42 protein-coding genes are annotated in these 45497 nt (G+C 44.9%); 17 read left to right on the forward strand and 25 right to left on the reverse strand.

Annotated features, from left to right (window positions below):
* Window positions 1-177: 177 nt before the first annotated feature.
* The 3 genes from OU793_RS19645 to aroG all read right to left on the reverse strand — a co-directional run bounded on the left by OU793_RS19645 (window position 178) and on the right by aroG (window position 4344).
* The gene (locus OU793_RS19645; protein ID WP_159404370.1) at window positions 178-1746 is read right to left on the reverse strand and encodes a PAS domain-containing methyl-accepting chemotaxis protein; all 1569 of its coding nucleotides are present in this window, start codon (window positions 1744-1746) and stop codon (window positions 178-180) included.
* A gap of 218 nt (window positions 1747-1964) precedes the next feature.
* Entirely contained in the window at window positions 1965-3137 is a 1173-nt protein-coding gene (locus tag OU793_RS19650) for an MFS transporter (RefSeq protein WP_180793835.1), read from the reverse strand.
* Window positions 3138-3291: 154 nt separating this feature from the next.
* A complete protein-coding gene (gene aroG, locus OU793_RS19655) occupies window positions 3292-4344 on the reverse strand; it encodes a 3-deoxy-7-phosphoheptulonate synthase AroG (protein ID WP_140103000.1) in 1053 nt (350 codons plus the stop codon).
* A gap of 461 nt (window positions 4345-4805) precedes the next feature.
* Between aroG and OU793_RS19660 the strand changes: the two genes are divergently transcribed.
* The gene (locus OU793_RS19660) at window positions 4806-5795 is read left to right on the forward strand and encodes an OmpA family protein (protein WP_005463527.1); all 990 of its coding nucleotides are present in this window, start codon (window positions 4806-4808) and stop codon (window positions 5793-5795) included.
* 132 nt (window positions 5796-5927) lie between these two features.
* Here the strand turns inward: OU793_RS19660 and OU793_RS19665 are convergent, their stop codons facing one another.
* Entirely contained in the window at window positions 5928-6530 is a 603-nt protein-coding gene (locus OU793_RS19665) for a beta-phosphoglucomutase family hydrolase (RefSeq protein ID WP_021449456.1), read from the reverse strand.
* Between the two features lie 76 nt (window positions 6531-6606).
* On the opposite strand from OU793_RS19665, the gene arfB reads away from it, so the two are divergent.
* The gene (arfB, locus tag OU793_RS19670; RefSeq protein WP_005485059.1) at window positions 6607-7020 is read left to right on the forward strand and encodes an alternative ribosome rescue aminoacyl-tRNA hydrolase ArfB; all 414 of its coding nucleotides are present in this window, start codon (window positions 6607-6609) and stop codon (window positions 7018-7020) included.
* Window positions 7021-7122: 102 nt separating this feature from the next.
* Entirely contained in the window at window positions 7123-8892 is a 1770-nt protein-coding gene (locus tag OU793_RS19675; RefSeq protein ID WP_023585641.1) for a methyl-accepting chemotaxis protein, read from the forward strand.
* A 111-nt stretch (window positions 8893-9003) separates the two neighbouring features.
* On the opposite strand, the gene vmeZ is transcribed toward OU793_RS19675, so the two are convergent.
* A complete protein-coding gene (vmeZ, locus tag OU793_RS19680) occupies window positions 9004-12156 on the reverse strand; it encodes a multidrug efflux RND transporter permease subunit VmeZ (RefSeq protein ID WP_005463515.1) in 3153 nt (1050 codons plus the stop codon).
* A gap of 8 nt (window positions 12157-12164) precedes the next feature.
* Window positions 12165-13292: a multidrug efflux RND transporter periplasmic adaptor subunit VmeY gene (gene vmeY, locus OU793_RS19685; RefSeq protein ID WP_005485167.1), complete on the reverse strand. Its 1128-nt coding sequence runs from the start codon at window positions 13290-13292 to the stop codon at window positions 12165-12167.
* 404 nt (window positions 13293-13696) lie between these two features.
* On the opposite strand from vmeY, the gene OU793_RS19690 reads away from it, so the two are divergent.
* Window positions 13697-14161 carry a dCMP deaminase family protein gene (locus tag OU793_RS19690; RefSeq protein ID WP_005485131.1) on the forward strand — a complete coding sequence of 155 codons (465 nt, stop codon included), beginning with the start codon at window positions 13697-13699 and terminating at the stop codon, window positions 14159-14161.
* A gap of 96 nt (window positions 14162-14257) precedes the next feature.
* On the opposite strand, the gene pepT is transcribed toward OU793_RS19690, so the two are convergent.
* Both pepT and OU793_RS19700 read right to left on the reverse strand, forming a co-directional pair.
* A complete protein-coding gene (gene pepT, locus OU793_RS19695) occupies window positions 14258-15487 on the reverse strand; it encodes a peptidase T (protein WP_159404371.1) in 1230 nt (409 codons plus the stop codon).
* 291 nt (window positions 15488-15778) lie between these two features.
* Window positions 15779-16642 (reverse strand): DUF6279 family lipoprotein, encoded by an 864-nt coding sequence (locus tag OU793_RS19700; RefSeq protein ID WP_021484266.1) that lies wholly within the window; start codon window positions 16640-16642, stop codon window positions 15779-15781.
* Between the two features lie 260 nt (window positions 16643-16902).
* Between OU793_RS19700 and OU793_RS19705 the strand changes: the two genes are divergently transcribed.
* A complete protein-coding gene (locus OU793_RS19705) occupies window positions 16903-17076 on the forward strand; it encodes a hypothetical protein (protein ID WP_005463506.1) in 174 nt (57 codons plus the stop codon).
* Window positions 17077-17172: 96 nt separating this feature from the next.
* Here the strand turns inward: OU793_RS19705 and OU793_RS19710 are convergent, their stop codons facing one another.
* Together OU793_RS19710 and narQ are read right to left on the reverse strand one after the other, a co-directional pair.
* A complete protein-coding gene (locus tag OU793_RS19710) occupies window positions 17173-17805 on the reverse strand; it encodes a response regulator (protein ID WP_005485085.1) in 633 nt (210 codons plus the stop codon).
* On the reverse strand, window positions 17792-19528 hold the full coding sequence (gene narQ / locus OU793_RS19715) for a nitrate/nitrite two-component system sensor histidine kinase NarQ (RefSeq protein WP_020838050.1): 1737 nt from the start codon (window positions 19526-19528) through the stop codon (window positions 17792-17794). The genes OU793_RS19710 and narQ overlap by 14 nt, the downstream gene beginning before the upstream one ends.
* Before the next feature lie 247 nt (window positions 19529-19775).
* On the opposite strand from narQ, the gene napF reads away from it, so the two are divergent.
* The 6 genes from napF (at window position 19776) to OU793_RS19745 (ending at window position 24382) form a co-directional block, all read left to right on the forward strand.
* A complete protein-coding gene (gene napF / locus OU793_RS19720) occupies window positions 19776-20261 on the forward strand; it encodes a ferredoxin-type protein NapF (protein ID WP_023585637.1) in 486 nt (161 codons plus the stop codon).
* A 39-nt stretch (window positions 20262-20300) separates the two neighbouring features.
* Window positions 20301-20609, forward strand: coding sequence for a chaperone NapD (locus OU793_RS19725; protein ID WP_020838052.1), 309 nt, complete (start codon window positions 20301-20303; stop codon window positions 20607-20609).
* Window positions 20606-23095 carry a periplasmic nitrate reductase subunit alpha gene (gene napA, locus OU793_RS19730; protein ID WP_078230492.1) on the forward strand — a complete coding sequence of 830 codons (2490 nt, stop codon included), beginning with the start codon at window positions 20606-20608 and terminating at the stop codon, window positions 23093-23095. Before OU793_RS19725 ends, napA begins: the two co-directional genes overlap by 4 nt.
* 78 nt (window positions 23096-23173) lie before the next feature.
* Window positions 23174-23629: a nitrate reductase cytochrome c-type subunit gene (locus OU793_RS19735; protein ID WP_011106440.1), complete on the forward strand. Its 456-nt coding sequence runs from the start codon at window positions 23174-23176 to the stop codon at window positions 23627-23629.
* A gap of 28 nt (window positions 23630-23657) precedes the next feature.
* On the forward strand, window positions 23658-24236 hold the full coding sequence (locus tag OU793_RS19740) for a NapC/NirT family cytochrome c (RefSeq protein WP_005463498.1): 579 nt from the start codon (window positions 23658-23660) through the stop codon (window positions 24234-24236).
* Window positions 24237-24247: 11 nt separating this feature from the next.
* Window positions 24248-24382: a TIGR02808 family protein gene (locus OU793_RS19745; RefSeq protein ID WP_005463497.1), complete on the forward strand. Its 135-nt coding sequence runs from the start codon at window positions 24248-24250 to the stop codon at window positions 24380-24382.
* 226 nt (window positions 24383-24608) lie between these two features.
* On the opposite strand, the gene phaC is transcribed toward OU793_RS19745, so the two are convergent.
* From phaC to OU793_RS19765, 4 genes are all read right to left on the reverse strand, one after another.
* Entirely contained in the window at window positions 24609-26384 is a 1776-nt protein-coding gene (gene phaC / locus OU793_RS19750; RefSeq protein ID WP_140100448.1) for a class I poly(R)-hydroxyalkanoic acid synthase, read from the reverse strand.
* Between the two features lie 66 nt (window positions 26385-26450).
* Complete coding sequence (locus OU793_RS19755; protein WP_005398278.1) at window positions 26451-26798, reverse strand: phasin family protein; 348 nt, start codon at window positions 26796-26798, stop codon at window positions 26451-26453.
* Window positions 26799-26842: 44 nt separating this feature from the next.
* Window positions 26843-28051 carry an acetyl-CoA C-acetyltransferase gene (locus OU793_RS19760; protein WP_011106441.1) on the reverse strand — a complete coding sequence of 403 codons (1209 nt, stop codon included), beginning with the start codon at window positions 28049-28051 and terminating at the stop codon, window positions 26843-26845.
* A 12-nt stretch (window positions 28052-28063) separates the two neighbouring features.
* Window positions 28064-28804, reverse strand: a complete 741-nt coding sequence (locus OU793_RS19765; protein ID WP_005477336.1) for an SDR family oxidoreductase — start codon at window positions 28802-28804, stop codon at window positions 28064-28066.
* A gap of 739 nt (window positions 28805-29543) precedes the next feature.
* On the opposite strand from OU793_RS19765, the gene OU793_RS19770 reads away from it, so the two are divergent.
* Window positions 29544-30164, forward strand: coding sequence for a LysE family translocator (locus tag OU793_RS19770; RefSeq protein WP_025525188.1), 621 nt, complete (start codon window positions 29544-29546; stop codon window positions 30162-30164).
* A gap of 16 nt (window positions 30165-30180) precedes the next feature.
* Entirely contained in the window at window positions 30181-30447 is a 267-nt protein-coding gene (locus OU793_RS19775) for a hypothetical protein (protein ID WP_005485023.1), read from the forward strand.
* 42 nt (window positions 30448-30489) lie between these two features.
* Here the strand turns inward: OU793_RS19775 and secF are convergent, their stop codons facing one another.
* The 4 genes from secF to OU793_RS19795 form a co-directional block, all read right to left on the reverse strand.
* Entirely contained in the window at window positions 30490-31392 is a 903-nt protein-coding gene (gene secF / locus OU793_RS19780) for a protein translocase subunit SecF (RefSeq protein WP_005463489.1), read from the reverse strand.
* 2 nt (window positions 31393-31394) lie between these two features.
* The gene (gene secD / locus OU793_RS19785) at window positions 31395-33233 is read right to left on the reverse strand and encodes a protein translocase subunit SecD (RefSeq protein WP_005373570.1); all 1839 of its coding nucleotides are present in this window, start codon (window positions 33231-33233) and stop codon (window positions 31395-31397) included.
* 164 nt (window positions 33234-33397) lie between these two features.
* Window positions 33398-33877, reverse strand: coding sequence for a hypothetical protein (locus tag OU793_RS19790; RefSeq protein ID WP_005477272.1), 480 nt, complete (start codon window positions 33875-33877; stop codon window positions 33398-33400).
* 168 nt (window positions 33878-34045) lie between these two features.
* Window positions 34046-34717 (reverse strand): SH3 domain-containing protein, encoded by a 672-nt coding sequence (locus tag OU793_RS19795; RefSeq protein WP_140103887.1) that lies wholly within the window; start codon window positions 34715-34717, stop codon window positions 34046-34048.
* 76 nt (window positions 34718-34793) lie between these two features.
* On the opposite strand from OU793_RS19795, the gene OU793_RS19800 reads away from it, so the two are divergent.
* Both OU793_RS19800 and OU793_RS24935 read left to right on the forward strand, forming a co-directional pair.
* Entirely contained in the window at window positions 34794-35342 is a 549-nt protein-coding gene (locus tag OU793_RS19800; RefSeq protein ID WP_020841884.1) for a hypothetical protein, read from the forward strand.
* Between the two features lie 176 nt (window positions 35343-35518).
* Window positions 35519-35749, forward strand: coding sequence for a hypothetical protein (locus OU793_RS24935; RefSeq protein WP_025621960.1), 231 nt, complete (start codon window positions 35519-35521; stop codon window positions 35747-35749).
* Window positions 35750-35773: 24 nt separating this feature from the next.
* Here OU793_RS24935 and OU793_RS19805 read toward each other — a convergent pair whose 3' ends face one another.
* Window positions 35774-36397 (reverse strand): bifunctional 2-polyprenyl-6-hydroxyphenol methylase/3-demethylubiquinol 3-O-methyltransferase UbiG, encoded by a 624-nt coding sequence (locus OU793_RS19805; RefSeq protein ID WP_140103888.1) that lies wholly within the window; start codon window positions 36395-36397, stop codon window positions 35774-35776.
* A 38-nt stretch (window positions 36398-36435) separates the two neighbouring features.
* On the reverse strand, window positions 36436-36885 hold the full coding sequence (locus OU793_RS19810; protein ID WP_005485150.1) for an Lrp/AsnC family transcriptional regulator: 450 nt from the start codon (window positions 36883-36885) through the stop codon (window positions 36436-36438).
* A 149-nt stretch (window positions 36886-37034) separates the two neighbouring features.
* Between OU793_RS19810 and OU793_RS19815 the strand changes: the two genes are divergently transcribed.
* Together OU793_RS19815 and OU793_RS19820 are read left to right on the forward strand one after the other, a co-directional pair.
* Window positions 37035-37961, forward strand: coding sequence for a DMT family transporter (locus tag OU793_RS19815; protein ID WP_179115289.1), 927 nt, complete (start codon window positions 37035-37037; stop codon window positions 37959-37961).
* 95 nt (window positions 37962-38056) lie between these two features.
* The gene (locus OU793_RS19820) at window positions 38057-38719 is read left to right on the forward strand and encodes a flagellar brake protein (protein ID WP_005499292.1); all 663 of its coding nucleotides are present in this window, start codon (window positions 38057-38059) and stop codon (window positions 38717-38719) included.
* Between the two features lie 25 nt (window positions 38720-38744).
* Here OU793_RS19820 and OU793_RS19825 read toward each other — a convergent pair whose 3' ends face one another.
* From OU793_RS19825 to OU793_RS19845, 5 genes are all read right to left on the reverse strand, one after another.
* Complete coding sequence (locus OU793_RS19825; RefSeq protein WP_020838056.1) at window positions 38745-39782, reverse strand: DUF2955 domain-containing protein; 1038 nt, start codon at window positions 39780-39782, stop codon at window positions 38745-38747.
* A gap of 12 nt (window positions 39783-39794) precedes the next feature.
* Window positions 39795-40850 carry an HlyD family secretion protein gene (locus OU793_RS19830; protein WP_029824929.1) on the reverse strand — a complete coding sequence of 352 codons (1056 nt, stop codon included), beginning with the start codon at window positions 40848-40850 and terminating at the stop codon, window positions 39795-39797.
* Between the two features lie 37 nt (window positions 40851-40887).
* A complete protein-coding gene (locus OU793_RS19835) occupies window positions 40888-41343 on the reverse strand; it encodes a MarR family transcriptional regulator (protein WP_193237436.1) in 456 nt (151 codons plus the stop codon).
* A 211-nt stretch (window positions 41344-41554) separates the two neighbouring features.
* Window positions 41555-44131 (reverse strand): quorum-sensing autoinducer 2 sensor kinase/phosphatase LuxQ, encoded by a 2577-nt coding sequence (gene luxQ / locus OU793_RS19840; RefSeq protein ID WP_274647822.1) that lies wholly within the window; start codon window positions 44129-44131, stop codon window positions 41555-41557.
* Window positions 44131-45228 carry an autoinducer 2-binding periplasmic protein LuxP gene (locus tag OU793_RS19845; RefSeq protein WP_005463467.1) on the reverse strand — a complete coding sequence of 366 codons (1098 nt, stop codon included), beginning with the start codon at window positions 45226-45228 and terminating at the stop codon, window positions 44131-44133. Before OU793_RS19845 ends, luxQ begins: the two co-directional genes overlap by 1 nt.
* Window positions 45229-45497: the final 269 nt, after the last annotated feature.

The raw sequence follows: 45497 nt of genomic DNA on the forward strand, positions 1-45497 counted from the left end.
TGGTTTCACTGTAGAAAACGTAGTGAACACAGCAAAAGAACTACTAGCGTAATCGCGTTAAAAGATAATCAGTTTTCTCTATTGCGAATTTGAAAACTGAAAAGCCCCGCCAGAAATGGCGGGGCTTTATTTTATCTCGAATTTGTTTGAGATATTTGGCGTCGCTAAAAGGCAGCTTTACGACTGCTTATCTTCAAATCGAATCGCAAGCTGATAGAAATCTTGTACTTGTTCTTTCAACTGACGGCTGTTTTGCTCAACAGAATGCGTTGCTGCTAAGTTTTGCTCTGCGGTCGACGCAATAGAATGAATGTGCTGGTTTACATCACTAGATAGCTTTAACTGGTTGTTCGCCGCTTCTGCCACATCAACCATCAAGCCACTCATGCTTTGCATCATCTGTTCAACTTCAGACAAACGCAGCGCGCTTTGCTCAGCAACTTGAGAACAGGCATCGGTTTGCTCTTTGTTTGCCAAAATATCTTTCTGCCAACCTTCTATCGTCGAAAGCATGGCAGAGATAGACGCTTGAATTTGCTCCGTCGCATTCGACGTACGTCCAGACAGTGCGCGAACTTCATCAGCAACAACAGCAAAACCACGACCTTGCTCACCAGCCCTCGCGGCTTCGATCGCCGCATTCAGCGCCAGCAAGTTGGTCTGCTCTGCAATACCACCGATTTCAACCATCAAATGATTCACTTTCTGTGCCTGATCGCTCAGTTGATACGTCGTTTCCGTTGCTTTTTCAGCTTGAAGACTCAATTGAGCTAGGTTGGTATGCGTTTGATCGATCGTCTCTTTGGCCATCATGCATGACTTCAAGGTGTCATCAATCAGCATATGCGCATCGTTGGTGCTTGAAGATACCGAATTCGCTGAAGATTCCACTTCTTGCGTCGCATCTCGCACGCGTCGAATATCACTGTTTTGTTGGTTCAACGCGGCTGAAACCTCAGCAGTTGTTTGACTTAGTTCTTCAGCGCAATTTTGCAGTGGCAGCGCCGAATCGGTCATTCTTCCCAATACGGTTCGAATCCTTGCAGACAACATTTTGATATGGAAATCAGCAATCGAAAATGCGCTATTGCCTGAATAGATCAAACGGCTCACGCTGTCATACTGCTTTTGCAGCTTTTTGAGCTGTTGAGGCGTATCAATCAACTCTTGGCGGAACAATAACGCTAAGACGCTCGCTGGTAATGCACTTGCAAGCCAAGCAAGCGGACCTTCAACAGATAGTGCGTACGCTGCGGCAGGTGCAGTTAATGCACCCAGTAGAATCGCATAGCGAACCGTTTCGTTAATTTTTAACGACCAGGTTCTACCCGCTTTCTCGGCGGCTAGCATCCCCTTGTAAGCTTTTGCAGCAATATCCACCCATTCACGCTTAGGCTTAACGCGCACAGATTGATAACCGACAACTTGTTTTTTTTCATAGATAGGCGTTACGTAGGCATCTACCCAGTAATAACCGCCAGATTTGGTGCTGTTTTTAACCATACCTCGCCACGCTTTGCCTTCTTTAAGGCGTGCCCACATATCACCAAAAGCGGCTTTAGGCATGTCACTATGACGGACGATATTATGATTCTGACCGGCTAACTCCTCGTGCGTGTATTCTGCAACGCGACAAAACGCGTCATTACAATAAGTAATAACACCTTTTAAGTTAGTGGTCGAAACGAGTTCTTCAAGTTCTCCGACAAGGGTTTCTTGAGCTTTCTGAGAAAAATTGGCTGACATAGACGATACTTCTATAATTTTTATTAGTTTTCGGCGAGATGTATACAGGATTATTGTTTTTATTACAAAATGTTAGATAAAAAGTATTATCAATACGACATTTTTAGTGTGGGAATTATCATCACTGGCAGAAATTTGTGCGTTACCAGTCAAAATTTGAGCTAATAAACAAAAAACTCAGCGTTCATATGCTGAGTTTTTCTGTGACAGGTTGAAAGTCAGGCTATTTGGGATTCTGTTTTGTTATCCGTTTTCATCGCAAAGATCACAATCACGAGCAATACGACCGGAAGAACGTACAAGTTCAGGTTTTGCCAACCAACTGTCGATTCAAGCCAGCCGGAAAGTAAGGCAGTAATGGTGACACAGCTGAACACGAAGAACTCATTAAACGCCTGCGCTTTGCTGCGGTTTTTCGCTTCGTAACTTTGGCTAAACAGCCCCGTTGCAGCGATAAACATGAAGTTCCAACCTACGCCCAACAAAACTAAGGCAAGGCTAAAGTGCCAAATGGACACACCATGAATGTTAATCCCTATACAAGCAATGAACAGCACGCCACCCGCTAGGATCATTTTCTTTGCGCCGAACTGCTCAATTAATCGACCAGTAATAAAGGCTGGAGCGAACATGCCGAGCACGTGCCACTCAATCACACCTGCGGCTTTGTCGAAATCGAAACCACAACCAATCATCGCCAAAGGCGTCGCTGTCATTAGAATATTCATCACCGCATAAGCCACCATTGCCGCTAACACAGCAATCATAAAGTTCGGGCGTCTTATGATGTCACTAATAGTATCGGCTTTAACATGCGATAGCTGAGTATGCGCTGGCGGGAACCGAATCGTTTGAAGCAATACAAGCGCGGTGATGTAGAGAACAATCAGGACAGAAAAAGCACTCGTATATAAACCATCGTCTGACCATTGTTGCGAATACACCGCTAAATTCGGACCGAGAATAGCCGCTAATACCCCTCCCGCCATAGATATTGAAATTGCTCTGTGTCTTGCCGATTCTTCACACACTTCTATTGCAGCAAAACGATAGAGCGTGCCAAAGCCGATTCCGACACCGAGCAAAAACGTAGAAAAACAGAATAGATAAAAGGTTTGTTGGCTTAACGCGTACGCCGCCAAACTTGCGCCCACGATGCCGATGAGGTTACCTAGGCTAAAGCCCAAACGACGACCGAGTTTCCCCATAATCAATGATGCAGGTATCGTTGCCGCCATTAAACCGAGAAACTGCAGTGCGACAGGCAAAGTAATAAAGCTCGGTGACGGGGCAAGTGTTTTGCCAATGAGCGCGATCACCGAGATCAAGAGAATGTTTCCTGTCATCAAGAGTGCTTGGCACAACGATAACAACCATACGTTACGATTCAAATCCATTTCCTTTGGTTAAAATTCCTTCAAACAACATATAGGAAAGACCGCGTAATAGGAAGAGATGCGACTAATTCTCAATAAAAAGAGCCAGAGACATAGTGCCTCTGGCTCTTTAAGTACTCGCTTGTTAAAAATGTTCTTGCTGCTGAGCTTATTTACTACGGCGCGCTTTTACTGCTTCAGAGAGCTGACGAAGTACCGTTTCCGTATCGTCCCAGCCGATACATGCATCAGTAATCGACTGACCGTAAGTTGCCGCTTTACCATCCACTAAATCTTGGCGGCCTTCAACCAAATGAGACTCGATCATCACGCCAAAGATTGCATCTTCACCACCAGAGATTTGCTCTGATACATCATCAGACACAAGCATTTGACGTTTGAACTGCTTAGAGCTGTTCGCATGGCTAAAATCGATCATCACTTTCTTCGGTAGACCTGCCGCGTCCAACTCGTCTTTGATTTGAGCAACGTGCGCTGCACTGTAGTTTGGTTCTTTACCACCACGTAAAATGATGTGGCAATCTGGGTTACCTGCGGTTTCAACAATCGCTGAATGACCGTACTTCGTTACCGATAGGAAATGGTGAGAAGCGCTTGCAGAACGAATAGCATCACTCGCGATTTTAATGTTACCGTCAGTACCGTTTTTGAAACCAACCGGGCAAGAAAGACCAGAAGCAAGTTCGCGGTGAACTTGTGATTCCGTCGTGCGTGCACCAATCGCGCCCCAGCTGATCAAATCCGCCACGTATTGAGGCGTGATCATGTCTAGGAATTCACTCGCTGTCGGTAGGCCCATGTCAGTGAGATCCAAAAGCAGCTTACGTCCAATACGCAGACCGTCATTTAGCTTAAATGTGTCGTTCAGGTATGGGTCGTTGATCAAACCTTTCCAGCCTACTGTCGTGCGTGGTTTTTCAAAGTAAACTCGCATCACAACTTCCAGTTGCTCACCAAGTTCATCACGCAACACTTTCAGCTTTTTGCCGTATTCAACTGCAGCTGCAGGGTCATGGATAGAGCAAGGACCAACGATCACAAGTAAACGATCATCTTTTCCTTCAAGAATATTGTGAATGGCATTACGGCAATCAAAAGTGGTCGAAGAAGCGGTTTCGGTCGCTGGGAACTTCTCTAGAACTGCAACAGGGGGCAATAACTCTTTTACTCTATTAATTCTTACATCATCAGTTTGAAACATTACTTCTACTTCCTGGTTGTTATTTCCGACCCAATTTTTGCCAACTGTACTCATTGCAACATTGTTCACAAAGCGAGCAGCAACAAGGGCTCCGGTGATTATCTGTCTATCGTTCCAATTAACTTATCGGCTTCCCCATAGACTTGCAATCACTTTTTGCAAATAAATGCAAACAAATTACAACCGTTAACTATCTCGCACATCGTAAAATAATGTTTACACGAAAAAGTTCAAAATAATCATCAATTTTCTTATGACACTAAAAATCTTTACTACAATGTAAGAAATATCAGAAGTTTGTGAGGTGTTATTGGGTAATAAATGTTGATCAAGTTCAAAGATATTGTTGCTTGATGTGAAATCATTAGAATATTGAACTAATTTCTTATAAACGCTGGTTTTTTCTAAATTTTTGATAAAACAAAGTAGAAGTTAATATGCAATCAATACAAGGAAACATTATGAACAAAGTAGCAATTGCAGTAGCAGCAGTGGTAGCTGGTAGTAGCGCGCTTTTAAACTCTGCTCAAGCTGAAATGTATATCGGGGGCAAAGTGGGCATGACTACACTTGACGATGCTTGCTATCTAAATAGCCCTTGTGATGATGAAGCTTTTGGTGCCGGACTACATATCGGTTATGACTTTACCGATTTCATCGGTCTAGAGTACGGTGTCGATTTCTTAGGCGACTACAAAGCGAACTTTAAGTCAGGAGCTAGTACAGTTGATACGATCGACGGCAATTTAACGGCTTTAACACTTGCGCCTAAATTCAACTGGCATCTAAACGATTCTTGGAACTTATTCGCTAAGATCGGTGGTGCGTACATGATGTCTGAAGACGAAAAAGATTTCGTTGCAACAGGCTCACTAGGTGCTGAATATTCGATTGATAGAAACTGGAGTGTTCGCGCTGAGTACCAACGTTACCAAGATATGTCGGATGACGTTTGGGACGATATGGACGCAAACTTCTTCGGTATCGGCGTTAACTACAAATTCGCGGCTGCGCCAGTGGTTGCTGCTGTTGTAACAGAAGAAGTAGTTGAGCCAGATCCAGAACCAGTACTAATGAGCAAAGTTCACAAAGAAGAGTACGGTACAGGCACGTTTGAGTTCGACAGTGCGAAACTTACTGAGTCTGTTTCTGAACGTCTGGACAACTTTGTTTCATTCCTAAACGAATACCCACAAGCTCAAGTTGAAATCACAGGTTACACTGATAGCTCAGGTCCTGCGGCTTACAACCAAAAACTGTCTGAGCGTCGTGCTCAAGCTGTGGCAGATTACATCACTGGCGCTGGTATCGATGCTGATCGCCTGACAGTGAAAGGTATGGGTGAAGAGAATCCAGTCGCTGACAACAGCACTCGTGAAGGTCGTGAGAAAAACCGTCGCGTAGAAGTTGTGGTTCCTTCGTTCGAATACCAAGAGATGGTTCAACCATAATCTGAATGTTCACACATTCTCATCAAAAGGGGTGCGCTTGCACCCCTTTTCACTTTCAGTATTTTGGGACTTTTATGATGGAAATAAAATCAAGAAATGAAGATTCAAGCATCGTCCATCGATAGTGAGCACTTATCTCTTCGGATAAAAAACGAGATTATTTCCTTCGACCATGACACAGTCCATCCCAGCAGAATGAGCCGCACGTTTACCCAATTCTGTGTCTTCAAAAACCAGACAGTTTTGCGCGTCAATCCCTAATCTATCTGCGGCTAATAGAAAAGTATCCGGACAAGGTTTGTGATTTTCAACATCGCTAGCCGTCACAACAGCATCAAGCTTGTCGATCAACCCTGCATGACTGAGCAGACGCATCGCACTTTCTCGCTGACTTCCCGTTCCGACCGCAATTTTCTTTTGGCCTAAATATTCGTCAAGAACAATGCCAGTGCACTGGATGACCTCGCCCTGCAATTCCATCGCGGCAAACGTCTCCATTTTGAATTTTGAAACCGTTTGAGGATCTAGAGATAACCCATAATGACGATTCAACTCAGCAACAATTTTAAAACTCGGCATTCCGCCTAAGCTGTGTAACCACTCCTGACAAAAGGGAAAATCAAATCGGTCAGCCGTTGCTTGCCAAGCCGCAAGGTGGGCAGGCATGGTATCAATCAAGGTACCATCCATATCGAAGATGAATCCTTCGTATGGCCTAAAATCAATCGTGCTCATGTCTTTTCTTCTATTTGTACATCTGTAGTGTTAATTTATCAGCTCTTTCAATCGTCCTTATCGGCATTTGCTTATCATGCTCAAAATTTCGAACTCCGTCACACTTCAAGAATGGGAAATACAATTAACGCCCATTAGAGCTCAAGGAAATGGCGGACAGAACGTTAACAAGGTAGCGACTGCCATACATCTGCGCTTCGATATACACCATTCAAGTTTACCGGAATTCTACAAAGAGCGATTACTTGCACTTTCTGATGGCCGTATCACTAAAGATGGTGTGGTGATCATTAAAGCGCAACAGTTTCGCACACAAGAAAAAAACAAAGAGGATGCGCTAAATCGCCTACAAGAGTTGATTAAAGCTGCCGCCTTACAAGATAAGAAGCGCATTAAAACAAAACCAACCCGCGCTTCACAACGCCGCCGACTTGACAGTAAAAACAAGCAGGGGGCAAAAAAACAGCAACGTAAAAAGGTGCTGTATTAAGGCATGTCATTTTCACGACATGTTAGTTGAACAACGTTTGCTAGCCCTTGGAAATCTGATTGGATTTCTCTTTTTTTAGTCACTTATTCAGGAAACAACAATATGACTATTAGGCAAAAACTCTACTTCCTCGGAGTTATCGCCATTTTAGGCATTGTGACCCTTTTGGGTACCTCATCTCATTTCGCAAATCAGAGCAATGAACTCAACCACGCAGTAAAACTTGTCGGTGATTTAGAAATACGCTTACTCAACTTGCGACGTAATGAGAAAGACTTTTTACTTCGCAGCAATGTCAAATACTTAGATAAATTTGATAGTAATGTTGATAAGTTTTTAAGCACCGAGAAAGAGCTCGCTCAAATCCTAAACCGATACGACCTACCCTCAAGTCAGCGTTTTAAGCAGGATTTACTCGCTTATCAAAAAGGTTTCCAAGCATTAGTTTCCGCTTCTCAAAAGTATGGCCTAGACAAAGAAAGTGGCATTCTTGCGCGTTACGAAAACCTGCTACTTGAAGCAAAAAAAAGCGCCGACCATCAGCAAATCCTTTCTCTTATCCAGTTTGATAATGCGGTGAAAATGGGCGAATTTGACTCAAGCAAACTGTCTGACTTATACGTCTCAGAACTGTTAGAGTCAGCGAAACAACTTGCAGCTCAAAAACAAGTCATTGGTGTGGCTTACAACAAAGGTTTACTGGGCGAAACTCGCGCGCTATCTCACGCCGTGGAAGAGCAGTTTGCAGCTTTCTCATCATCGATTGATTCTGCCGCAACCCAACGCGATGAAAAAATGGCAAGTATCAAGCAAGCCATTACGGCGTTCATCTTAGTAGTGATTTTTGCGCTGATTTGGCAAATTTCTCGCTCTATCAACGTTCGTGTTGGCAGCTTGCTAGCAACGATTAAGAACATCAGCGAAAGCAATAACATGGGCTTACGCTCTGATCTTGCCGGTAAGGATGAACTGTTTGATATCAGCCACCATCTCAACGATCTGCTCGAAAAGCTAGAGCGTTTGATCCACAACACACAAGAAAAATCGATGCAGTTAACAGCGAGCACAGACAACATGCATCGTGAGCTTGAAGGTGTTATGGAACAGTTCCACGCACAGACTGATCACACCGCCTCTATGGCGACGGCCGTGCAGCAGATGGTTGCCACTATCGGTGAAATTTCTGAAAGCACATCGGTTGCGGTTGAAGGTGTTCACCAAGCTGCGACTAACGCCGAACAAGGTCGCTCTGTCGTAGAAATGACCGTGACGAATGTTGGTCAGCTGACGGGTATCCTCTCGAACAGCCAACAGTCTATTGGCTCATTGAACCAACACGTCGATAAAATTGGCGGTGCGGTGAACATCATTCAAGACATTGCTGAACAAACGAACTTACTTGCACTTAACGCGGCTATCGAAGCGGCTCGTGCGGGTGAGCAAGGACGTGGATTTGCCGTGGTTGCAGATGAAGTTCGCGCTCTTGCGAGCCGTACACATCAATCCACGGAAGAGATCACGCGAGTGGTGATGGATATCCAAGCGCAGATGTCGATGGTGGTTTCCGATATTGATCAATGTAACGAACAAGGTCAGCAAACCCTGAGTGCATCTGAACAATTAGACGCGAGCCTCCAGCAAATCATAACGGACATGCACGCGATTCAAGGCAACTCAGAGCGCATTGCTTCTGCGATTGAAGAGCAAGGCATTGTGATGAACCAAGTTAGCGACTCAATCACTGAGCTGAACGTTATCTCTGAAAACAACATGCACTCCGCGCAAGAATGTTTGCATGAAGTGAACTCAGTATCGGCTCAAGCACACGATATGGATGAAGCCGTAGCCGAGTTTAAAACTCGCTTAAAGTAATCTACTAGTAGATTCGTTAATCCAATAAGAAAGCCCGAAGCGAATGAATGCTTCGGGCTTTTTGTTTTCTATCTAGGCTCAGTATCAGCTCAGCCCAAATCGTGTCGGTAGTTATTCATCATCAAGCGGAACAAGCTTTGTATTGCCGCCATGAATCTTCTCACGTTGTCTTTGTACCAGAGCATAGAAGCCCGGAATCAAGAACGTACCTGCAAGAAGCACACATAATAGACCACCAATCAGAGACACCCCGAGCGAGTTTTGACTCACATGACCCGCGCCAGCGGCGAAGATCAACGGGAAAATCCCCAAGATAAACGACCAAGACGTCATGTTCACCGCACGAAAACGTAGCGTACCGCCTTTTACGGCTGCGTCATCGATGGCAACGTCTTTCTCTTCACGCTCTTGCTTCGCGAACTCCACAATCAAAATGGCGTTCTTCGCAGCCAAGGCTATAAGGAGAACGAGACCAATCTGAGCGTACAAGTTTAATGGCGTGCCCGTTAAGTTCAGCGCAAGGAAGGAGCCTAGCGTTGCAACAGGTACCACCAAAATGATCGCCAGAGGAATACTCCAACTTTCGTACTGCGCCACCATGAACAAGTAAATGAAGATCAACGCCAACGCAAATGCGTAAATGGCTTGGTTACCGGCAAGCACTTCTTGGTACGCCATGCCTGTCCATTCGTAGGTATAGCCCTGTGGTAGAACTTCAGCAGCAACGCGTTCCATCGCTGCAATTGCATCACCACTTGAGTAACCCGGAGCTGGTTGGCCTTGAATGATGGCACTACGGTACATGTTGTATCGCCATGCCACATCAGGTTCGAATACTTGCTCGTAGCTGACTAGCGTGCTTAGTGGCACCATTTCCCCCATCGAAGAGCGAACATGGAAACGTTCCAAATCTTGCATGCCACTACGGTGTTGACTGTCCGCTTGCATGGTTACGCGGAAGTTCTTACCAAACATGGTGAAGTCATTCACGTAAAGCGAACCTAAGTTGCCTTGCAAAGTTTGGAAGATAGACGACAGCGAAATGCCAAGTTGTTGCGCTTTCTCGCGGTCAATATCCACATAGTAATGCGGTACGTTCGCGCGGAATGTACTAAAGGTGTACGCGATCTCAGGAGCTTGGTTTGCTGCCTGAATCATCTCCCCCATCACCATCGACAAGTCAGTGCGACTACGACCTAGCGTATCTTCCAGTACAAATTCAAAACCGGAAGCAGCGCCCATACCCGGAACGGCAGGCGGCCCCATCGCAAACACGACAGCTTGAGGTAATTCCATCGCTGCTCGACCATTGATGCGAGCTGCTATCGCGTTGGCAGAATGTTCACCTCCTAGCGAGTTACGCGTTTCCCAATCATGCAACTTGATGAACAGCGAAGCACCGTTTGACGCCGCAGCACCAGTCATAAACGAAAAGCCGTTTGCAACCGTTACGCCATCTACACCGGGTTCTTCCTCGATCATTTTCATCAAGTCGCTCGTCACCTCTTCTGTACGAGACAGAGAAGCAGAATCAGGCAACTGAACGTTGACCAGCAAAATACCTTTATCTTCTTGAGGAACGAATGCCGTTGATGTCGTCTTCGCGAAGAAAGACACCGCTGCAACCGCAACGATGAAGAACGTAACCAATAACAGAGATTTCTTAACAAGGAAGCCTGCAACTTGGCCGTAACGCGTAGTAACACGCTCTAGACCACGGTTGAATGCTTGGAACCAGTTAGCCGTGTTGCCACCACCTTGTTTTAGTACCAATGAACAAAGAGCCGGTGACAGCGTTAGCGCGTTGATTGACGAAATCACAACCGAAATACAGATCGTCAATGCGAACTGACGATACATGATGCCAGTAATACCCGGAAGCATCGCGACAGGTAGGAATACCGCCAACAGAACCAACGTTGAGGTAATGATTGGCCCAGTCACCTCTTTCATCGCTAGCAACGTTGCTTTACGAGGTGAAATGGTTGGATCTTTCGCCATCGTGGTATCAACGTTTTCGATAACCAGAATCGCGTCATCCACCACGATACCAATCGCGAGAATCAAACCGAACAAGGTTACCGTGTTGATGGTGAATCCTGTCGCTTGCATGATGGCAAACGTACCAATCAACGAAACTGGAATCGCGACCACTGGAATTAACGTTGCTCGCGCACTGCCCAAGAATAGGTAGGTTACGGCAATAACCAGTAGAATCGCTTCGACAAGTGTTTTTACCACACCTTTGATCGACTCAGCGACGAACACAGTCGTGTCGTAGCTGGTTTCGTAAGTCATACCTTCAGGGAAGTTTTCGCTCAAGCGTTCAAGCAGTTCCATTACTGCTTTACCACTTTCTAGTGCGTTTGCATCAGACTGAAGTGACAGAGCGACAATCGAAGCATCTTGCCCACGGAACTTACCGTTACCATCGTAGAACTTCTTACCCAGTTCAACACGAGCAACATCTTTTAGATAAACCGTAGAGCCATTTGGATTAGCACGAAGAACAACGTTTTCAAACTCGCTCACACTTTCTAAGCGACCTTTCGTCACTAGGTTGAACTGCACTTCTTGCGGGTTATTGTACGGCGCGGCACCAACACGGCCAGCAGCAACCTGAACGTTTTGCTCCGCTAAAGCAGCATATACATCCGATGTCGTTAGCTTGAGGTTGGCCATTTTTTCTGGGTCCAACCACACGCGCATCGCATATTCACCACCACCAATTACATTTACTTCACTAATGCCTTTCGCGCGCGCCAACTGATCTTTTACGTTCAAGTTGATGTAGTTAATTAAGAATTGGTCATCGTACTTGCCGTCTGGTGAATAGAAGTTCAGAACCATCAATAGGTCAGGAGAACGCTTTTTCACCGTCACGCCGACCATGCGCACTTCCTGAGGCAGTTTTGACTCAATCTGTGACACTCGGTTTTGCACGTTCACCTGCGCCATATCTGGGTCGGTACCAACATCAAACGTAACGTTTAAGCTGTACGAACCATCGTTAGCACTTTTCGAAGACATGTAAATCATGTTTTCTACGCCGTTCACCGATGTCTCTATCGGATCGGCGATGGCCTGTTCAACCACTTCGGCACTGGCACCAGTGTAGTACGCCGTTACGCTAACCGACGGTGGACTAATTTGCGGATATTCAGCCACTGGCAAAATCGCTAACGAAATGGCACCAGCCAACGTCAGGATGATCGAAATGACCAGCGCGAACTTAGGTCTTTGTATAAAGAAACGACTTAACATGTGACCTCCTACTGTTTGTCTTCAGTTGGAGTTTGAACACGCACTTCTACGCCATTACGAACACGCTGTAGACCTTGTGTGATAACTGCTTCACCTTTCTCAAGACCTTCGCGAATGATGATGCCCTGCTCTACTTGCGGGCCAAGTTCTACATTGCGACGCTCAGCGACGTTACCTTCCGTTGTCACCATCACGAAGTCACCTTCTAGGTCAGTTTGCACCGCACGACGAGGCACGACGATGACATCTCGCGTGTTCTTATCACGTAAGTTGACTTTGATGTGCTGGCCAGGAAGCAGTTTGTGTTCTGGGTTTGGCACCAACGCACGCATAGCAATCGTGCCTGTTTTGGTATCAATACGGTTACCCAAGAAATCAAGCTGACCTAAGTGTTCGAAAAACTGGCCGTTTTCTAGCTCTAGTTGCACTTCCACACCGTTCGACTCGGCCGAACCATCGCCTTTAATTCGATCCATGCCCATCGCTAAACGCTCACGTTCACTGACGCTAAACGAAGTGTGCACAGGATCTAGGCTCACGAGCGTCGTCAGCACACCTGAAGATGGAGAAACCAGATCACCAGTACTCACTTTTGTGTCGCTAATACGACCACTAAACGGCGCTCGGATTTGCGTGTACGAAAGGTTGACTTCTGCAAGTTTAAGCTGTGCATTCGCGGCTTCTAGTTCTGCACGCGCGCCTAGCAATGTTGCTGTCAACGCATCAAATTCCGATTGGGAGATGCTTCCACGAGGAAGCAGGTTTTTACCACGTTGGTGATCAAGCTCAGCCTTTTTAAGCGAAGCTTTTGCTTGTGCTAACGCTGCTTTCGCACTTGCCACTTGTGCTTCAAAAGAAGAAGGTTCAATAGAATAAAGAAGCTGACCTTTTTCTACCATTTGTCCTTCTTCAAAATGACGAGCTTGTAAATAGCCTGAAATCTGTGCTGTGATATTGGTATCTTCTACCGCTTCAATGCGACCGATATATGATTTACTCGGTTGGTAGTCGATTACCGTGACATCCTGAGTTACGACAAGAGGCGCTTGGCTCTCTCTTTGGGCATTATTCGCTTCTCCGCATCCTGCAAGGATAGCTGTAGCCGCCATTAATGCGACAAGTGGTTTCTTTTGCATGTATTTACCGTCTTTATGGAACAGGATATTGTTGAAAACACACTAACCTTACAGACAGTAGATTCCGAATTCTCCTACATAAATTGCGTAAAATGTTTCTAAATGTAATTAATTGAAACGAGCCGAAATAAAGTTGATGCATTTGAAATCATTTTCAGATCTTCATTCACCCAACAATATAAGCAACCTCTAATCATCAATGTGATGTATGACTCATTCGCTTGCCAATTTTGACCAATAAACTCATCAATAAAAGCGGAATTGTTGCTTAGAGCTGAACAAACTCTCCCCGATTAACCATGAAAACGAATCGCTTTCACTGTAATGCTCGTATTTCGACTATTTTTTTAAAAAAAATGGGTTATCATTCAGATAATTCAAAGCCTTCGACCGAGAGGATGAGCATGATTTCTAAATGGGCGAAACGTTTTTACCAAATGGCTGAACTGGTGGCGTCTTGGAGTAAAGACCCTTCAACGCAGGTAGGTGCGGTGATCACTAAACAGAACCGCATTGTTTCTGTTGGCTTTAACGGTTATCCACACGGTGTTTCGGACAGTGTAGACACCGACGAACGTGAACTGAAATACTTAAAAACTCTGCATGCAGAAGAGAACGCAATTCTCTTTTCAAAACGCGATTTGGATGGTTGTGACATTTGGGTAACGCACTTCCCGTGCCCGAACTGCGCTGCAAAGATCATTCAAACAGGCATTTCGCGCGTTCACTGCCCAGAGCAGTCTGAAGACTTTCTATCTCGCTGGGGAGATAAAATCCAAGTGAGCCAAGATATGTTTGATCAGGCGGGTGTTGAGGTAGATTGGCTACCGCTAGACGACATCAATTTCGAGGATAAAGACGTTCGTTAGTCCTTCCCAAAACTACAAAGCCCAGACGCACAAATTGTCTGGGCTTTTTTGTATCGATGTCACCCATTCAATTGAATTGAGTGGGTGAACGTTCCATCAACCGTGTTTTTTAGCGGTAAGTTCAGCTATTTTTACAATCACAAGGACAGATTTTTCCATCATCTCTACAGAGATAAATTCATGGATACCATGAAAGTTGAAACCACCGGTGAAGATGTTAGGGCAAGGCAATCCCATAAAGGATAACCGCGCGCCATCCGTACCACCACGAATCGGTTTGATCAACGGTTCAACATCACACGCTTCCATTGCCTGTTTCGCTAATTCGATAATGTGAGGGTGCGGCTCAACCATTTCGCGCATGTTGTAGTAACTGTCGGTAATCTTAAGTTCGACAGAACCGTGTTTCAGACCTGCGTTCATTTCATCGACAAGTTTTTGCATCAGCGCCTTACGCTCTTCTAACCCTTCACGGTCAAAATCGCGGATGATGTAACCAAGTTCACTGCGGGCGATACCCAGTTCTCCCGATTTCAGATGGAAGAAACCCTCATACCCTTCGGTGGTTTCAGGGGTTTGGTCTGCTGGCATTTTAACTTGGAATTGCGCCGCTAAATTCATCGCATTGACCATTTTGCCTTTAGCCGTACCTGGATGAACGCTTACGCCATGGAAAATCACATCAGCGCTTGCCGCATTGAAGTTCTCATATTCAAGTTCGCCTTGCGGGCCACCATCGATAGTGTATGCCCATTTCGCGCCAAACTTCTCAACATCAAACAAATCCGCACCACGACCGATTTCTTCATCCGGCGTAAAACCGATACAAATGTCACCATGAGGAATGTCTGGATTCTCAATCAACATCGCGATCGCAGACAAAATTTCTGCGATGCCCGCTTTGTTGTCCGCGCCAAGCAACGTTGTGCCATCGGTGGTAATCAAATTGTGGCCGTGCAGGTTGTGCAAGTCTGGGTACTGAACCGGAGACAACACTTCGTCTCCCAACCCAAGTGCAATATCGCCACCTTGATAGTCTTCAACAAATTGCGGATTTACATTCTTACCAGACGCATCTGGTGCAGTATCCATGTGGGCGATAAAGCCGATTGGTGGAACATCGTAATCAACATTCGACGGCAGTTTTGCCATCAAGTAACCGTGTTCATCTAAAGTCACATCGCTCAAACCAAGATCTAGCATCTCTTGTTTCAACAACTCTGCAAAAACGAGTTGGCCAGGTGAACTTGGGCATTGGGCAACATAGGGGTTTGATTGGGTGTCAAACGTGACGTAGCGAAGGAATCTTTCAACTAAATGCTTCATATTTATTCTCATTGTTCTAAGCGATCAACACCAGACTACGCATCGTACTCAAACAAACCGGCAATACTAAGGTTTGCCGAACATAGGTAGCTCTGACGAATGAACTCCAATTACTCTGGATGAGTTCAGCTACCTAATGTTATTTAAATGCGAGGCCGCCTAGTGCCCGTAATAAACCTCACTCCATGTTACGCTCTTAGTTCAATAAGAATTTGCTTTGAATCATTTTTTCATCAGAAAGTCTCGGTTCAGCCTGGCATACATAACGATAACCATTTGTTTTCAATATGTTTAATCTTGGAGTTCTTCTGCTAACACTCGCCATTCTTTGACTTTATTGTGGAAGTGGATCCACTGTTTATCGGTCATGGACTTCGCTACGTTTAAAGTCAATTGATCCACTAACCCAAGGTTGTGATCGATATTCTCGGATAGTTGCTCGCTATAATAGCTTTCCGGCTCGAACAATAACTGCATAAATACTTGTTGATAGACAACACTGTTGGACTGATTTTCAAAAAGGTATTCCAACTCTTGATATATTGAAGCGCGATAATTTCGCCAAAGTGGACTATTCAAAATCGTTTGCTGGGAAATTTGTTTTGCGTACCGTTTTTGATCGCTATTCAATTCCCCAATCCATTCTTCCATCCACTCCTTAGTATTCTCTAAAATAATCTCTCTGATCTCTGCTTCGGTTTTATCCGCATATTTTGCGTTTCTTTCTTGATAGTCCTTTCGCACGTTTTGCAAAAACTCTTGTTGTTGCTTTGGCGTCAGTTGTAAGCTCAAAGAGAACAAATCTGGCGCCGATCTCGACACAATACGGTCATAGTGCGCTTTCATTTTTTCTCGGTTTTGCTGCAAAAACGCAAGAGTAATATTGTTTGCATTAATATTCTCAAGCTCTTTTAAGTGATCGATATATAACGGTAATTCTTCTTTCTTATGCCAATCTGCTAATAGCAATAGTCGCTCTTCTAACAACGTTTCTTGTTCATCGTTAAGCGATACGTAGTCATCTAAATATTCAATAACAAACCAATCGATGTTGCTATATAGAAACTTTTTCGTACATCCGGCCAATAAAATAACCAACAAGAACACGAATCCGTATTGAAGAACTTTATTGGATAAACTCGATAATTTAATCACTTATTCGTATTCCCTTTTCTATTGATTAAGTTCTATACTCAACTTGTATCACTTAATATTGCGGCAAACTTACGCCAGTGTGACAATTACTCATTGCCACCCTCATAGTATATAGAGTTTGAAATTAACTTTTTGATCACAACTATCCGCAAAAAGTGAGTTAGAGCGCAATTATCGGTCATTTTTTGTACCGAACAGCACTCCCTATAACGGCATATTATTTGCATGGATGATTTTAGGATAGGTTATGGAGGCGAAGTATGGCAGCCGCTGAGCAACTTGATACCAGTGTAGAATATGAAATTCGATATTTCGAACAGGGGAAAATGCATAGTATGATCGTCGTCGCCGAAAATAAAAAGGTGGCGCATCAGTATTATCTGGAGTGCGGCAAGCACAACAGTGACTTGTATTCTATTCGCCCAGACAAATGAAAAAACCGCCTTTAATGGCGGTTTTTTCATTTCTGCTTTTCTAAAAATTATTTAATAATCAAAAGATAAGGTCGCAACACAGCGATGACAGCGTGATTATTTGATATCTCCGAAGCGCTCTAAGTAAAGTACCGTTGCCGCCGTACGAGAAGGTACTTGAAGCTTCTTAAGTAGGCTCTTCATGTGTACTTTTACCGTCGATTCAGAAATAAACAAACGATCGGCAATCTGCTTATTACGGAAGCCTCTTGCCACCTCTCGCAGGATTTGCGTTTCGCGATCCGTTAGCGAATCAAAAACATCTTCATGATCAGAGCGTTCACTCAAATACTTGGCAACCTCTTGACTGTATGCCTTGTCACCCTGATGGGCCTGTTTGAGTAGCTCAACAAGCTCATCCGGCTCTGTATCTTTTAACAAATAGCCATCCGCGCCACTGCGTACAATCGCTTCAATATCCGCAGGGCTGTCTGAAACGGTCAGAATAACAATCCTCGCCTCACAGCCATCTGCTCGCAGCGCTTTTAACGTATCCAGCCCAGACATGCCTTTCATGTTGAGGTCTAGCAGTACCAAATCGAGCTCAAGCTCATGCGCTTTTGCGACTGCATCTGCGCCATTGCTCGCTTCTGCAACGACTTCAAACTCTGGCTCAAAGCTCAGGAGTTGATGGATACCACGTCGCATCAGTGGATGATCATCCACCAGCATTACTTTACACACTGTCAAAGTTTACTTCCTTACTGTGTTGGAATTCGAGTTTTACGGTGCACCCTTTGTTTATTGATGCTTCAATCTGTAGATCGGCGTGCAGTCTCGCTGCTCGCTCTTGCATGATCGTCATACCGTAATGATTAATTTTTTCGTCCTGATGTTCAAAGCCTACCCCGTCATCGGAGACGGTTACTGTGACTTTCCCATCACAATCAAGACATTGAATATGTATATGGTCAGCTTGCGCATGCTTAATCGCATTCAGTGCCGCCTCTCTGATCAACTGTAGTAAATGGACTTGTTGATGCGCATCTAATTCCGTCGATGAAAGTCTATTTTTCAACGTAATTTCTGCCGTTGTTTGCTCATTAAGCGTTTCGACCATCTCTTGCAGCGCTTGGCCAAAACTGCCTTCTTTGATCGTCAGACGGAATGTCGTTAACAGCTCACGTAACTGGGTATAAGCAGCCGACAGCCCCGTATCCAGCTCTGCAATCACTTGATTGGCTTGAGCGATGGCCTTTTCGTCAGGAAGATTTTTCACGCTTCTCTTTAATAAAGCGACCTGAATTTTCAAATAGGATAACGCTTGAGCCAAAGAGTCGTGAAGTTCTCGAGCAATGGTCGCGCGCTCTTCCATCAACAAAATTTGCTCTGCTTGACGCTGTGCGCGATTGTAATACACCGCTCGCGAGAGAATTTGTACAAAGTTGTCAATTAGCGTCTCGTTCGGGCACGGTAAGCCTGCTTTCCAATATAGAGAACCGAGATGTTCGCCATCTAACGTTAAAGGTTCTGCATGACATTCATCATCACAATCATGGCAGCACTCTTCCCCTTCCGTAAGGATCCAATTAGGCTCTCCCAACTGTTCGATTTCAAGCTTCACCGCTTTAATGCCTTCTAAGCTCGCAATGTGCTTCAAAATCGCCTGGAAATTATCCTGATTAATGCGCGATGCTGTGAGTTCTTTTGAGGAATCATAAAGTACTTCTAAAGACTGATTCGCATGTTGCAGCTTGCGAGTTTTCTCGTCTACCGCCTGTTCCAATCCACGATAGAGCTTACCGAGGTCTGTCGCCATCCGATTGAAGGTGCGCGTGAGTATGCCCATTTCGTTGTCACTTGACACCGCTAAATTGATATCAAAAGAGCGATTTTTAATTCGTTCACTTGCGAATACTAGTGCACGCAGCGGCCTCACAACTTCCAAACGGATAAAGTGGACAACAAACATACTGGCGCAAAGAATACCGCCCAACCCTAACCCGCCAATCCAAGCTAAGTTGATGAGCTTCTGCTCAGAAAAGTTTTGCAGCTTAAACACAAAGTCGTCGATCTGCTGAACAAAGCCCGCGACCAAGAGTTGATATTGGCTTGGGTCCTCCCCTCTCAACACCGATTTTAACTCGTGCCATCGCATGATTAAGCGATAGTAATCGTGAGTGATGTCTTCCGGCACAGACCAATGCTGAAGTGCTTTCATCGAAGGCGAGTAAATAGAGTGCTCAAATGCGTCAATATGTGAAGAATAATCAACAGATCGAATCTGAATGTCGTGTGCTAAACGATAACTTTGCATGCGCATCGACCCCGCCACGTTGACGGCTTCTGCGTCATTTAGGCTTGACGCAAGGGTAAAAATAGCAAAGCCAGTCGTTGCTACTGATAACAACAAAATCAGAAGCATCGCGGACGCAATCGTGCGCGTTACTGACTTTTTCACATTTTTAAACAATCAGAGTTCCTCGCCTATTAATTGTCCAACTTGTACACGCAATGAACCCATTGACTTTCAACTTTATCAATATGTGATCACCTGCGATGGAATTTATTGATCCAAAACAATATTGCATCCCAATTACCTCCTAAGAGGTATTTATACAAATATGTCAAAAACTACAATTTCGTTAGCTTTAATGACAGTTTATTAATGAAAATTGTGGACTATGCTTAGTTTGGGTTCCAAGTTTCGAGGTGACTAAGTGGTAGACCTTTCCAGAAGAAGACTCTTTGCAAGAAAAACGCATACCGATAACGCCGTTCGCCTACCTTGGTTAGCCCGACCAGAACAGTTCACGGATGGTTGTACTCGTTGCGGAAAGTGCATTGACGCCTGCGAAACGAAAATTATAACCAAAAGTGATGGCGGATTCCCTTCAGTCGATTTTTCTATTGATGAATGTACGTTTTGCTATCAATGCGCAGATGTTTGTCCAGAGCCGCTCTTTTTAGAAGAAACCGAGCAACCTTGGCACGCAAAAGCAGTAATTAGTGATGGCTGTTTAGCAAAGCAAAATGTCGAGTGCAGAAGCTGTGGGGACATGTGCGACCCAATGGCAATCCAGTTCAAGTTAGAACTGGGAAAAGTAGCACAACCCAATTTAAACCTTGATGAATGCAACGGCTGCGGCGCATGTGTTTCTGTGTGCCCGACTTCATCCATCAATGTGAGCAATATAACAGCCTAAGCCGTATATACGGTAAACGGCAATAAATGAGAGAGCTATATGTCACTAAATGAAGTGCATATTTCAAGTTTAGTAGTGCACGTGCTGCCTGAGCATCTGGATGAAATTAAGACGCAAATTGAAACGTATGAAAACGCGGAAATTTACGGAGACAGTCCAGAAGGCAAAATCGTTGTGGTGCTTGAAACCAAAAACCAAGGTTTCATCACAGACACTATCGATGCCATTAACAATTTACCGAATGTTTTGAGCACAGTGTTGGTTTATCACCAAATCGAAACTGCGCTTGAAGAAACGGATGAAGAAGACACTGGAACACAACATTCCCAAATCGAGGGTGAAGTATGAAAATGACAAGACGTGCGTTTGTGAAAGCAAACGCGGCTGCATCAGCTGCTGCTGTCGCAGGTATTACACTACCAGCATCTGCAGCGAACCTGATTGCAAGCTCTGATCAAACCAAAATCACATGGGACAAAGCGCCTTGTCGTTTTTGTGGTACAGGCTGTTCTGTTCTTGTTGGTACTCAAAACGGCAAAGTCGTTGCTACTCAGGGTGACCCAGAAGCACCAGTAAACAAAGGCCTAAACTGTATCAAAGGCTACTTCCTTTCTAAGATCATGTACGGTCAAGACCGTCTGACTCAACCTCTTCTTCGTATGAAAGACGGCAAATACCACAAAGATGGCGAGTTTACGCCGGTTTCGTGGGACGTCGCATTCGATACGATGGCAGAAAAATGGAAAGCATCCCTAGAGAAAAAAGGCCCAACTAGCGTTGGTATGTTTGGCTCTGGCCAATGGACTGTAATGGAAGGTTACGCGGCGGCGAAAATGATGAAAGCCGGTTTCCGTTCTAACAACATTGATCCTAACGCGCGTCACTGTATGGCGTCTGCGGTAGTAGGTTTCATGCGTGCTTTCGGTATCGATGAACCTATGGGCTGTTACGATGACTTCGAGAACGCTGATGCATTCGTGCTTTGGGGTTCGAACATGGCAGAAATGCACCCAGTACTATGGACTCGTATTACTGACCGTCGCCTGAGCCATCCGCATGTTCGCGTAAACGTACTTTCAACTTACTACCACCGTTCATTCGAGTTGGCAGATCACGGCTACATTTTTAACCCACAGTCTGACCTTGCGATTGCTAACTTTATCGCGAACTACATCATCGAAAACGATGCAGTCAACTGGGATTTCGTGAACAAACACACGAACTTCACTCAAGCAGACACCGACATCGGTTACGGTCTGCGTGACGACGACCCGCTACAAAAAGCTGCGAAAAACCCTAACTCAGGCAAACTGACGTCAATCTCTTTCGAAGAGTACAAGAAGTCTGTAGCGCCATACACGGTTGAGAAAGCGTCTGAGATCTCGGGTGTTGAGAAAGAAAAACTGATTGAGCTTGCGAAACAATACGCCGATCCAAACACGAAAGTAATGTCACTTTGGACAATGGGCATGAACCAACATACTCGCGGCGTGTGGATGAACAACTTGGTTTACAACATCCACCTTCTAACCGGTAAAATCGCTACTCCGGGTAATAGCCCATTCTCACTAACTGGTCAGCCATCGGCGTGTGGTACAGCTCGTGAAGTTGGTACGTTTGCTCACCGTCTACCAGCGGACATGGTGGTTGCTAACCCTAAACACCGCCAAATCGCAGAAAAAATCTGGAAACTGCCTGAAGGCACGATTCCACCAAAACCAGGTTTCCACGCGGTACTTCAAGACCGTATGCTGAACGATGGCGTACTGAACTGTTACTGGGTTCAATGTAACAACAACATGCAAGCTGGTCCGAACATTAACACTGAACGTCTGCCTGGCTACCGTAACCCAGAAAACTTCATCGTTGTTTCTGACCCATACCCAACGGCTACCGCTCAAGCGGCTGACCTTATCCTTCCAACAGCGATGTGGATTGAAAAAGAAGGCGCTTACGGTAACGCAGAACGTCGTACTCAAGCTTGGTACCAACAAGTAGGCACGGTAGGCGACGCTAAGTCTGACCTATGGCAGGTAATGGAGTTCTCTAAACGCTTCAAGATGGAAGAAGTATGGCCAGAAGAACTTCTAGCGAAAGCGCCTCAGTACCGTGGCAAAACCATGTACGACATGCTGTTCAAAAACGGCCAAGTTGACAAGTTCCCGCTTGAAGAGGCACGTGAACTGAACGACGATTCGCACTACTTCGGTTTCTACGTTCAAAAAGGTCTGTTTGAAGAATACGCAACGTTCGGCCGCGGCCATGGTCACGACTTAGCACCATACGATGTGTACCACACCGTACGCGGTCTACGCTGGCCAGTCGTTGATGGTAAAGAGACACAATGGCGCTTCAAAGAAGGCTCGGACCCATACGCGAAAGCGGGCTCTGGTTGGGATTTCTACGGCAATGCCGACGGCAAAGCGAAGATCATCTCTGCACCGTACGAAGCGCCACCAGAAGTGCCAGATTCAGAATTCGACCTATGGCTATGTACAGGCCGTGTTCTTGAGCACTGGCACACTGGTACCATGACTCGTCGTGTACCTGAGCTGTACAAAGCAGTACCGGATGCGGTTTGTTACATGCACCCAGAAGATGCGAAAGCGCGCAACGTACGTCGCGGTGAAGAAGTGGTTATCGCGAACAAACGTGGCGAAGTACGCGTTCGCGTTGAAACGCGCGGTCGTAACCGTCCGCCAAAAGGCTTGGTATTCGTACCGTTCTTTGATGCTCGTATTTTGATCAACAAGCTAATCCTTGATGCGACTGACCCTCTGTCTAAACAGACAGACTTTAAGAAGTGTCCAGTCAAAATCACTAAGGTTGCTTAACCGTCAAATCACGAACGTAAAGGCCGTCATAGCGGCGGCCTCATAAAGAATTTAAGCCATATAGGCGGAGATGAAATGATGAAAAAATTACTTGTCGCACTTTTATCTGTAGGTGCATTAGTAACAGGCATTGCGCAAGCAGAGTTGGACAATCCAGGAGGCACAGGTGGCCTTGAGTCGCTACGCGGAATGACTCAGCTGGAAGACACTCGCCCTGCAGACGAATTTAAAGATTTTCCGAAAGACCAAATCGTTGAAGACAGCTTTGTTTATCAGCCACCGTTAATTCCACATAGCATCCGTAGCTACGAAGTGTCACTGAACGCAAACAAGTGTCTTGCATGTCATAGCTGGAAAAACGCGAAAGAGTCTGGCGCAACAAAAATCAGTGTAACGCACTATGTAAATCGCCAAGATGCAGTACTTGCTGATGTCTCTCCTCGTCGTTACTTCTGTCTGCAATGTCACGTTCCACAAACCAATGCGAAACCGCTAGTGGAAAATGAATTCCAGTCAGTTGATTCACTTCAGTAGTTGAAACGCAAGTACTAAGAGGTCATTTATGAAAATACTTAAAGCGTTTTGGAAGAGACTGAAGAACCCAAGTAAAGCTGCCGCTGGTGTGGTTTTATTCTTAGGCTTTGCCGGTGGTCTTCTGTTTTGGGGCGCATTCAACACGGGTATGGAAGCAACGAACACGGAAGAATTCTGTTCTGGGTGTCACGCACCTATCGTGAAAGAAATCCAAGAGACGATCCACTACTCTAACCGTTCAGGCGTTCGTGCAATCTGTTCTGACTGTCACGTACCACATGAATGGACAGATAAGATCGTACGTAAAGTTCAAGCGTCAAAAGAACTGTTTGCGCACTACGTTCTTGGCACCATTGATACACCAGAGAAGTTCCAAGCTCGTCGTGGCCATCTAGCCGAGCGCGAATGGGCTCGTATGAAGAAGAATGACTCTCTAGAGTGTCGCAACTGTCACGAGTTTGATTACATGGACTACTCACAGCAGGGCTCGCGTGCGGCGGCTCAACACTCAACAGCGTTAGCTTCTGGCGACAAGACCTGTGTAGATTGTCACAAAGGTATTGCTCACAAGCTGCCTGACATGAGTGGCGTTGAAGGCTGGCAATAAGGAGACAAACCATGAGTACTTTAGAATCTGTGATTTGGCATATCCTTGGATACAGCGCAATGCCAGTGATTATTCTTTCCGGCTTTGTAGGAGTAGCAGCAGTCTCTTTATGGCTACTCTCACTAGGTAAGGATAAAGAGGTTTAACCGCAAGGTTAGTTCATCTCTACCCCGTCAACTTTTTATTGCCTATTTTGTTGACACTAAGCGCCGAGCAAATGCTCGGCGCTTTTTTTTGATAGCGTAATGATCGCTTATCCAACCATAAAAAAAGCGACCATGTCGGGCTTTTTTTTGATAGCGTAATGATCGCTTATCCAACCATAAAAAAAGCGACCATGTCGGCCGCTAAAGATTACTGCTATAGGGAGTTTTAAGACTCTTTCACTGGCAGAACTTGCTTAACGTATTGTCCTGGCGCTTCATCAATCACTGGGTAATTTTCTGAGCCCACAGGGAATGGTTCAACCTGCTCTTGCGGGTTGTATTGCAATAACCATTCGTTCCAATGCGTCCACCAAGAACCCTCTCTGTGTTCTGCATTGCTCAACCACTCATCAGCTGAGTCATCAAGAGTGTCATTTAACCAGTAGCCATATTTGTTTTTAGCAGGATGGTTAACAATACCAGCAATATGACCCGATTCGCCTAATACAAAGGTCTTATTGCCGCCAGTGTGCAATGCACCTCGGTATGTGCCTTGCCAAAGCGCGATGTGATCTTCTTTCGTCGACACAAAATAACTAGGAATTTTGATCTTGTTGAGATCAATCCACACTCCGCCAATTTTAACGCCTTTGTCTTGCACGAGTTTGTTCTCTAGATAGAGCTCACGAAGCAAGAAATTATGAGACGCGGCACTGACGTTGGTGCTATCGCTGTTCCAGTACAACAAGTCGAAATCAACCGGACTGTTACCTTTCAAGTAATTGTCGACGTAGTAGTTCCAGTACAAGCTGTTTTCACGCAACAAGCTGAATGTTACGCTCAGTGAACGACCATCCATGTAACCTTTTGCGTTGTTCTGCGTCTCGATAGCGCTAATGATTGTGTCGTTAATGTACGCGCCGACTTCGCCCGGTTGAGAGAAATCCAAAAGCGTTGTGAAGAACGTCGCCGATTTGATGCGCTTCTTCATACGTTTTGCTGCATAGTACGCAACAGTGCTCGCTAAAACCGTACCACCAATGCAGTAGCCTGCCGCGTTGATTTGCTCTTGCCCTGTGATTTCTTCAATCGCAGAAACCGCTTTCACAACGCCTTCAGTAACGTAATCACCAAATTCAACATGCGCTTGCGCTTTACCTGGATTACGCCAAGAAATCATGAACACACTGTGGCCTTGTTCAAGCAACCAGCGAACCATCGAGTTCTTCGCAGTGAGGTCAAGAATGTAGTATTTGTTGATGAAAGGCGGAACGATAAGCAGTGGTGTCGCATTGACTTTTTCTGTTAACGGACGATATTGAATAAGCTCAAACAACTCATTCTGAAACACCACATCGCCAGCGGTTGTCGCAACGTCATCACCCACTCGGAAAGCGTTGTTGTTCGTCATACGCACTTTTAAAATGTCTGCGCTCGACTCAACGTCTTCTTTCAACTGCTCTAAGCCAGCCAGTAGATTTTGGCCGTTTTGCTCAAGTGTCAGCTTCAAAAGCTCTGGGTTTGTTGCGATGAAGTTGGAAGGAGAAAGTGCGTTAATGGCTTGGCGAGAGAAGAAAATAATACGTTCTTTCGTCTTTTCGTCTAAGCCTTCTAAAGACTCGATGGTATCAAGATAGGTCTTACTGAATAAAAGGTAGGATTGTTTGATGAAGCTATACATGGCTTCATTTTGCCACGCTTCGTTTGAGAAACGCTTATCCCCTTTTTCAGCTTCAATGATTTGTGCTTGATTCCCCGCCAATGCAACATTCTGCCAAATTTGCAGTTGCTGTTCCCACCACTGTGCTTGCAGCTTTAAAATCGCAGCAGGCTGATTCGCAGCTTGTTCGAACAGTTTGGCAGTATCCTCAAAGTTCACTTCTTGCATGGCCTTGTTTAAAGGAGAGTTCACGACTGCCTTGTTCACTTCGAAATCATGCCACCACTGATGATTGGTTTCCTGAAGCTTCACAAGATAGTCCGAAAAGAAGTGTTGAAACATAGTCTTACTCCTATATTCGGAAAAAACAACGCCGCCCAAATCTAGGGGCGGCGAGAATCGGACAAATTACGCTGGAGTAACAGTCTTTAGATTTTCCGAAGTCATCTTCTCAACGTCTTCTTTGAACTCTTTTGCAATGGCTTGAAGCTTGTTGCTGTCATCCATCATTTGCTGAGAAAGCTTAGTAAGCACGCTTAGTTGTTGGCTGTTGAAAGCAGTTAGTGATGTCACGTCTTTGATTTCTGACGCTGCTTTCATCTGGTTTAGACCCACTTCGCTGTAAGTGCGAATTGCGTTCAGTTGAAGCTCAGTCAACACTTCTACGTTTTTTGTCACTAGCTTGTTGAACTTCAAGTAAGGTTCTAGATTTTTTTCAGTTTGATCGCTAAATGTTTTGAAAAAATCAGTGTACATGGTTTATCTCCTAGAGAAAGAATTAAAAATGTCCGTTTAAATAATTACTTAACTGCTTTTACAACCACAGCCGTGCCCATGCCGCCGCCCACACAAAGTGAAGCAACACCATATTGACCATTTTGCTTATGAAGCTCGTGAACAAGCGTCACTAAAATTCGGTTGCCCGATGCACCAAGCGGGTGGCCTAGCGCGATAGCACCGCCGTTAAAGTTCGCTTTATCTTGAATCGCATTAACTGGAACTTGGTTGGTTTCCGCCAACTGATGAATCACGCCAAGTGCTTGCGCTGCAAATGCTTCGTTTAACTCGTAAACGTCGATGTCGTTTACTGTGAGTTCCGCTTTTGCGAGTGCTTTATTGACCGATTCAACTGGACCTAAGCCCATGATTTTCGGATCAAGACCCGATTGCGCGTAGCTTACAATCTCAGCAAGCGGCGTTAATCCGTGCGCTTTAACTGCGCTTTCAGACGCAACGATAATCGCACTCGCGCCATCGTTAATGCCCGACGCATTACCAGCAGTCACTGTGCCTTCGCGGTCAAAAGCAGGACGCAGCTTGCTTAAAGCTTCCATTGTTGCGTTCGCTTTTGGGTATTCATCGGTATCGAATAGTACGGTTTCTCGACGCTGTTGCACTTCCACTGGCACAATTTCGTCTTTGAATTTACCTGCTTCAATAGCGGCTACCGCTTTCTGTTGGCTCGACAACGCATATTCGTCTTGCTGTTGACGAGTTAGGCCGATTTCTTTTGCTACGTTTTCTGCCGTCACACCCATGTGATATTGGTTGTAAACGTCGGTTAAACCGTCCGCTACGAGCAGATCTTTCAGCTCCAGATTGCCCATTTTATTGCCATCACGAATGCTGCTTGGTGCGGCAAACGGAATCTGAGACATGACCTCAACACCCGCTGCAACAACGATCTCTGCATCGCCACTACGGATATGAGAAACTGCGTCCATGACCGTTTTCATACCACTACCACAAACCATGTTTACGCCATATGCAGGAACAGATTCAGGAATCCCAGCAAACAATGCGGCTTGGCGGCCAACACCCATGCCTTGACCTGCACCAACAACGTTGCCGACAATCACTTCGTCAACCTTGTCGCCAGCCAACTTTGCTGCTTCTAACGCGCCCTTAATCGCTACTGCTGCCAGATCGCCAGCTGAGGTATTTTTCAGGCTGCCACCAAAAGCGCCGATTGGGGTACGCTTCGCCGCTACGATAAATACTTTTTCCATCATCTTATCTCCTTAGTGCATGTATAGGCCGCCGTTCACCGACAAAGTCTCACCGGTGATATAGGCGCCGGCATCGCTGACCAAGAAGCTCACTGATGCTGCAATTTCTTCTGGTGTCGCAAGGCGTTTCATTGGGATTTGGTTCGTGATGGATTCCAACACTTCTGGCTTCATTTGCTCAACCATTGGCGTACCTGTGTACCCCGGAGCGATAACATTGACCGTCACACCCGAGCGAGCGCCTTCGTATGCCAAGGCTTTAGAGAAACCGATCATCCCAGCTTTCGCCGCCGAGTAGTTTGCTTGACCAAACTGCCCTTTTAGACCATTGACTGAAGAGATATTGATGACACGACCACCACCTTTTTCGCACATTGCTGCGAATAGGGGTTGCGTAACGTTGAATAGACTATTGAGGTTGGTATTGATGACATCATTCCAAGCTTGCGCAGTCATCTTTTTAAACACGCCATCGCGTGTGATACCTGCGTTGTTGACAACAACATCAATGGTTCCTTCTTCCTCAAGCAATTGCGCTAACTTCTCTGCACACTCAGCGGTGTTTGTTACGTCCAACTCAAAAAGGCGAACCTGATCTTTGGTAAAACCTTTACTGTTGAACCACTCCAGCGCGCATTCGTAGTTACCTGTGAAATAAGTAGCGATTACACGGTAACCGTCATTGACTAATTGAGAGGAAATAGCAGAACCAATTCCGCCTTTTGATCCAGTGATCAAAGCGACTTTCTTCATTGAAGACTCCATTCTTAACGGCATTTAAAAAGCAAACTTAATACACTGATGAAATAGTTCACCAACTGACGTGTTTATTTATTCTTTTGACAACCAATCCTGTGCTGCCTTTTATTTTAAGTTAACCTAGAAATATTACATTTCAAATAAAAAACTAATCCATTTGCATAAGATTGATTTAGATCTCATTACACATGAAATGTTATAAAATGGTTAAATCTTCATAACTCATTGTTTTTAATAGTACTTACCTGAAACATTAGTCTACCAATACGGTAAAATAATCCTTATATATCATATGATTACATACAGAACAGCAGACGTTACATTATGTCATGATTTAAGATCTGAATTTTAAGTCTAAATGATTATGGCAAAAACAAGATTAGAATAATAATTCAAATATCAGTAAAGACAATTATCAAACATATCATTTAATTACTGCATTTAATGACAATTTAGTTATCAACATAGCTATTTAAAACAATGAAAATAAACAACGAAAAAATATGAACAATTAAATATATTTAATCGAAGATCGATATAAGAGTTTGTCTCATACTGGTGCAATACGCACTATTATGACGCAGAGATTAAAATATAATTTCATTTTAATTTTAAATATCCGAATAACATCAGCTAACTAACACAAAAAGCAACCGTTCGCTTTGTAGTAGCATCCTCTCCCGCTTTGCACTATCTTTGTGGCTTCTCTTTAATCACTAAGTCATCAACAGATATGAATATTGCATTACTCAGTATGTTCATCCCTACTTTCTTTTTCGTCTCGATTACTCCAGGAATGTGCATGACGTTGGCACTCACATTGGGAATGAGTGTCGGCTATCGCCGGACACTGTGGATGATGATTGGGGAACTCGCCGGAGTCGCTCTGGTTTCCATCTCTGCTGTACTCGGCATCGCCGCAGTTATGCTCAATTATCCGTGGCTGTTTACCTTCCTCAAATTTGGCGGCGGTGCGTACTTGCTCTATTTAGGTATCGAAATGTGGCGATCTCGGGGCAAACTCGCGATCAATTTGGAGAACTCAACTTCACCACCTAAAGGTAACTGGAATTTGGTTCTGCAGGGCTTCGTTACCGCCATCGCGAACCCTAAAGGTTGGGCGTTTATGATCTCACTTTTGCCTCCATTCATCGACCAAAGCAAAGCCTTGGCGCCACAGCTCATGGTTTTAGTCTCGATCATTCTGCTGTTCGAGTTCATCTGTATGTCACTTTACGCGACAGGCGGTAAAGGGCTTAAACGTGTTTTAGGCCAATCAAAAAATGTACGTTTGATGAACCGTTTCGCAGGCACTTTGATGATGGGCGTTGGTGTTTGGCTGTTTGTGAGTTAGAGCGGAACTAAAAGTAATGAAAAACCTCTTTCAAAAGTTCACGCAAGTGATGAGTGAAGTACTAGATTTTCAGGCCCGAGTGTGGGTTGTGAACGTCTATGCAGGAGAGCATAAAGGCGAGTCTTATGTCGTTAATGAAGATGCTTTCTCTGAACCTCTTCAGTGGATGAAGAAAAAAGGCTACCAAGAGTCGATGTTGAATAAAGTCGAAGCAATGAAGCGCTCACAGATCTTAGAGTTCGATTTGGGACGAGTAAAACATCGTCTGATGCGTGTGAAATAAGCACAAAAAAAGCGCAAGCACTTTTACCTTAAAAGAACGATGCTATGGCGCAGCGTCGATCTCAACAGGCAGATAATGTTTCGGCTCCAGTTTCAACCACTCTGGCAGCACGGTACCAATCGAAATCGATGACCATGTACCAGACAGAACACCAATAAACATCGCGGTTGAGAAACCAGCCAAAGGCGCTCCTCCCATAATCCACAATGCTCCAACGGTGATCAGTGTTGTACCAGATGTCACCATGGTGCGTGAAAACGTCGCGATAACAGCTTGGTCATTGATGTCTTCTGTTTTCCAACTCTGCTTCGCAATCAACAGCTCACGGATTCGGTCTGCAATGATGATCGAGTCATTCAATGAGTAACCTAAAATCGCCAGCACAGCAGCAAAAACGGTTAAGTTGAACTCCATTTGAGTAATTGCAAAGAAGCCAAGCACTAAGATCACATCATGGGCCAAAGCAAACAGTGAACCGCTTGCCAAACGCCACTCAAAACGGAAACACAAGTAACCGAGAATACTCAACACACAAATCAACAGTGCTAAGCCACCTTGTTCAAACAAGTCTTGGCCAACTTGAGCACCAACAATACTGTTGCTGACAACATCAACTTGGTGAGAGATTGGCTTAAGTACATCTGCCACGCTTGGTAATGTCTGCCCTTCTTCCGGCGCAGAGTAACGGATCACCCAACGGCCATCTTCACCAGAACGTGTTACTGACGTTGACTCACCAAGTTTTGGTTGCAGTACGTCAAGCAGATCATGGTTAGTTAGCTGCTTATCTACCTTTACTTCTGTCACCATACCACCAGTGAAATCCAAGCCGAGGTTCAACCCTTTAAAGCCCAGAGCGACTAACGCGATCACCGTCAAAATGATGGAAACTAGCGTAGTAAAGTAGCGAATTTTACGAATATTTTGTTTTAACATTTCGACCATGATTAAACCCTCACATCACGACGGGCATCGCGGCCCCAAATTAAATTGATCATTGCTCGAGAGGCAAATACGCCTGTAAACATACTGGTTAACAAACCTAATCCGAGTGTTAAGGCAAAGCCTTGGATTGGGCCATTACCAATGGCGTACAAAATCACGGCGGTGATCATAGTAGTAATGTTGGCATCAAGGATGGTCGAGAACGCGCTGTCAAAGCCTAGATCAATTGCTTGAGCGAAGCTGCGGCCTTCACGCATTTTGTCCTTAATACGTTCGAAAATAATAACGTTGGTGTCCACTGCCATACCGACGGTTAACACTAAGCCTGCAATGCCAGGAAGCGTTAACACAGCGCCTGGTAACAAAGCAATTAGGCCAAGCAAACAAAGCATGTTGGCACAAAGCGCCACGTTCGCTACCCAACCTAAGCGGCGGTACCAAAGTGCCATAAAGGTCAGTGTTAAACCCATACCTAAAGCCAGTGCTGCAAAACCGTTTTCAATGTTTTCTGCACCCAGAGAAGCACCGATAGTACGCTCTTCCACAATAGTAACCGGCGCAGTTAGTGAGCCCGCGCGAAGCAATAGCGCTAACTGCTGCGCATCGTCCATGCTACCTGCTCCGGTAATACGGAACTGGCTACCAAGTTGAGATTGAATAGTCGCGACGCTGATAACGCGCTCACTACGCTCGGTTACACCGCGATCGTTTGTCTTGTACTCTCGGTAAACGGTCGCCATTGGCTTGCCGATGTGAGTTGCTGAGAAGTCGCTCATTTTCTTACCACCAGCGTGGTCAAGAGAAATATTTACTTCTGACATACCCATTTTGTCGACACCAGCACGAGCGTTTACGATGTGCTCACCCGTTAGGACTGGTCGTTTTGCCAAAATCACCGTACGGCCGTCATTGTCTTGAAGAACAAGATCTTGGCTGCTGTGTGCTTGGCTCGCATCTTTCACTTCATAAAACGCCAAGCTTGCTGTTGCACCAATAACGTTTTTCGCTTGAGCAGGATCTTGTACACCAGGGAGTTCAATTCGAATGCTCTCTTTACCTTGGCGTTGCACTAGTGCTTCTGTGATACCAAGTTCTTCAATACGACCACGCATGATCTTCAGGTTTTGTTGAAGAGTCGACGATTGAAATTCTTGGATATTTTGTTCACTCGGTTCAAGCACAAAGCCACGAGATGAACTTTTTGAAATCCAGCCAGGGTAGTTTTGACGCAAGAACTTGTTCACTTCCGACAATGCTTGCTCGCTGTCACTGTTTACCGTAATTCGGTTGCCGCTTTCTGCTCGAACTTGCACACCACGAACACGCTGATCACGTAAATTCGCTTTAATTTCATCAATCAACGCATCACGTTGCTCTTCAAACGCTTTATTCACATCAACATTCAACAAGAACTGAACGCCACCACGAAGGTCAAGACCGAGTTTAATTGGGCTAAAGCCCATCTCATTCAACCATTCTGGCGCAACCGATACGTATGAGAAAGTGATGCTGTCGTCTTTATTTAGCTCTTTGTTTAACAACGCACGAGCTTTACTTTGCGCATCTTCACCATCGAATACAATGGTTGTTTTGCCGTCTTTTTCAATGATTTTGTCGGCTGAAATATGGTTGGTTTTTAGCAGTTGATTCAGATGAACAACCGACATTTCACTGTTGTTTTGATCCGCAAACGTCAACTGGATAGAAGGCTGTTCGCCAAACCAAGTTGGGATCGCACTTAAAGTTAAGATAATGACCGTCGTGATTAATACGACATATTTCCAAGCTGAGTAGTGATTCATCAGCTTTCTGTTCTTTTGCTGCTTTGGTGTTTTTTTCATGTAAACATCATCCCTTCACGATGAAGTGAAGCTTTTAATAACAAGGCTTAACACACGACAGATGCTCCCAGAATAAATTCAGGGTATGAAATGCTCAGAACGCTCGCGCCCTGTCGAATACAATCGTCGTGTTAAGAGTGCACAATGGTGCAAATAGATGGTGTTTAGGCAGAGAACTGACTATTGAGTGCGACGTACATGGCATTGGTCTCTTTCCAACCAGAAATGCGATGATCGCTTGTGAAATGATAAAATGTGGACTGGTTGTGACGCCAGTTAATGTCCATCAAGCTGTATGCGTAACCCGCATCAGCGTAAAACGGAGTCGTGAGATCGCCGACAAAATCTACGTGCTCGTCATCAAGCCCTTCTCGTAAGTAAGACGTCCAGCGTTGAGAGTTAAACAAAGCAACGGAATCAAGACTTGCATGACCTTCAGATACTGGAGATTGAGAACTTTCTTCTGAAACTTCAGAGAAATCGACGGAAGAGTTTGGCGATACACTTGCAGCTACAAAAGGTTGTAGCTTAGAAAAGTGCGGTACGTGAGCCTTGTGATCGATTTGCGCAGCAGATACATGCACTGGTAGCAATACCATTGCAAATAGCAGCAAAATCAATTTTCTAAGGTAAATCCAAGGCATAGAGACTCACTAAAAACACAAAGAGCCAAGTTAGGTCACTTGGCTCAATGATAGTATTCCTATTGATTATGGTTCACAACTAAAAAGTTATAAATCTCTGATTTCAGGTTTGCATCGTTATTGCTTTTATCAAAACGTCTGTAGAGAACCAATGTAATCGGTCGTAAGTTACCGATAAAAAAGCTCACCCTTATCGACATCTAAGTAGATCTTGTTCTCTTGCTCCAAACCGCCGCAATAGATGAAGTAAACATTGCGCTTTTTGAACGTCACAGAACGAACCCAACCACCGAGCTCTTCAAAATCACTAGGATCACACGTTTCATCTTTCAGCAATTGCTGGGTTTTGTTTCGGAACATATCTAAATGCTCCTTCAAGTCGTCTGACTTTTGCAGATAACCATCCAAGATCTCTAATCGCTCTTGCTCTTTGATGACTGGCTCAGCGTCAGAGAGACCTTTCGAGTCGACCCATTCCGCAGTCTCTTCTCCACCATCTTCGTAAACGATGTAGTCAGATAGACGAAACCAACCCTCGACCTTTTCCAGCACAGACACTTTTTCGCCTTTGTAAAGCGCATCAACTATCAAAGACTTATCATCAGGCTTGTTGTAAACGTTAACGCGACGCTCGATAACGTAATATTCCGTGATTTCAGGAGCTGGCGCGTCTAAATCCATGATGGGTTTGGAGGCATCCCCTTTATCTAAAGGCGCCTTTTCCGTTTTAGCCACAACAGGCTTTTCAGGTTCGTCTTTTTGCATGAAAAAGAAATAGTAACCAGCACCCGCGCCACCCAACAGAAGAAGAATCAACACTGCGATGAGAACTTTTTTCATGTTCTTTTCCTTTTTATTCTTTGTGCTTATCTCGCCATCTATACTGTTTAGAGACGGTTAACTTACGTGAGCAATCATGATCAACAAACACTATTGGATGCTGATACTTATCTTGTTCCCTTTGCTAGGGTTCGCCAATGTTCAATGTAATCCATCTTCTTGGAATGACAATCTTACCCAATTCAACCGTTTAGAGTCCAACTACAATCAGCATGTTAAGGTGTTCAACACCTTGTTAAGTGAACACAAGCAGCGCCAACTGCTTTCGCAAACTTTTTCCACAGATGAACTCAGTTTGTTATGGCGCGCTAAGTACAATCAAAACCTGTTCCAAAATCAGCTAAAAGCCTCGGTTCAGTACAAAGAAGAGTTAACGCAAAAAGCAAATGAGCTTATCAAGCTTAGTACCGAGTCGCAGTGGGCAGCCAATGGCTGGGAAAAGCTCGCTCAAAGTTGCAGACATAATAATGAAACAGCGAACCAAATCAGTGCGGAATGGTATCGAGAAAACGCTCAACAACTGGCTAAAGACTATACGACCCTCTCCTCACAATTTCTGGGATTAGCCCACCTTTATGACAAAGAAGCGAGTGCATTAAAATACGCCCAAGGCTCTCGCCATTAAACTGTTACAAAATGGGACTGTTCCCCTTAATAAAATTGATTAACCAATAACCAAACCAGCCATTTTATAGAGACATACGTCACAATAATGCTTTACTTACGCGCGTTTTTTGGTTAATTTACCCATTAACAAAATTTAATAAAAAGTCACATTTGGCTGGAGATGATGCTACAAAAATGGTTATCAATCGATTAAGTAACAGGGATTGTCCTAATGCTACCAAAGCCAAGTTTTTGTCAGTAGTTAGGCACGTAAAAGAGTTCGGTTCAATTAGCGATTTGGACCTATGTAAAATCTTCGGAGAAACAATTTGGAGTGATGGAAGGGAATACCATTCAGCCGCGTTCTCATTTAAGGTTGATAGACAAACTGGTGACTGTAAGATCTCACAGTACAAACACCAATAAGGCTTAAAAGTTTATGAAGCGGAGTTAGGAAACTGGCTCCGCTTTTTTGATCATGACAATCGTGAAGTCGTGGTCGGAGTAACCCTCGATTAATTGTGCATCTGGGCATAGCCATCGACAATAGCGCAACACCCCCACTTTGTTATGCGATTCTAGCATTCTCATGCTCGGCAGCTTTTCTTCATCGAGTAAGTTAAACACACAGCCTATTCGAGCCGCTCGATACATCTTCTCAATCATTTCAATCGTATGATTGGCATTGCTCGATTTGTAGTTTAATGAACCTGACGCGAACACATAATCACTTTGAGGAAGAACAAGCTTAGAAAAGTCGCCACAAATGAAATTAACAGGCGTTTTAAAAGCTTTCTTTCTGGCCTTTGTGATGAACTGCTTCTGCAGATCAATGCCGACATAGCGCGCTGGATATTGATTCTGGCTCTCAATATATTCAAGCAGATCACCAAAGCCACAGCCAATATCGAGAATACTAACTGCCTCTAAACAAAGGCTACGAGTCAGCGCTTCAAATCGGCTGATTTGGCTATATTTGTCCTGCCAACCCAGCGTACGCGCTTTATCATTACCAAATTGTTTGTAACGCTTGCGGTGGTAGTTGGCAATCTTCAATCTATCGAGCCACTTCATTTATCTCCCCTCTTGCTCACTACAGGACAATGATCAAATTAAATGGGTAAACAGCCATTTCCTTTTACCTGCCGAATAGCAAGGTGTGTGTGGATGTCTTTGACGTTTTCTAACCTTTGCAGCTTTCTCGTGAAGCTTTCGTATCCGGGAAGATCTTTACTTACCACTTCCAATAAATAATCGTAAGCGCCAGATACAACGTGACAAGAAATCACCTCATCCATATCGACGATTGCGGTTTCAAACTCATCGATTGACGACGCTTGGTGGTTATTCAAACTCACTTCAACGAACACCGTCATCGCAATACCTACTGCGCCACGTGAGATCATCGCTCGATATCCGCTGATAACCCCTTCTTGTTCAAGACGTTTTAAGCGCCTCGCACATGGTGAAGCAGAGAGCCCTACTTGGTCAGCGAGCTCCGCTGTCGTTAATGTGGCGTCTTTCTGTATGAGATGAAGTAACTGCCTATCAATTTTGTCCATGCCAACTCCCTTTGCCTAAAATCACTAAATTTAATTAATTAAACGCAGTTTAACACCAATACTGAAACAAAGTACGTCACATTTTGCCAACATGATGCGTCAGTTTCGTTCAATAATTACAGCGAACTTTACACATGGACGCGACAACGATGATTTTGGGATACGCTGCAATTTTAGTGACCGTACTGCTTTGGTCTGGTTTTTTCATTTCGCTCAAAGGTGGGGCAATTTCGGCACTGCAACCTGCTGATATTGCTTTGGTGCGCTTTCTCGTTCCTAGCCTAATCTTGTTGCCTTTTGTAATGAAACATAAAGCCGCCCTAAAAGCCGTTCCCAACAAATACCTTACTGGTATTGTCTTGGGTAGCGGTTTACCTTATTTACTTGTAGCGGGCACTGCCATGCATTTCGCTCCCGTCGCGCATGGTAGCGCCTTAATACCTGGCACGTTGCCTTTGTTTGTTTCTGCCATTGCAGTCTTGTTCTATCAACAATCGCTGAGTCATCACCGCATTATTGGTCTTTCCACCGTACTGCTGGGTATTTTTGTGTTTCTGCTATCTAATATCGGGGAAGAATACAACTGGTCTCAACTTCAAGGGCACGCGATGTTTTTAGTTGGCAGCTTGATGTGGGCGGTTTTTACTATCAGTGCACGAGTAGCCAACCTCAACGCTTATGTATGCGCGGGTTTTGTCGCCATCGTCTCGTTACTTATGCTTATCATCGCAGTCGGGTTCGGTTGGATAGACAGTTATTTAGCGGTAACGCCTATCTCCAATTGGCCTTGGAAGGAGCTGTTTAGCCATGCAATGTTACAAGGTGTCGGCGCAGGGCTTATCGCATCGTTTACGTTTATCTATGCCATAAAAATCATTGGCGCCGAAGCCAGCGCCGCATTTGGGTCTCTCACTCCCGTTGTCGCAACGTTGCTTGCCGTTCCAATCTTTGGCGAACAACCGGATTCGCTAACTTGGATCGCGTTAATTCTGGTCACTTGCGGTAGCGTGGTCGCTAGCCAAATCTTTATGAAGCACGAACTTACTCAAACTTATCGCCCACCACTTCACAGATAGCGATTAATTGACAAAAACTTTTATAAACCACACTTGATGAGTAAAACGGCGTTTTGGTAGCCTCTTTTCAATCAGAAATTGGAACCTCAGATCTTATGCCAGCAACTCATACGAAAGATGTACTGCATAAATTCCTCAAACCAGGGATGAAACTCTCGATTAACTTCGAATTTGGACCAAAAGATAAATTCAGCTACTCAACCGTTTATTTAGGAATAAAAGAAAATTCTTATTTGATCCTCGATATTCCGATGCGATTGCTCGAAGATCAAGTGATGAGAAAACTGCATAACGCCGATGTGATTGTGCGCGGCGTTTCCGACACTGAGCTTGGTCACGTGTTGGCTTTTAAATCCAGTGTACTAATGACAGCCGTTCGTCCTTCCCCTCTGCTCTTTATTCGCATACCCGGTACGTTCGCAACTAAACCTGTTAGAGAGCACGAGCGTTACAAGCTACAAATGGACTGTACCATCGATCACAGCGGCAATATTTATGACGGCAGTTTGGTTGATTTTTCACTGGCAGGCGTCGGTGTTCAGACCTTTATTGAACCTGAGTTTAAGGTTGGAGACCGAGTTTCGGTGGTATCACCTCTTAGCATTCATATAGGAGAGGAAAATCCTTGCTTGATCGCCAATATAAAGAAGCAACCCAAAGGCTGGGTGATAGGCATTCGATTCGAGCAACCCATTACTATGACTGAAGATTTGAAAACCAAGTTGCTGGAACAGTCCTTTCTGACCAGCAACGTATGATTTAGTGAACTGAGACGCGTCAAGGCTATGATTGACTAAAGCGCGTCGCGGCAAAACTGTTGAGTAACCGATGTACGGCATAAGTAACAAGCAAAGTGACCACGATGGCAAACAGTATGCTGCTGACTCGATACAAAGCACTAAAGATCAGATCACCATCGGGGGTGAGATACTGTCCAAATAAGATCCCTAAAGTAGTGAGGCCGCCAAAGCCAGCACCTGAACCACTGGATTCTTTCACATGCATGTAACTGAATATCATCGCGCCAATCCAAAGTAACGGCACAATAAACAGCAAAGTATCTGACCAATCATACAAAATGAGCTGCCCGACGATACCAAAGGTCACGCCTAGCAATGTGCCCATCGCCCGTTTACGAGCGTAACCTAAGGCGCCATTCCAATGCATTGGAAACAGGAGCAACAAGGTTGTCGCCTGCGCTGACATGGAATCGTTCAAATCAAAGATCTGAAACACCAAAAAGGACATGGTTGCAATACTCGCCCCCATAAGAGCCTCATGTCGCATCCGATGGCTTTGTTTGGCTTGTGAAGGCTTTGGCGGCGGTTGACGAGGTTCCGCATCAGGAATCAAAAACGTCACCAAATACGCTACAATGATGGACAAGACGTTCGCCTGTAAGTTACTAAAAATAAGATCATTCAGATCCGTTGTCGGGTAACTAGCAAAGTGCAGCATGATACTCAAGCTAAGCACACTGTTCGCGCCAAATAGAAACAAACTCCCTTTTGACATACAAGCAAACTTGTAAAGAAACAAGCCGAACGCAATCAAGGTCATCAACACCGGATGGCTACCAAACAAGCCCCCCAAAATGCCAACCTCTAGCCCACAAACAACAGCGGAGAAGATTAACTGTCTTGATGCATGCAAGTTCACTACCGGTACCATACCGAGCAAAAGCATGGGTGTTACGGTGAAAAACACACCGTAGTTCCAGCCAAACAGCTTACACAGTGTAAAGCCGATGGTTGCTCCTGTTGCTATGCGTAAGCATTGTCTGAAATCGTTCTCAGACATGGGGTGGTCCCATAATTTCATACCACCTCCCAATTAATAGATGTAATGCAAAGTACTCAAAAGACGAATTTGCAGACGAGCCAGCCAACCTGAAATCATGTTATCAGGCAATAGTTGTACCGTCGCACGAGCACCCGCCGGGAAAGCTTGTGGCTGTTCGTTGATAGACAAATGCAATCTCAAACGCTGAGCATCCCTCACCCAGCGGTTGGAATCTGTTGGTGTCGCGAGGCGGCCGTCTGCATCAAATTGACCCGAGCTTACCCCGGCATCCAAACTGGTAATGCGGGCTTCAAAAACCTCTCCGGGCAGACTATCAAAGGCCACCAGAGCTCGACTATCACGGTTAAAATGACGCAAACTTTTCTCGCGAAAGTCCGCAATAATATCAACTTGATCCGAAACCAGTGCGATAAGTGGCGTCCCCGCAGCGGCGTAAGCACCTGTCTCTAACTGCAAGTTCGTGATAACACCATCGTGCTCGGCACTTACTTGAGTGTAAGAAAGGTTAAGCTCCGCTTGTTTTAGCTGGTTCTGAGCAACACGCACGTTGACGTTAGCTTCGCCGAGCTCGCCGCGGCTTACTTCTAGCTCTTTCAGGCGGGCTTTTACTGCTAGCAAATTCGCTTTTGCCGCTGTTGCACTACTCTGCGCATCATCTCGTTGTTGTTGAGACGTACCGTTTCGGCTGAACAATGTATTCAGTCGATTAGCTTCACGGATTTTTTGCTCAGCGACGATTTTACTCGCTTCCACATCCGCTTTGGCTGCCGTGATAGAGGCATCCAACTGCTCATTGTTTTGGATCACTTGTTGTAAGTTTAATTGCGCTTTTTCTACCGCTAACTTGTATGGCTGCGGATCGATTTGGAACAACAAGTCGCCTTTTTGAATTTCTTGGTTATTTGCCACATAAAGATGGGTGATTTGCCCATTAACACGGGGGGCGACCTTAGTTACCACTCGGGTAGCCATCGCCTGAGGAGTTAACGGCATTGCTAAATCAGCAACAAGAAAATAGGCAAAGACAAGGACAAACGCGACGCAAGAATATTTGATCCAACGCGCGAACTTTTGGTCTGGAGTCATAGGCGTTTACTTCTCTTTTTTATTAGGATTTCTGACTTTATTCGCCAAGTGAATCGAGCGCATTGTGAGCAATTTGCTCTAGGACCAAGCCCAATTTCTTTAGCTCTTGGTCATTGATTTCTGAGAGCAGTTTTCGACGAACCTGCAAGATGCGTTCTTCCATTTGTATCAACAGCTCTTTGCCTTCGTCCGTTAAGCTGACAATTCGTGCTCGCTTGTCATGCTCACAACAACGTCGCGTAATGAGCGATTGCTCTTCGAGTAGTTTTAGCGTGCGCATCAACGAGGCAAGCTCAATCTCAAGCGCTTCAGCAAGTTGCTTTTGACTGATGTTGTCGCCCATTCGATACAGCTTCCAAAGCGCCGTCCAGCGCGGGTAAGTTAGGTTTAGCGGTTCGAGCTCACGGTCGGCAACCATCTTCCATAAACGAGCGACACGAGACAGTTTTTCGGCAAGGGACAGATCTCTCAAAGTGTTGATGTCTTGAATCATAAGATGCACTCTATTACTTAGCGTGCTAAGTAATATAATTTAGTTAGCACGCTAAGTAAATATTTTTGTGATTTAAATCACAATGAATTTTTGCGCATTTAAAAGGTTGCGAAGAATTAAGATCTTCAGATTGCAGGAAAGAAAAAGCCCAACTCAGAAAAGCTAAGTTGGGCTAGGTAAACAAAGAAACTACCGTAAATGTGGCAGCAGACTATGTCCGTTCAATCAAGAAGCGCTGCTTGAAGTCAACAAAAGCCTCGTGGAGTGCATTTTCTTTAATGGGTTTCAGCAAAACATAGTTCGCGCCTGCTTCCATAAATGCATCACTGGTTTCTTGCGCAGTGTCGGCGGTGCAGGCGTAAATTGGCGTCCCCAATTTCAAGTTTTGACGAATCTCTTTCGTGGTTTCGATGCCACCAAGATGCGGAAGTTGGTTATCCATCAAAATCAAATCATAAGAGTGATCTTTTAAGAACTCCATGGCTTCTAGCCCATCCTTCGCCCAATCAACCTGCATCTTGTATTTGGTACAAAACGCTTTAAGAATAAAGGCGTTAGTATGGTTATCTTCCACCAGCAACACTTTCAGACTTTCATCAAACAACTCTGCAGGTTTTACGCGTTGGCTCGAATCCAACGGAGCCAGAACTCGCTCACGATCCTTTACTGGCAGCGTAACAACAAATGTGGTTCCTTGCCCTTTTTGACTGCGAACTTGTACATCCCCGTCGAGCATATCGACCAAGTTTTTCACGATGGTCAAACCAAGGCAACTGCCACCGTATTCGCGAGTTGTGGTCGCTTCTTCTTGAACAAAAGGTTCGAACATTTCATCCAACTTGTCGGACTCAATACCGATACCCGTGTCGCTGATTTCAACCACGAGCACACTATTGTCTGCGCCATAAAACTGCTCTAACTCGGCATGTAAACGCACGCAGCCCGATGGCGTGAACTTCACCGCGTTACTGACTAAATTAAACAGAATTTGATTCAGGCGAACTTGGTCAGTGAAAATCTCTACATTGCCATCAAGCTGGTTTTCAATGACAAGTTCAACCCCTTTGTTTTCACAAATAGGGCGATAGATGTTTTCTAGCGTTCGCATGGTATCAGCGAAGGAGAAAGGATGTTTTTGGATATTGAACTTGCCTTGTTCAATCTTTGAGAAATCCAAAATATCATTCAATACAGCAAGTAAGTGCTCACCACTGTGGCGAAGAACATCGATTTGATTCTTCTGCTCTTCCGCTTCCACGGAATCTTTGAGTAGCTGCGCAACACCCAAAATGCCATTAATTGGTGTGCGAATTTCATGGCTCATTTTAGCCAAGAAGTCAGCTCGCGCTTGCGCGGACTTTTCGGCTTCTCTGCGTGCTAAGTTACTTTGCTTTTCAGCTTCGATCAGCGTTGTAATATCTTGCCCTTGGACAATGATGCCGCTGATATCACCATCGACACGAATTGGCGATAAGTTCCAACGAAAGACTTTATCACCAATAGGCACGTTCACTCCCGTCAGTGTCGCGCCCTGCGCTGCCATTCTTAAATGTGGCACCAGTTTGTCTTTGAATCCTTTAAATACAGGATGCATGGTTTCGATGTCATTTTCGATCACCAGTTCTTTGCGAGCTGCGGGGTTGATTTGGATCAGCACGCCCGCTTCTGACCACACCATGATTGGCGATAACGCGAAGTTAAACAGATCTCGAAACGATCGCTTCTGAGCTTCTAATTCTTCAAACGTGCTTTCCAGCGTCGAACCAATGTGGTCAAATTCTTCAATATCCGAGCCACCAAAACGCTCAAAGCCTTTTTCTTCCCGAGCAGAACGCGTGTAAGACATGAGCGACCCCAGCTCTTCCACGACTCGGTTTTCAATCCACTCTTTGGTCATCAGCGCAATCATAATCATGCCAATAACAGACGCTAACATCGCCAAAAAGTGTTGAATTTGCAGCGTAACAACACTCTGGTTGTCTTGCACAGTAAGTAACTTCAAGTTGGTGATGGCCGCGTTCACTTCAATCGGCGTTTGGATGATCAATAACTGATCTAACTTCTTCTGGGTCTCTTTGCGTTTCAACACATCGAAGATTTTGTATGACTCATCCCCCGCTAGTGAACTCGCCACAGGAATGTCGTTCGCCACCAGCACAACATTGTCGACGTTGCCTTCGTTTTTTAACTTTTCCATCAAGGCGAAGTTGTTATCCAAGACGACCGCGTTGTACGAATACCCCATCACTTCGCCCGTTTTCGGCTCTAACACAGGAACACGGCGTAGCAACAAGTGACGAGCACCCATTGACGTGATTGACGTGACGTAATACCAATTATTACTGAACGTGACTTTGCTAGTCAGGCCGTCCAGCATTGAGTCGTTGATGCCATAAAAATGCGCGTTCCCATCGTCCCAAATAATACCTTGATGGTCGGTGAGAAAACGAAATTCAGGCGTGTGCGAAGGATCACTCTGATCAATGCTGAGAAAGAAGTAATTTAAGGCTTCTTCATTTCGCTCCGAGTAAAAATCCAAAATCACATCACTTTTCGAATTGCTGTCGTGATGGATCTGAATCGCTGCAAAATGACTTTCAAAAATATTCAGAATCAACGCAGACGTTTGCTGCTTGGTTCGGTCGACCTCCTGCCAAATGATCTGTTTGGAGAAGTAATAACTCTGAACGAAAATGCCTAAAATGATCGGAGCAAGAACGAGAATAATAATTTTAGTTATAAGCGTCGACAGCGAGCGACGCTTTTTTAGCTTTGATGTAATTGTCATCAATTATCTGAGTATCTAAATGCACGTTTTCTGAGAGCTTCAATTCGCTCAGGGGAATCTGATTTGGTCACAACTTCGAAGTCCCCAGAGTACACCGTTGGTACAGGCTTACCTTCCAAATCCCATTTGATCGCCTCTGCCATCGCAATGCCAGTATCATCATTCATACGCATGACGGTGATATCTAACTCCCCTTTTAAGATAGCGTCTAGCTCAGCAGAACCACCGCCCCAGCCATTAATCATTACGTCTTCACGGCCAAGTTCAGACAGTGCTTCGACGGCACCTAACGCAACGTCGGTAGAACAAGCATAAATGAACTCCACATCTGGGTATTTTTTCAAGCTGGCTTTTGCAGCTTCATACCCGGACTGTTTTGTCGCTTTTGTATAGTAAGCAGATTGTAGTTCAAACTGACTGTCTTGGTTCACTTGGTGAATGAATGTGTTACCACGGATATCGCTAATGTAGCCTTCAGAGAAGTACAAAACGCTGTAATGGGTATTTTTCGGGAACTGCTTGCCAAACTCCACAGCGAGTTCGCGACTGCCTTCAGCGTGATCGAAACCGACGTACATAAAAGGCTGTCGAGTTTCCCATTCACGGACTGGCGTCGTGATATTTTGCAGGATAAGTTTGGTTTTGGTGGAATCTAAAACGTGTTCGACAAACTTACGATGTCGGGTCGTATCGAGTGTAAAAATTAAGTAGTCGGAATTGCTTTTCAGTGCTTCCATCAAAGAAAGGCTTTGTTGTTTGATATCGGCGTTTGGTCGCGTAAACACTTGATTGATTTGGTAATCAATATTGAGTTTATCTAAGCGCTTCTCAAACGCGTCGATGTTTCTTATCCAGTAATCAGAAATCTGCTGCCCTGGATAAACAACGGAGATTTTTAATGGGTGTCTTTTTTCAGGGGCAATAGGTACAGGATCGTCTCTCACGGCCGCAGCCAGAGCATCCGTTAAGTGTTTCTGTTCTGGAAATTCATTTAAGAATTCTTGATACGCCCAGTAGCCGTTAAGAACCTGAGAGGCTTGTGAAGCCGGAGACATGCCGGCAATTGAAATCAGGGACAATACTAACGCTTTATTCATTTATTGCTCTTTTAGCTTTTTTTATTGAGCCTACTTCAGCTCTGTTTTTGACCTAGCCGAGTCATCCTTTACTCTTGTAATCTACCTTCCACTGAGTGTTTGTTTCAATAGTAAATTTGTCTACTTGGAACAGAACATCGGGCCATTATGCGTCAGAATAGCCATACATGATATACCCAAAGTCCATATGGTATTCTGCTTTTATCTCAAGAAGCTTGGATGTATCGGGCTCGGCCGTATTAGTCAGCTGTATCAATAAATATAAATAA

This window comes from Vibrio sp. VP6 (genome assembly GCF_028823755.1).
In the GTDB taxonomy this organism is placed as follows: domain Bacteria; phylum Pseudomonadota; class Gammaproteobacteria; order Enterobacterales; family Vibrionaceae; genus Vibrio; species Vibrio parahaemolyticus.

What these genes read in the sequence shown, in the direction of transcription:
- napA (WP_078230492.1), top strand. Translation starts at nt 20,606, where the DNA reads ATGAAAATGACAAGACGTGCGTTTGTGAAAGCAAACGCGGCTGCATCA.
- OU793_RS19660 (WP_005463527.1), top strand. Translation starts at nt 4,806, where the DNA reads ATGAACAAAGTAGCAATTGCAGTAGCAGCAGTGGTAGCTGGTAGTAGC.
- OU793_RS19820 (WP_005499292.1), top strand. Translation starts at nt 38,057, where the DNA reads ATGCCAGCAACTCATACGAAAGATGTACTGCATAAATTCCTCAAACCA.
- OU793_RS19810 (WP_005485150.1), bottom strand. Translation starts at nt 36,885, where the DNA reads ATGGACAAAATTGATAGGCAGTTACTTCATCTCATACAGAAAGACGCC.
- OU793_RS19645 (WP_159404370.1), bottom strand. Translation starts at nt 1,746, where the DNA reads ATGTCAGCCAATTTTTCTCAGAAAGCTCAAGAAACCCTTGTCGGAGAA.
- secD (WP_005373570.1), bottom strand. Translation starts at nt 33,233, where the DNA reads ATGAAAAAAACACCAAAGCAGCAAAAGAACAGAAAGCTGATGAATCAC.
- OU793_RS19690 (WP_005485131.1), top strand. Translation starts at nt 13,697, where the DNA reads ATGATTTCTAAATGGGCGAAACGTTTTTACCAAATGGCTGAACTGGTG.
- pepT (WP_159404371.1), bottom strand. Translation starts at nt 15,487, where the DNA reads ATGAAGCATTTAGTTGAAAGATTCCTTCGCTACGTCACGTTTGACACC.
- OU793_RS19825 (WP_020838056.1), bottom strand. Translation starts at nt 39,782, where the DNA reads ATGAAATTATGGGACCACCCCATGTCTGAGAACGATTTCAGACAATGC.
- OU793_RS19705 (WP_005463506.1), top strand. Translation starts at nt 16,903, where the DNA reads ATGGCAGCCGCTGAGCAACTTGATACCAGTGTAGAATATGAAATTCGA.
- OU793_RS19740 (WP_005463498.1), top strand. Translation starts at nt 23,658, where the DNA reads ATGAAAATACTTAAAGCGTTTTGGAAGAGACTGAAGAACCCAAGTAAA.
- luxQ (WP_274647822.1), bottom strand. Translation starts at nt 44,131, where the DNA reads ATGACAATTACATCAAAGCTAAAAAAGCGTCGCTCGCTGTCGACGCTT.
- arfB (WP_005485059.1), top strand. Translation starts at nt 6,607, where the DNA reads ATGCTCAAAATTTCGAACTCCGTCACACTTCAAGAATGGGAAATACAA.
- OU793_RS24935 (WP_025621960.1), top strand. Translation starts at nt 35,519, where the DNA reads ATGGTTATCAATCGATTAAGTAACAGGGATTGTCCTAATGCTACCAAA.
- OU793_RS19755 (WP_005398278.1), bottom strand. Translation starts at nt 26,798, where the DNA reads ATGTACACTGATTTTTTCAAAACATTTAGCGATCAAACTGAAAAAAAT.
- OU793_RS19790 (WP_005477272.1), bottom strand. Translation starts at nt 33,877, where the DNA reads ATGCCTTGGATTTACCTTAGAAAATTGATTTTGCTGCTATTTGCAATG.
- OU793_RS19800 (WP_020841884.1), top strand. Translation starts at nt 34,794, where the DNA reads ATGATCAACAAACACTATTGGATGCTGATACTTATCTTGTTCCCTTTG.
- OU793_RS19845 (WP_005463467.1), bottom strand. Translation starts at nt 45,228, where the DNA reads ATGAATAAAGCGTTAGTATTGTCCCTGATTTCAATTGCCGGCATGTCT.
- OU793_RS19770 (WP_025525188.1), top strand. Translation starts at nt 29,544, where the DNA reads ATGAATATTGCATTACTCAGTATGTTCATCCCTACTTTCTTTTTCGTC.
- OU793_RS19760 (WP_011106441.1), bottom strand. Translation starts at nt 28,051, where the DNA reads ATGGAAAAAGTATTTATCGTAGCGGCGAAGCGTACCCCAATCGGCGCT.
- OU793_RS19725 (WP_020838052.1), top strand. Translation starts at nt 20,301, where the DNA reads ATGTCACTAAATGAAGTGCATATTTCAAGTTTAGTAGTGCACGTGCTG.
- OU793_RS19745 (WP_005463497.1), top strand. Translation starts at nt 24,248, where the DNA reads ATGAGTACTTTAGAATCTGTGATTTGGCATATCCTTGGATACAGCGCA.
- secF (WP_005463489.1), bottom strand. Translation starts at nt 31,392, where the DNA reads ATGGTCGAAATGTTAAAACAAAATATTCGTAAAATTCGCTACTTTACT.
- phaC (WP_140100448.1), bottom strand. Translation starts at nt 26,384, where the DNA reads ATGTTTCAACACTTCTTTTCGGACTATCTTGTGAAGCTTCAGGAAACC.
- OU793_RS19835 (WP_193237436.1), bottom strand. Translation starts at nt 41,343, where the DNA reads ATGATTCAAGACATCAACACTTTGAGAGATCTGTCCCTTGCCGAAAAA.
- aroG (WP_140103000.1), bottom strand. Translation starts at nt 4,344, where the DNA reads ATGTTTCAAACTGATGATGTAAGAATTAATAGAGTAAAAGAGTTATTG.
- vmeY (WP_005485167.1), bottom strand. Translation starts at nt 13,292, where the DNA reads ATGCAAAAGAAACCACTTGTCGCATTAATGGCGGCTACAGCTATCCTT.
- OU793_RS19735 (WP_011106440.1), top strand. Translation starts at nt 23,174, where the DNA reads ATGAAAAAATTACTTGTCGCACTTTTATCTGTAGGTGCATTAGTAACA.
- OU793_RS19830 (WP_029824929.1), bottom strand. Translation starts at nt 40,850, where the DNA reads ATGACTCCAGACCAAAAGTTCGCGCGTTGGATCAAATATTCTTGCGTC.
- vmeZ (WP_005463515.1), bottom strand. Translation starts at nt 12,156, where the DNA reads ATGTTAAGTCGTTTCTTTATACAAAGACCTAAGTTCGCGCTGGTCATT.
- OU793_RS19815 (WP_179115289.1), top strand. Translation starts at nt 37,035, where the DNA reads ATGATTTTGGGATACGCTGCAATTTTAGTGACCGTACTGCTTTGGTCT.
- OU793_RS19765 (WP_005477336.1), bottom strand. Translation starts at nt 28,804, where the DNA reads ATGAAGAAAGTCGCTTTGATCACTGGATCAAAAGGCGGAATTGGTTCT.
- OU793_RS19775 (WP_005485023.1), top strand. Translation starts at nt 30,181, where the DNA reads ATGAAAAACCTCTTTCAAAAGTTCACGCAAGTGATGAGTGAAGTACTA.
- OU793_RS19795 (WP_140103887.1), bottom strand. Translation starts at nt 34,717, where the DNA reads ATGAAAAAAGTTCTCATCGCAGTGTTGATTCTTCTTCTGTTGGGTGGC.
- OU793_RS19665 (WP_021449456.1), bottom strand. Translation starts at nt 6,530, where the DNA reads ATGAGCACGATTGATTTTAGGCCATACGAAGGATTCATCTTCGATATG.
- OU793_RS19675 (WP_023585641.1), top strand. Translation starts at nt 7,123, where the DNA reads ATGACTATTAGGCAAAAACTCTACTTCCTCGGAGTTATCGCCATTTTA.
- OU793_RS19805 (WP_140103888.1), bottom strand. Translation starts at nt 36,397, where the DNA reads ATGAAGTGGCTCGATAGATTGAAGATTGCCAACTACCACCGCAAGCGT.